This window comes from Nocardiopsis sp. CC223A (assembly GCF_030766825.1).
Lineage (GTDB): Bacteria > Actinomycetota > Actinomycetes > Streptosporangiales > Streptosporangiaceae > Nocardiopsis.
Genome location: NZ_JASFDV010000007.1, coordinates 57,672 through 115,342, shown reverse-complemented (window position 1 = coordinate 115,342; position 57,671 = coordinate 57,672). Strand labels below are relative to the sequence as shown.

44 protein-coding genes and 1 tRNA gene (1 of these 45 only partly in view) are annotated in these 57,671 nt (G+C 71.5%); 16 read left to right on the top strand and 29 right to left on the bottom strand.

Annotated elements, in window-relative coordinates:
- Window positions 1-81: 81 nt before the first annotated feature.
- The 4 genes from QJS33_RS04785 to QJS33_RS04770 form a co-directional block, all read right to left on the bottom strand.
- A complete protein-coding gene (locus QJS33_RS04785) occupies window positions 82-2,253 on the bottom strand; it encodes an ABC transporter ATP-binding protein (RefSeq protein ID WP_306366613.1) in 2,172 nt (723 codons plus the stop codon).
- A complete protein-coding gene (locus tag QJS33_RS04780) occupies window positions 2,250-3,185 on the bottom strand; it encodes an ABC transporter permease (RefSeq protein WP_306366612.1) in 936 nt (311 codons plus the stop codon). Before QJS33_RS04780 ends, QJS33_RS04785 begins: the two co-directional genes overlap by 4 nt.
- On the bottom strand, window positions 3,178-4,188 hold the full coding sequence (locus tag QJS33_RS04775) for an ABC transporter permease (RefSeq protein ID WP_306366611.1): 1,011 nt from the start codon (window positions 4,186-4,188) through the stop codon (window positions 3,178-3,180). The genes QJS33_RS04780 and QJS33_RS04775 overlap by 8 nt, the downstream gene beginning before the upstream one ends.
- 174 nt (window positions 4,189-4,362) lie before the next feature.
- On the bottom strand, window positions 4,363-6,054 hold the full coding sequence (locus QJS33_RS04770) for an ABC transporter family substrate-binding protein (protein WP_306366610.1): 1,692 nt from the start codon (window positions 6,052-6,054) through the stop codon (window positions 4,363-4,365).
- A 694-nt stretch (window positions 6,055-6,748) separates the two neighbouring features.
- On the opposite strand from QJS33_RS04770, the gene QJS33_RS04765 reads away from it, so the two are divergent.
- Window positions 6,749-7,225, top strand: coding sequence for a hypothetical protein (locus QJS33_RS04765; RefSeq protein WP_306366609.1), 477 nt, complete (start codon window positions 6,749-6,751; stop codon window positions 7,223-7,225).
- A 174-nt stretch (window positions 7,226-7,399) separates the two neighbouring features.
- On the top strand, window positions 7,400-8,014 hold the full coding sequence (locus QJS33_RS04760) for a rhomboid family intramembrane serine protease (protein WP_306366608.1): 615 nt from the start codon (window positions 7,400-7,402) through the stop codon (window positions 8,012-8,014).
- Between the two features lie 76 nt (window positions 8,015-8,090).
- Here the strand turns inward: QJS33_RS04760 and QJS33_RS04755 are convergent, their stop codons facing one another.
- The 4 genes from QJS33_RS04755 to dcd form a co-directional block, all read right to left on the bottom strand.
- Window positions 8,091-9,029, bottom strand: coding sequence for a glycine betaine ABC transporter substrate-binding protein (locus QJS33_RS04755; protein WP_306366607.1), 939 nt, complete (start codon window positions 9,027-9,029; stop codon window positions 8,091-8,093).
- A gap of 71 nt (window positions 9,030-9,100) precedes the next feature.
- Window positions 9,101-10,333, bottom strand: coding sequence for a proline/glycine betaine ABC transporter permease (locus tag QJS33_RS04750; RefSeq protein WP_306366606.1), 1,233 nt, complete (start codon window positions 10,331-10,333; stop codon window positions 9,101-9,103).
- Window positions 10,330-11,325, bottom strand: coding sequence for a glycine betaine/L-proline ABC transporter ATP-binding protein (locus QJS33_RS04745; protein WP_306366632.1), 996 nt, complete (start codon window positions 11,323-11,325; stop codon window positions 10,330-10,332). Before QJS33_RS04745 ends, QJS33_RS04750 begins: the two co-directional genes overlap by 4 nt.
- Before the next feature lie 440 nt (window positions 11,326-11,765).
- Window positions 11,766-12,347, bottom strand: coding sequence for a dCTP deaminase (gene dcd / locus QJS33_RS04740; RefSeq protein WP_306366605.1), 582 nt, complete (start codon window positions 12,345-12,347; stop codon window positions 11,766-11,768).
- Between the two features lie 151 nt (window positions 12,348-12,498).
- On the opposite strand from dcd, the gene QJS33_RS04735 reads away from it, so the two are divergent.
- Window positions 12,499-12,572, top strand: a tRNA-Gly gene (locus QJS33_RS04735).
- Window positions 12,573-12,869: 297 nt separating this feature from the next.
- Window positions 12,870-13,634, top strand: a complete 765-nt coding sequence (locus QJS33_RS04730) for a transposase family protein (protein WP_306366604.1) — start codon at window positions 12,870-12,872, stop codon at window positions 13,632-13,634.
- A gap of 253 nt (window positions 13,635-13,887) precedes the next feature.
- On the opposite strand, the gene QJS33_RS04725 is transcribed toward QJS33_RS04730, so the two are convergent.
- A complete protein-coding gene (locus QJS33_RS04725; RefSeq protein WP_306366603.1) occupies window positions 13,888-14,355 on the bottom strand; it encodes a hypothetical protein in 468 nt (155 codons plus the stop codon).
- A 550-nt stretch (window positions 14,356-14,905) separates the two neighbouring features.
- Between QJS33_RS04725 and QJS33_RS04720 the strand changes: the two genes are divergently transcribed.
- Complete coding sequence (locus tag QJS33_RS04720) at window positions 14,906-16,063, top strand: IS701 family transposase (protein WP_306366631.1); 1,158 nt, start codon at window positions 14,906-14,908, stop codon at window positions 16,061-16,063.
- 241 nt (window positions 16,064-16,304) lie between these two features.
- On the opposite strand, the gene QJS33_RS04715 is transcribed toward QJS33_RS04720, so the two are convergent.
- The 4 genes from QJS33_RS04715 to QJS33_RS04700 all read right to left on the bottom strand — a co-directional run bounded on the left by QJS33_RS04715 (window position 16,305) and on the right by QJS33_RS04700 (window position 21,566).
- Complete coding sequence (locus tag QJS33_RS04715) at window positions 16,305-16,727, bottom strand: hypothetical protein (RefSeq protein WP_306366602.1); 423 nt, start codon at window positions 16,725-16,727, stop codon at window positions 16,305-16,307.
- Between the two features lie 38 nt (window positions 16,728-16,765).
- Window positions 16,766-19,426, bottom strand: coding sequence for a hypothetical protein (locus QJS33_RS04710; protein ID WP_306366601.1), 2,661 nt, complete (start codon window positions 19,424-19,426; stop codon window positions 16,766-16,768).
- A gap of 81 nt (window positions 19,427-19,507) precedes the next feature.
- Window positions 19,508-19,888: a DUF6507 family protein gene (locus tag QJS33_RS04705; RefSeq protein WP_306366600.1), complete on the bottom strand. Its 381-nt coding sequence runs from the start codon at window positions 19,886-19,888 to the stop codon at window positions 19,508-19,510.
- A gap of 1,012 nt (window positions 19,889-20,900) precedes the next feature.
- Window positions 20,901-21,566: a hypothetical protein gene (locus QJS33_RS04700; protein ID WP_306366599.1), complete on the bottom strand. Its 666-nt coding sequence runs from the start codon at window positions 21,564-21,566 to the stop codon at window positions 20,901-20,903.
- A gap of 101 nt (window positions 21,567-21,667) precedes the next feature.
- On the opposite strand from QJS33_RS04700, the gene QJS33_RS04695 reads away from it, so the two are divergent.
- From QJS33_RS04695 to QJS33_RS04685, 3 genes are all read left to right on the top strand, one after another.
- Window positions 21,668-22,387 carry an SDR family oxidoreductase gene (locus tag QJS33_RS04695; RefSeq protein WP_306366598.1) on the top strand — a complete coding sequence of 240 codons (720 nt, stop codon included), beginning with the start codon at window positions 21,668-21,670 and terminating at the stop codon, window positions 22,385-22,387.
- 73 nt (window positions 22,388-22,460) lie between these two features.
- Window positions 22,461-23,018, top strand: coding sequence for a hypothetical protein (locus QJS33_RS04690; RefSeq protein ID WP_306366597.1), 558 nt, complete (start codon window positions 22,461-22,463; stop codon window positions 23,016-23,018).
- Window positions 23,015-23,446 carry a hypothetical protein gene (locus QJS33_RS04685; protein WP_306366596.1) on the top strand — a complete coding sequence of 144 codons (432 nt, stop codon included), beginning with the start codon at window positions 23,015-23,017 and terminating at the stop codon, window positions 23,444-23,446. Before QJS33_RS04690 ends, QJS33_RS04685 begins: the two co-directional genes overlap by 4 nt.
- Here the strand turns inward: QJS33_RS04685 and QJS33_RS04680 are convergent.
- Window positions 23,433-24,524, bottom strand: coding sequence for a hypothetical protein (locus tag QJS33_RS04680; RefSeq protein ID WP_306366595.1), 1,092 nt, complete (start codon window positions 24,522-24,524; stop codon window positions 23,433-23,435). The two genes, QJS33_RS04685 and QJS33_RS04680, sit on opposite strands and share 14 nt — an antisense overlap.
- A 210-nt stretch (window positions 24,525-24,734) precedes the next feature.
- Here QJS33_RS04680 and QJS33_RS04675 point away from each other — a divergent pair, with 210 nt between their 5' ends.
- The 3 genes from QJS33_RS04675 (at window position 24,735) to QJS33_RS04665 (ending at window position 29,489) form a co-directional block, all read left to right on the top strand.
- Entirely contained in the window at window positions 24,735-25,511 is a 777-nt protein-coding gene (locus tag QJS33_RS04675; protein ID WP_306366594.1) for a hypothetical protein, read from the top strand.
- 515 nt (window positions 25,512-26,026) lie between these two features.
- The gene (locus tag QJS33_RS04670; RefSeq protein WP_306366593.1) at window positions 26,027-26,758 is read left to right on the top strand and encodes a hypothetical protein; all 732 of its coding nucleotides are present in this window, start codon (window positions 26,027-26,029) and stop codon (window positions 26,756-26,758) included.
- Window positions 26,759-26,900: 142 nt separating this feature from the next.
- Window positions 26,901-29,489: a glycoside hydrolase family 9 protein gene (locus tag QJS33_RS04665; protein ID WP_372339589.1), complete on the top strand. Its 2,589-nt coding sequence runs from the start codon at window positions 26,901-26,903 to the stop codon at window positions 29,487-29,489.
- Between the two features lie 95 nt (window positions 29,490-29,584).
- Here QJS33_RS04665 and QJS33_RS04660 read toward each other — a convergent pair whose 3' ends face one another.
- The 4 genes from QJS33_RS04660 to QJS33_RS04645 form a co-directional block, all read right to left on the bottom strand.
- Window positions 29,585-32,110, bottom strand: coding sequence for a hypothetical protein (locus tag QJS33_RS04660; RefSeq protein ID WP_306366592.1), 2,526 nt, complete (start codon window positions 32,108-32,110; stop codon window positions 29,585-29,587).
- Window positions 32,111-32,213: 103 nt separating this feature from the next.
- Window positions 32,214-33,329: a sorbosone dehydrogenase family protein gene (locus QJS33_RS04655; protein ID WP_306366591.1), complete on the bottom strand. Its 1,116-nt coding sequence runs from the start codon at window positions 33,327-33,329 to the stop codon at window positions 32,214-32,216.
- Window positions 33,330-33,677: 348 nt separating this feature from the next.
- Complete coding sequence (locus QJS33_RS04650; protein ID WP_306366590.1) at window positions 33,678-34,655, bottom strand: hypothetical protein; 978 nt, start codon at window positions 34,653-34,655, stop codon at window positions 33,678-33,680.
- A 79-nt stretch (window positions 34,656-34,734) separates the two neighbouring features.
- The gene (locus QJS33_RS04645; protein WP_306366589.1) at window positions 34,735-35,874 is read right to left on the bottom strand and encodes a hypothetical protein; all 1,140 of its coding nucleotides are present in this window, start codon (window positions 35,872-35,874) and stop codon (window positions 34,735-34,737) included.
- Window positions 35,875-35,975: 101 nt separating this feature from the next.
- Between QJS33_RS04645 and QJS33_RS04640 the strand changes: the two genes are divergently transcribed.
- Together QJS33_RS04640 and QJS33_RS04635 are read left to right on the top strand one after the other, a co-directional pair.
- On the top strand, window positions 35,976-36,479 hold the full coding sequence (locus tag QJS33_RS04640; protein WP_306366588.1) for a hypothetical protein: 504 nt from the start codon (window positions 35,976-35,978) through the stop codon (window positions 36,477-36,479).
- 126 nt (window positions 36,480-36,605) lie between these two features.
- Window positions 36,606-37,871: a hypothetical protein gene (locus QJS33_RS04635; protein ID WP_306366587.1), complete on the top strand. Its 1,266-nt coding sequence runs from the start codon at window positions 36,606-36,608 to the stop codon at window positions 37,869-37,871.
- A 216-nt stretch (window positions 37,872-38,087) separates the two neighbouring features.
- Here QJS33_RS04635 and QJS33_RS04630 read toward each other — a convergent pair whose 3' ends face one another.
- The 5 genes from QJS33_RS04630 to QJS33_RS04610 form a co-directional block, all read right to left on the bottom strand.
- Window positions 38,088-39,158 carry a VWA domain-containing protein gene (locus tag QJS33_RS04630; RefSeq protein WP_372339590.1) on the bottom strand — a complete coding sequence of 357 codons (1,071 nt, stop codon included), beginning with the start codon at window positions 39,156-39,158 and terminating at the stop codon, window positions 38,088-38,090.
- Window positions 39,159-39,256: 98 nt separating this feature from the next.
- Window positions 39,257-41,581 carry a DUF5682 family protein gene (locus tag QJS33_RS04625; protein ID WP_306366585.1) on the bottom strand — a complete coding sequence of 775 codons (2,325 nt, stop codon included), beginning with the start codon at window positions 41,579-41,581 and terminating at the stop codon, window positions 39,257-39,259.
- On the bottom strand, window positions 41,581-42,699 hold the full coding sequence (locus QJS33_RS04620; protein ID WP_306366584.1) for an AAA family ATPase: 1,119 nt from the start codon (window positions 42,697-42,699) through the stop codon (window positions 41,581-41,583). Before QJS33_RS04620 ends, QJS33_RS04625 begins: the two co-directional genes overlap by 1 nt.
- On the bottom strand, window positions 42,696-44,252 hold the full coding sequence (locus QJS33_RS04615) for a DUF5691 domain-containing protein (protein WP_306366583.1): 1,557 nt from the start codon (window positions 44,250-44,252) through the stop codon (window positions 42,696-42,698). The genes QJS33_RS04620 and QJS33_RS04615 overlap by 4 nt, the downstream gene beginning before the upstream one ends.
- Window positions 44,249-45,499 (bottom strand): SWIM zinc finger family protein, encoded by a 1,251-nt coding sequence (locus QJS33_RS04610; RefSeq protein WP_306366629.1) that lies wholly within the window; start codon window positions 45,497-45,499, stop codon window positions 44,249-44,251. Before QJS33_RS04610 ends, QJS33_RS04615 begins: the two co-directional genes overlap by 4 nt.
- A 469-nt stretch (window positions 45,500-45,968) precedes the next feature.
- Between QJS33_RS04610 and QJS33_RS04605 the strand changes: the two genes are divergently transcribed.
- Window positions 45,969-47,336 (top strand): cytochrome P450, encoded by a 1,368-nt coding sequence (locus QJS33_RS04605; RefSeq protein WP_306366582.1) that lies wholly within the window; start codon window positions 45,969-45,971, stop codon window positions 47,334-47,336.
- Window positions 47,337-47,713: 377 nt separating this feature from the next.
- The gene (locus QJS33_RS04600; RefSeq protein ID WP_306366628.1) at window positions 47,714-48,547 is read left to right on the top strand and encodes a dienelactone hydrolase family protein; all 834 of its coding nucleotides are present in this window, start codon (window positions 47,714-47,716) and stop codon (window positions 48,545-48,547) included.
- Between the two features lie 106 nt (window positions 48,548-48,653).
- Here the strand turns inward: QJS33_RS04600 and QJS33_RS04595 are convergent, their stop codons facing one another.
- From QJS33_RS04595 to QJS33_RS04570, 6 genes are all read right to left on the bottom strand, one after another.
- Complete coding sequence (locus tag QJS33_RS04595) at window positions 48,654-49,973, bottom strand: ABC transporter substrate-binding protein (RefSeq protein ID WP_306366627.1); 1,320 nt, start codon at window positions 49,971-49,973, stop codon at window positions 48,654-48,656.
- Window positions 49,974-50,035: 62 nt separating this feature from the next.
- Window positions 50,036-51,112: a branched-chain amino acid ABC transporter permease gene (locus QJS33_RS04590; RefSeq protein WP_306366581.1), complete on the bottom strand. Its 1,077-nt coding sequence runs from the start codon at window positions 51,110-51,112 to the stop codon at window positions 50,036-50,038.
- 2 nt (window positions 51,113-51,114) lie between these two features.
- On the bottom strand, window positions 51,115-51,966 hold the full coding sequence (locus QJS33_RS04585; RefSeq protein WP_306366580.1) for a branched-chain amino acid ABC transporter permease: 852 nt from the start codon (window positions 51,964-51,966) through the stop codon (window positions 51,115-51,117).
- A gap of 25 nt (window positions 51,967-51,991) precedes the next feature.
- A complete protein-coding gene (locus QJS33_RS04580; protein WP_306366579.1) occupies window positions 51,992-52,708 on the bottom strand; it encodes an ABC transporter ATP-binding protein in 717 nt (238 codons plus the stop codon).
- Window positions 52,705-53,499, bottom strand: coding sequence for an ABC transporter ATP-binding protein (locus QJS33_RS04575; protein WP_306366578.1), 795 nt, complete (start codon window positions 53,497-53,499; stop codon window positions 52,705-52,707). The genes QJS33_RS04580 and QJS33_RS04575 overlap by 4 nt, the downstream gene beginning before the upstream one ends.
- Window positions 53,500-53,599: 100 nt before the next feature.
- A complete protein-coding gene (locus QJS33_RS04570) occupies window positions 53,600-56,332 on the bottom strand; it encodes a LuxR family transcriptional regulator (RefSeq protein ID WP_306366577.1) in 2,733 nt (910 codons plus the stop codon).
- A gap of 398 nt (window positions 56,333-56,730) precedes the next feature.
- Between QJS33_RS04570 and QJS33_RS04565 the strand changes: the two genes are divergently transcribed.
- Window positions 56,731-57,671, top strand: the 5' portion of a protein-coding gene (locus QJS33_RS04565; protein WP_306366576.1) for a glutamate--cysteine ligase. The gene runs 196 nt beyond the window's last position; 941 of the gene's 1,137 nt are visible here — the first part of the coding sequence; its start codon is at window positions 56,731-56,733; the stop codon falls past the right edge of the window.

Genomic DNA, 57,671 nt, shown 5'->3' with positions numbered 1-57,671 from the left:
GGAGGTCGCCCTCCCGGCACCGCCGCGGATCCCGCCTTCGCCGTTCCCGGCCCGAACAGCCCCGGGAACGGTGGCCCGGGATCAGATCAGCTCCACCACCTGCGAGTAGTGGCAGGCGTCCCGGTGCCCGGTGCCCCGGTCCAGCAGGTCCGGCGGCTCCTCCACGCACAGGTTCCGCTGCTCGTCGCTCAGGTCGTTGGCGAACTTCGGGCAGCGCGTCCGGAACCGGCACCCCGAGGGCGGATCGGCCGGACTGGGCACATCACCCGTGACCACGATCCGCTCCCGGGTCCGCTCCTTGACCGGGTCCGGCAGCGGGATCGCCGAGATGAGCGCCTGGGTGTACGGGTGCGCCGGAGCGCTGAAGAGCTCCTCCGTCGTCCCGGTCTCCACGATCTTTCCGAGGTACATCACGGCCACCCGGTCGGCGATGTGCCGGACCACCGACAGGTCGTGCGAGACGAACAGGTAGGACAGGCCCAGCTCATCCTGGAGGTCCTCCAGGAGGTTGATCACCCCGGCCTGGATCGACACGTCCAGCGCCGACACCGGCTCGTCCAGGATGAGCACCTTCGGGTTGAGCGACAGCGCACGGGCGATGCCGATGCGCTGGCGCTGGCCGCCGGAGAACTCGTGCGGGTAGCGGGAGCCGTGCTCGGGGTTGAGCCCGACCAGCTCCAGCAGCTCCTTGACCCGCTGCTTGGCGCCCTTGCCCCGCCCGTGGATCTGCATGGGCTCGGCGACGATGTCCGAGACCGTCATGCGCGGGTCCAGGGACGCGAACGGGTCCTGGAACACCAGTTGCAGATCGCGCCGCAGCGGCCGCATCTGGGCGTCGCTGAGTGAGTGCAGCGGCTGCCCCATGTAGGTGACCTCGCCCGACGTCTGCCGGATGAGCTGGAGCAGCAGGCGCGCCGTGGTGGACTTGCCGCAGCCGGACTCCCCGACCAGTGCGAGGGTCTCGTGCTCGCGCAGCTCCAGGGAGATGCCCGAGACCGCCTGGACCTCGCCGATCTTGCGCCGCAGGATGCCCTTGGAGCGGATCGGGAAGTTCTTCACCAGGTCGACCGCGGACAGCAGCACCTCGGGCGGAGCCGCGTCCGTTCGCTCCCCGCCGTGCCCGGCGGCCTCGGCGCCCCCGGTCCCGTCGGGTCCCGCGGCGGTCTCCGCGGCCGGTGCGGTGGCCTGGAACAGGTCCTCCGGCCGGGCGTCCACCAGTTGCTCACCGAAGTGGCAGGCGGCGGTATGGCGCCGGAACGGGTCCGGGTCGTCCCCGTCCACGGCCGCCTCCAGGGCCGGCTCCGTGGTGAAGCAGACGTCCTGGGCCATCGGGCAGCGCGGCGCGAACCCGCACCCGGCCGGGAGGTCGAGCAGCGATGGCGGCGTCCCCAGGATGGGGGTGAGCTTCTCGCTGCGCGCCTCGTCCATCCGCGGCAGCGACCCCAGCAGCCCCAGCGCGTAGGGCATCCGGGGCCGGTAGAAGACGTCCTCGACGGTCCCGGTCTCCACCAGGCGGCCCGCGTACATCACGGCCACCCGGTCCACGTGCCCGGCGACCACGCCGAGGTCGTGGGTGATCAGCACCAGGGCCGCGCCGGTCTCCTTGCGCGCCGTCTCCAGGGCCTCCAGCACCTGGGCCTGGACCGTCACGTCCAGGGCGGTGGTGGGCTCGTCGGCGATGATCACGTCGGGGTCGTTGGCCATCGCGATGGCGATGACGACCCGCTGGCGCATACCGCCGGAGAGCTCGTGGGGGTACTGGTCGACGCGCCGGTCCGGGTGGGGGATGCCCACCTTGTCGAGCAGCTCGACCGCCCGCGCCCGGGCCTGCTGCTTGGTCACCTTGCGGTGGGTGAGCACCGCCTCGGCGATCTGGTAGCCGATGGTGTACACCGGGTTCAGCGAGGTCAGCGGGTCCTGGAAGATCATGGCGATCTTGTCGCCGCGCACCTTGCTGATCTGGGCGTCGTTGAGGCCGATGACCTCCTGTCCGAGCACCCGGGCCGAGCCGGACACCTTGGCGGTCTTGGGCAGCAGGCCCATGATCGCCATGGAGGTCACCGACTTGCCCGAGCCGGACTCGCCGACGATGCCCAGGGCCTCGCCCCTGCGCACCCGGTAGGACACCCCGCGCACGGCCCGCAGGGGGCCGTCCTCCGAGGAGAAGGTGACGTTGAGGTCCTGGACGTCCAGGACGATGTCCGTGTCGACGGTCGCGGTGGCGCCGTCGTTGATGTTCTCCGTCGTGGTCATCGCCGCACCATCGTCTGTCGTGGGTCGAGGGCGTCCCGCAGCCCGTCACCGATGAAGTTGATCGTCAGGCAGATGAGGACGATCAGCACACCGGGCGGGTAGAACAGCCAGGGCCGGGTGAAGGCGGCGGTGCGCGCGCTCTCCACCATCTTCCCGAGCGAGATGTCGGGAGGCTGGATGCCGAACCCGATGAAGGACAGGCCCGCCTCCGTCAGCACCGCGACCGCGATGAGCAGTGTGGCGGCGACGATGATCGGCCCCGCGGCGTTGGGCAGCAGGTGCCGGAAGATGATCCGGGTGGCCCGGGCCCCGGCCGCGCGCGCCGCCTCGATGAACTCCTGCTCGCGCAGGGAGAGCACCACACCGCGGACCACGCGGGCGACGGTCGCCCACGAGAACAGGCACATGATGAGCGCCACCGCGTACCAGGTGGTGCCGCCGCGGACCGCGCCGTTGATGGAGGCGACGGCGACGATGAGCGGGATGATGAGGAAGATGTCCGCGATCCGCATCATGATCGCGTCGGTGCGCCCGCGGTAGTACCCCGCGACCGCGCCCCAGGTCGCTCCCACGACGGTGGAGACGATCGCGACGGTCAGGGCGACCTTGAGGGACTGCTGGGCGCCGCGCATGGTCTGCGCGAACACGTCGGTGCCCTGCTTGGTGGTGCCGAAGGGGTGCTCCAGGCTCGGCCCCGCGTTGCTGGGGATGTCCGAGTCCACGGTGTAGCCCCACGGCCAGACCAGGGGCCCGAGGAAGGCGAAGGCGACGATCAGCCCCAGGAGCACCAGGCTGATCATGGCGGCGCGGTGTCGGCGGAACCGGCGCCAGATGATCTGGATCTGGGTGAGGTCCCCGCCCTTGTTCACCGGCTTCGCCGGGCCGTCCGGGGGACCGTCGGCCGTCGCGACGCGACTCTGCATTTCACTCATAGCGGATCCTCGGGTCGAGAACGCCGTACAGGATGTCGGCGACGAGGTTGGCGAGCACCACGAGCGTGCCGCTCAGCATGAGCCAGGACATGATCGCGAACGCGTCCTGTGCCTTGACCGCCTCGATGAAGAAGTAACCGAGACCGCGCCACTGGAAGATCGTCTCGGTGATGACGACACCCTCGATGATGCCGACGACGCCGATGGTCGCCACCGTCACCAGGGGGATGAGCGCGGTCCGCAGGGCGTGGCGGCGTACCACGACGCGGTTGGGCACGCCCTTGGCCCTGGCCAGCCGGACGTAGTCGCTGTTGAGCACTTCCAGCATGGAAGTGCGCTGGTAGCGGCTCCAGGCGGCGAAGCTGGTGAGCATCAGGGTGATGGTGGGGAGCACGAGGTGCCCGGCGGAGTCGAGGAAGTACTCCCAGCCGGTCATGTTGCTCACCCGGGCCGAGTTGGCCCCGATGGTGAAGAAGAAGCCGGTGCCCGTGGTCTGGTTGAACCACAGGCCGCCCTCCTTGATCAGCGCGCCCAGCCAGAAGGTCGGCATGGCCAGGGCGAGGAAGCCGATGAAGGTCAGGGTGTAGTCGAGCTTGGAGTACTGGCGCATGGCGCTGACCACGCCGGAGAGGACGGCCAGGCCCAGTGCCGCGATGATCGCGGCGGTCACGAGGCGGATGGTGACGTAGATGCTGTCCGAGAGCTCCTCGCCGATGTCGAACGCCCCGCCGCGGACGGAGGGTCCGAACTGGCCCTGGAGCAGGCCGATGTCACCGTTTCCGCCGATCCCCGTCATCCAGAGCCAGTACCGCTCCGGGATCGACCGGTCGAGGTAGTAGCGGGCCTCGGCGGCGGCGATGACCTCTTCCGAGGGGGGAGGCTGCTGCATGCGCAGATCCGAGAGCGGGTCGCCGCTCAGGTCCACCATGAGGAAGACCAGGACCGACGCCGCCAGGAGCACTGGGATCGCCACGGCGAGGCGACGCGCGGTGTATACGAGCATGGGAAGGTCCTTCGATGAGCGCTCCGGAACCCGGGGCGGGGGCCTCCCGGCCGTCGACCGGCCGGAAGGCCCCGTCCGCGCGGAGCGGCGCCCGGGGGTGCTCCCCCGCGACGCCGCTCCGCCGGGATATCACCCGTGCGTTCCGTGTGGAGCGGAGTGATCCGTTGGGGAGCGCTATTCGACCGCGGCCCACTCGTGCTGGTTCCACAGCGCCCGGCGGGACTGGGAGTTGTTGTCCGTGACGTTGCCGAGGTAGGTGGTGTCGTAGAAGAAGTAGGCCGGGGTGTCCACGATCGGGAGCACGTAGGCCTCCTCGGCCACGATCGCGGCCGCCTCGTTGGCCAGCACGGCGGACTCCTCCGGGGAGGGGACGTTCATGGCGGCCTCGACCAGCTCGTCGACCTCGTCGTTGGAGTAGCCGCCGAAGTTGCTGCCGCTCTCGCTGAACCAGTACTGGTGGGGGGAGCTGTAGAAGTCCGGCGTGGTGCTCCAGCCGAAGATCATCAGGTCGTAGTCGGCCTCGAAGAGGGTGCCGCCCAGGTCGTCGGTGGTCTCGATCTCGGCGGTGACGCCGATCTCGGCCAGGTCGGCCTGGATCAGCTCGGCGATGATCTCGCGGGCGACGTGGCCGGCGGTGTAGCGCAGGCGCAGCGCCGGGACGGCCTCGCCGTCCAGCGTGAGGGACTCGCCGTCGAGCTCGTAGCCGGCCTCCTCCAGGATCTCCATGGCGGCGTCGGCGTCGCCGGCACCCTGGCCGGTCGGGGTGATGACGTCCTCGTGGAACTCGCTGGTGGTGGAGAACACGTGGTTGGTGCGCGGCTCGACCTCGGGGAACTTCTCACCGTAGGTGCGGGTGGCGATGTTCTCGACGTCGATGGCGGTGAAGATCGCCTGGCGCAGCGCGACGTCGCTCAGGGCCTCGTTCTGCGTGTTGAGGTCCAGGTGCTCCCAGCTGCCGCCGGACTGCACGCCGTACTCGACGTTCTCCAGGCTTTCGAGCTGGGTGAGGACGTCGTCGGACCAGGTGGCCGGGGAGGAGCCCTGGACCTCGCCGTTGGTCAGGGCCGCGACCCAGCTGCTCTCCTCGGTGTTGACCTCCAGGATGATCTCCTGGATCTCGGGCTGCTCGCCGTAGTACTCCTCGTTGGCGACCTTGACGATCCGGCCGTCGAGCTCCGGAGCGCCGTCGAAGATGTACTGGGCGCCCGAGATGGTGAGCGGGTTGTCGTTGAAGTAGTTCGAGGACTCCAGCATGCCCTCGGGGGTGTCGAGGTCGAAGCCCTCGGCCTCCGCCACGTGCGAGGGGTACAGGCCGTCACCGGCGAAGGTGAACCAGCCGGGGTGCTGTGAGCCCTCCTTCATGGTGACCGTGACGGTCTTGCCGTCCTCGGAGCCCTCGACGCTCTCGAACAGGGTCTCCAGGGTGGCGCCGCGGGAGTTGCACTGCTCGGCGCACAGCTCGTCGTCGCCGCTGTTCATCTTCCAGGCCCAGATGAAGTCGTCGGCGGTGATGGGCTCGCCGTCGCTCCAGTTGGCGTCCGGGTTGATCTCGTACGTCCAGGAGAGGGGGTCCTCCTCGCTGAGCGTCGGCTCGTTGACGATCAGGTCGGTGTTCCACTCCCACTGGCCCTCGGGGCTCCAGTACCCCGGAACCGGGAGGATGCCGTGGACCATCTGGATGAGGTAGACCGAACCGCCCTCGGGCGTGTTGTGGTTCCACGCGCTGCCCGGCTGGCTGATGATCCAGGTGACCGACGTCGCGTCACCGCCCCCGGCGCCGTCCTCGGGCGGGGAACAGGCGCTCACCGCGAGCACCGCTGAAACACCGACGGCCGCAGCCCCCAGCATTTTCCTACGAATCTGCATCAGTCACACCCTTGATCACTAATACGAACCTTCAGTGGGGGATCGAGTGGTTCGCACAGTCCCCACCGAACTTAGGCGATTAGTCGTTCAGAAGACCATCGAGCGAAATGTCTGTATAGCCCCAATGCCGGATTCGTGACCCATCCGCAACCGGTTCGCGCCCATCGACCTCGGGCGTCGACATCACACGACAACACCTCCGTAACACGGCGATGTACTCCACGTTTCCCCAGGCCAGAAGGCACCTCACAAACAGGGACCGAGTACCGGTGATTCGGTCGCACCAGAAATGGGAAGGCGCAAAACCATTGCGGTCAACGCCGTTTACTTAAAGGTAAACGATGTTTGACTACCCAAAGCTCCCATTTGATTACCGAACCAAAAACGGACATACGAACACGAACAGCTCGAAAGTGCGAAAAGATCCATCCGGCCATCGATGTCCATTCGGAGGGGAAGCGGATCATAGAAACATAGGATGACATGATGTTAAAAGGGTCCAGTGGCATGCCGCCCCCGACCCGCAGTTCCGGGAGACACCCCGCGCCGCCCGCCCGCAGGTCGCGGGCCCGCTCATGGAAAGCCCGTCGTTCCGGTGTCCGAAACCACCGTGGGCACCCCCGCGGAGCCGATAAAGTCGACAGCGGCGGCGACCACCGCCCAACCCCAGACCGCAGCGAGGAAGGCCCCTGCCGTGTCCGAAACAGTGCGCCTCGTCTGTCCCTCGGGCCGCAAGCACGCGGAGCTGTGGGGCGGCTATCTGCTGGCGGCCCTGGGCGTCGTGTCCATCGCGGTCGACCCCGCCCACTGGGCCAACGTCACGCTCGGCGTCCTGCTGCTGCTCCTCGGCGGCGGGCTCGCGGCCCACGGCCACCTCTTCGTCAAGGCCCCCGTGCTGGAGGTCTCCGACGGGGAGTTCCGCTACCGGCGCGGCAAGTACGAGGTCAGCGTGCCCTTCGGGGACATCGGCTCCTACCACCTGCTGCCCGGGGGCGTGCGCTCCCTGGGCCTGTGCGACACCGCGGGCCGCCCCAAGCGGTTCCCCTCGCTACAGAGCCGCCGTACCTCCCGCGCCTACCTGCCGTTGACCCAGAGCACCAGCCCCGCCAAGGTCGAGGCGTTCATGGCGATGGCCGGCATCCCGCCGCGCAAGCGTTCGCTGACCTCCTGACGGCTCCGCCCTCGGCGGTCCCCCGCGGAGTTCCCGGCCGGCCGGGTAACGGCCCGCCCGAAAACCGTGCACACAACGGTACGCAGCCGGACGACTCAGGTCACATCGGCCCAATACGCACCACACGCCCCACGGACATACCGTTGCAAGCCCGGGTCATCTACCCTCGGTTGCGTGACGCAGTCCAGAATCACCGCCATCCTGACCGTTGCGGGGATGCTCGCGGCCATGTGGGTCTTCGAGGTCCTCGACTTCTTCATGTTCGGATCCCTCGACTACCGGTTCGGCTTGCGCTCCTGGGACACCGGGGCCCCCTGGGCCGTCCTCACCGCGCCGTTCATGCACGGCAACTTCCAGCACCTCATCGGCAACTCGCTGCCCTTCCTCGTGCTGGGCTCTCTCGTCGCCTTCAGCGGGCTGTCCCGCTTCCTGTCGACCACCCTGATCGTCATGGCCGTCAGCGGTGTCGGGATCTGGTTCTTCAGCGCCCCCGCCACCGTCACCGTGGGCGCCAGCGGGCTGGTCTTCGGCTACTTCGGCTACACCGTCCTGCGCGGCATCATCGAGCGCAAGACCGTCGACATCGTCATCATGATCTGCGTCGTCCTCTTCTACGGCACGATGATCTGGGGCGTGCTCCCGCAGTACCCCGGAGTGTCCTGGCAGGCGCACCTGTTCGGCTTCATCGGCGGTCTGATCGCCGCGTACGTCCTCCCCAGGCGGGAGAGGCGGCGCCAGATCGACCAGCGGCAGCAGCCCGGGGCGCAGGGCGGCTACTACGCCCCCTGACCCGGCCCGCACACGCCGAAGGGCCCCTCCCACCCCCGGGAGGGGCCCTTCGGCGTTCCCACGCGCGACGCGGGTCCTAGAACTCCAGACCCTCGGCGGCGTCGCCCAGGGTGCGCTCCAGGAACTCGGGGTTGTCCGAGAGCCAGACGCGGGCGCCCTCCAGCTGGTCCTCCGCGTAGTCCTCCAGGACGACCACCTCAAGGGTGGCCAGCTCCTCGTCGTTCATCTCCCAGGCCTGCATCCACTCGGTGAGCTCGGGGAAGTCCTCGCCGAAGCCCGCACGGCCCACCGCGTGGATCTCCTCGGACCCGCCCATGAGGCCCTCGGGGTCCTCCAGGTCCTTCAGGTCGTGCTTGGCGTAGACCGGGTGCGGACGCCACAGGGTGACGACGATCGGCTCCTCCTCGGCGATCGCCGAGTCCAGCTCCGCGAGCATCGCCGCGGTGGACGACTCGATCAGCTCGTAGTCGCCGTCCAGGCCGTAGCCCGGCATCGCCTCTTCCTTGGTGACCCGCGTCAGACCCGCGCCCGACTCGATGCCGACGATGCGGCCGTCGAACTCGTCGGCGATGCCCTCCAGGTCGGCGATGGTGTTCACGTCCTCCAGGTAGGAGGGCACCGTGATGGTCAGCTTGGCGTTGTCGTACCAGGTGCCGAGGTCTTCGAGGTCGTCGCCGTAGTCCTCCCAGTAGTCGGCGTGGGTGACCGGCAGCCAGGTGTCCAGGTACATGTCCAGGTCGCCGTTGGCGGTGCCCTGGTACATCGGGGCGACGTCCACGTCGGTGACCGTGACGTCGTACCCCTTCTCCTCCAGGATGACCTGCCACAACGCGGTGACCGCGATGCCCTCCTCCCAGGCGATCCTGCCGATCTCGATCTCCTGGGCGTCGCCACCGCCCTCGCCCTCGCCGGGACCGGTCAGGTCCTGTTCGCCGCCACCGCCGCAGGCGGTGAGGAGCAGGGCGGCGGTCATACCGGCGGCGGACAGCGCAGAGGTGCGCTTTCGGGTGTGCATCTTGGTGATCCTTCCCTAGGAAATTCCGGAACCGGCGGGCCGTGTGCGACCGGCCCGCCGGGGTGGGGCGCTCAGGACGACGAGACGGCGGCGCGCCCCTGCGGGCTCTTGCGGGTGACCGCCGCGGTGAGGCGGTCCAGGAAGATGGCGAGGACGACGACGGCGATGCCGGCCTCGAAGCCCAGTGCGCCGTCATTGCGGCTGATGCCCTGGTAGACCTGGCTGCCCAGGCCGCCGGCGCCGACCATGCCGGCGATGACGACCATGGACAGGCCCAGCATGATGACCTGGTTGACGCCGGCCATGATGGTCGGCATCGCCAGGGGCAGCTGGATGCCGGTGAGGATCTTGCGGCCCGGGGCGCCGAACGCCTCGCCCGCCTCCACCAGTTCCCTGTCGATCTGGCGGATGCCCAGCTCCGTGAGGCGCACGCCCGGGGGCATCGCGAACACGATGGTCGCGACCACGCCGGGGACCGAGCCGATGGAGAAGAAGAAGATCGCCGGGATCAGGTACACGAACGCGGGCAGCGTCTGCATCAGGTCCAGGACCGGCTTGACGATCTTGCTGACCAGGTCGTTGTAGGCGGCCAGGACGCCGATCGGGATCGCGATGGCCACCGCGATGGCGCTGGCGACCAGGACCAGGCCCAGGGTGTCCATGGCGTTGTCCCACTGGCCGACCGAGGCCACCAGGGACAGCGCGAGCAGCCCGAAGACGCCCATCCTCCAGCCCGCCACCGAGTACGCGAGCAGGCTCAGCAGGAGGATCATCAGCAGGGACCTGGGCTCGGTGACGAGCATGGGCAGCAGCAGCCAGCCCAGGAGGATCGCGGCCAGCCAGCCGCCGGCCACGATCGCGGTGCGCTTGCGCGAGGCCGCGTTCACCGCCCCCAGCACCGTGACCGCCGCCAGGAACAGCAGCGAGACGACGAAGTAGGAGTCGACGTACTGGTCGAACAGGTTCATCGCCCACAGGAACAGGAAGGGCGGAAGATTGTTGATGACCGTGTCCACCAGGCCGAACCACGCCTGGAGGATGTAGAGCACCGAGACGGCGCCGACGGTCACCGCCAACCGGACGCGGTGCGAGCGCAGCAGCGGGACCGCGATGAGCACCGCGGCGATGAACGTGAGCTGGGCGGCCGCCGGGTCGGAGAAGAAGCCCGACAGGACGGACACGGCCCAGCGGATGAAGTCGCCGATGGCGTCGAAGACCGGGCCGAAGTGGGCCTTGAGCCAGGTGTTGAACGCCTCGAAGCCCTCACCGATCGGCAGGGCGGGCGGGAAGTCCACGGGGGTCACGACCGCTCCCTCCCCGACGCGAGGGCGGCGAGCACGGACGTGCGCGAGGCGGTGCCCAGCACGCTGCCGTCCTCGTCGACCACGCGGACGAGTTCGGATTCGGCCATGTCGGTGTACAGGTCGGCGATCGGGGTGTCGGCCGCGACCTTCGGCGCGCTCGCGCCCGCGGTGGCCTTGTGGTCCAGGGCCGCTGCGGCGGTCAGCACACGGGTCCGGTCGACGTCCTCGGTGAACCGCTCGACGTAGTCGTTGGCGGGCTCGTTGAGGATCTCCTGCGCGGTGCCGATCTGGGCGACCCGGCCGTCCCGGAGCACGCAGATGCGGTCTCCCAGGCGCATGGCCTCGTTGAGGTCGTGGGTGATGAAGATGATGGTCTTGCCCAGCGAGTCCTGGAGTTCCAGGAGCTGGGTCTGCATGTCCCGCCGGATCAGCGGGTCGAGGGCGCTGAACGCCTCGTCCATCAGGATGATGTCGGTGTCGGCGGCCAGGGCGCGGGCCAGGCCGACACGCTGCTGCATGCCGCCCGACAGCTGGTGCGGGAACTTGTCCTCCCAGCCGGCCAGGCCGACCAGCTCCAGGGTCTCGCTCGCGCGGGCGGTCCGCTCGGGGCGGGGCTCGCCGCGCAGCTCCAGGCCGTAGGCGGCGTTCTCCAGCACCGTCCGGTGCGGCAGCAGGGCGAAGTGCTGGAAGACCATGCTGATCTTCTGGCCGCGCAGCTTCAGGAGTTCCTTCTTGCCCAGGGTCGTGATGTCGACGCCGTCGACCTCCACCGAGCCCGAGGTGGGTTCCAGCAGGCCGTTGAGCATGCGGATGAGTGTGGACTTGCCCGAACCGGACAGGCCCATGACGACGAAGATCTCGCCCGGCTCGACGTCGAAGGAGACGTCGATGACCGCGGCGGTCACGTCGAGGTCGGCGATGGTGTCGCGGTGACTTCCGTCGGCGAGCCGCTCGACGGCGGCTCCGGCCTGTCTACCGAACACCTTGTACAAGTGGTCTGCGCGTACTGCTGGCACGGTCTCCTCTACGGGGCTGTCCCGGCCGCGGAGCAGACCGGCTTCCCCGATCGCCGCCCGCGGCTCGTCAGGCGGCCGGTCCGCGCAGGGCCCCCCGGTGCGCACCCCTGACGGGGTTGGACCAGCACCTGGTTCACGTCGGGGGGCAACGTTACCGAGATGCGTACCCACAGTTCAGACGGTTGGTCACCAGCAGATAACAGGTTTAAACGGCATAAAAACGGTCCGTCGACCATGCCGGGGGTTTGCATCGCCGCAGGACAGCGATATGTGATCTATACCACACAACATCTTGGCGTGACACTGGTCACATATGCGTGACAGGGGCGTAATACGACGGTCCGTGCCAACGCAACAACATACCGTCATGACCCCGGATGCGACAGACCCCGGCCTCGAAGAGCCGGGGTGTCGGGTCAGGACTCGATGCGCGTACGGGTGAACTTCAGGTGCGAACGCGACGGCGTCGGACCCCGCTGCCCCTGGTAGCGCGAACCGTACTGCGCGGAACCGTAGGGGTGCTCGGCCGGCGAGGTCAGCCGGAACATGCACAGCTGGCCGATCTTCATCCCGGGGTACAGCTTGATCGGCAGCGTCGCCACGTTGGACAGCTCCAGGGTCACGTGCCCGGAGAAGCCGGGGTCGATGAACCCGGCCGTGGAGTGGGTCAGCAGCCCCAGCCGCCCGAGCGAGCTCTTGCCCTCCAGCCGGCTGGCGATGTCGTCGGGCAGCGTCACCACCTCGTAGGTGGACGCCAGCACGAACTCCCCGGGGTGGAGGATGAAGGCCTCGTCGGGATCGGTCTCCACCAACCGGGTCAGGTCCGGCTGCTCGATGGAGGGATCGATGTGCGGGTACTTGTGGTTCTCGAAGACCCGGAAGAACCGGTCCAGGCGCACGTCGATGCTGGACGGCTGGACCAGGCCGGGGTCGAAGGGGTCGATCCGGACCCGCCCGGAATCGATTTCGGACCTGATATCGCGATCGGAGAGCAACACGCTCCGAACCTACCGCCTGGCCGAAACCACCAGGGCGAACACCGACCGAACACCGGCACCCGACACGGACTCCCGGCTCCGACTTGCCGTCGGGCCCCCGAAGTGGGCTAGGATGGCAACTGTTGACCGGCCGTTGAGGCGGCGGGCACACGCGGATGTAGTTCAATGGCAGAACTTCAGCTTCCCAAGCTGATAGCGCGGGTTCGATTCCCGTCATCCGCTCCATACGAAAGACGGCCCCTGGACAGCGAAGATCCTTCGCACACCAGGGGCCGTCTCCGCGTTCCGGGTGCACCAGCGGGTGCACGGGGGCCCGGATGACGCGCCCCGCTCCCGTCATACACCCCCGTTTCGGGGTGCACGCGGGTGTACAACCTCGGTAGCCAGGCTCCAATGAGCATTTTTCATCCTGAACGCGCAGGTCACAGCCTCGTACCAGCTCGCCCTGAGCACCCCTGACAGCAAGAAGCCCCTGGTAGATGGATTAACGACCAAGAAAACCCGCCCCACCAGAGGCTCCACATGCTGTTCTACCGTGCCGCGCTATCCCTGTCACGCCGGACCCTGAACCTGGCCGCCCGCACCATCCGAGCCCACCGCAAGAACACCGGTTCTCGATGGCGCCGCCTCGACCCGGCCACCCAAGCCCTGCTCGTCCTGGTCCACCTGCACAAGGGCGAACCGTTCGCCCACCTCGCGGCCGGTTTCGGCGTCAGCACCACCACCGCCTGGCGCTACGTGCACGAGACCACGGCCCTGCCCGCCGCCCGGGCACCCACCCTGGAACAGGGCCTGCGCCGCGCCCGCCGCAAGGGCTGGGGATACGTGATCGTCGACGGCACCCTCATCGCCTGCGACCGGGTAGCGGCCGACCGGCCCTTCTACTCCGGCAAGCACAAACAGCACGGCATGAACATCCAGGTCGTCGCAGCCCCCGACGGCGAACCCCTCTGGACATCGTGGTCGCTGCCCGGGGCGGTGCACGACACCCGGGCCGCCAGGGTATGGAAGATCACCGAACGCATCAGAGCCGCGGGCCTCATCGGCCTCGGTGACAAGGGCTACGTCGGGCTATCCGACGTGGTGTTCTGCCCGTTCAAGGGCCGGGGCAAGCCGCAATGGAAGAAGGACGCCAACTCCGCCCACGCCAAGCTCCGCAGCCCGGGTGAACGCGCGATCGCCCAGCTCAAGCAGTGGGACATCCTGCGCCGCCTACGCTGCTGCCCACAACGCGCAGGCCAGATCACCCGCGCGGTGTTGGTCCTTCAACTCCGAGAAGCAGGATGAAAAAGGCTCAATAAACCAGGCACGAAACAGCCTCGGCATGCCCGACCACGCACGGATCGTGTTCGGGCTGGCGCCACGGTCTCCGGCGGTGAGCCACTTGGCCGCCGTTCCCACCCCAGCGCACACATCACGAATGGCACTCCGGCAACGTGCATCTGCCCGGTCCACACCCCAGGCCAGTGATGCGGCGGTCCAGGAGTCCACCGCCAGGCAGCCCCAGGTCTTCGAGCCGAACCGAAGAGCCGTGCCCGCATCACTCCATGCCATTTTCCTCTGTCTCCTCCCGCAGCTTCGCGTGAAGCCAGTCAGGGATGTTCTCGGGATCCCTCGGAAAGTACTTTAGGTCGTTGGTGAAGGCTTTGGCGGTGGCGAAAGTCAGGCCTGGGTCATCGTCGTAGTTGTAGTGGACTTTGAACTTACCGGGGCGTGTGATAACGCATTCCAAAGAGAACCAGGTTCCCTTGCACTCCACGTACATCCCAGCCCGAAGCTTGTCCAAGTAAATTCCGATCATTGCATCGGCTCGGAATGTCTTTGTGCTCCCATCCTCGTATTCAACTACCGCCGAGCTATTTCCCATATCCACGACGGATGCGCTCGTATAGATTATACGATTCCAGCCTTCGGGGGCGGTGGATAGGATCTTGGATCCGACTTCCTTCAATATTTCCCGCCGCTCCCCCGGCGGCATGTCTCCTTTTTTGAATCCGTGGGTCTGCATGAGTCTCCTATTTTTCGAAAGGCGGAAGGTTATTGTATCGAAGCCGTTTCATTTCAACACCGTTGAGGGACCAGTTAACAACAATTCTGCTCGGCGGGGGAAGGATTCATCTTCCCGTATCAGGGTCCACGACCCTGGGTAGATCAAGGTCATGGATTGCACTGATTTTAACATTGATCTCCGGACTCCCTGGATTCAGCACCAAGGCTGCTCTCCAGGTGCCGTCGTTGAACTTCGGATCATCGAAGAGGTGCCCTTTTTCCCCTTGGGAGAGAATTCCTCGCCAGTACTACAGTTGCACTTCCGGTTTGTCCTGGTCTGAGTGCTCTGTGCCGCTCCGGAGGATAAGCGCCGCTGATCTGGCGGTTTCCCGGACACACGAACGGCCGCCGCCCGATCATCAATGGTTGTGAAGACAAAGAAAGAACAGGCGGCGGCCGCGGCCACCAGCGTAGCCGCCCACCGGTGGCCGCGCCTGCTGAACGCGACCATCGACACCGTCGTCACCCCGCACCTGGCCCGCCCCGAGACCCGCACCACCGCCCGCGAGATGATCAGCGCCCTGCTGGCCCCGCTGCCCGCCAAGAACTGCTGGACCCTGGCCGAACACGCCGGTCACCCCTCCCCGTACCGGTTCCAGCACCTGCTCGCCCGCGCCCGCATCAACGAGACGGCTCTGGCCGCCGCGCTGCGCGACCATGTCATCACGCACCTGGGCACCCCTGACACGGTCCTGGTCGTGGACGAAACCGGGGACATCAAGCAGGGAAAGCACACGGTCGGGGTCACCCGCCAGTACACCGGGGTCACCGGACAGGTCGAGAACTGCCAGGTCGCGGTCTACCTCGCCCACGCCCTGATCGACCACCGCCTCTACCTGCCCCGGACCTGGACCGGGGACCTGGCCCGCCGCCGAGCGGCCGGGGTCCCCGACACGACCCGCTTCGCCACCAAGCCCGAGCTGGCCCGGCAGATGATCGCCGCCGCCCTGGAGCACACCCCTGATGCGTGGGTGGCCGGCGACGAGGTCTACGGCCGCAACCCGCACTTGCGCGGCTACCTGGAAGAACACGGGGTGGGGTACATGATGGAGATGTCGGCCACCGACCCCTTGCCCACCCCGCGCGGTCCCCTGCCGGTCAAAGAGTCGGCGGTCCTGGTGCCGGAGCGGGGGTGGCAGAAGCGTTCGGCCGGGGCCGGGGCCAAGGGCGAGCGCTACTACGACTGGGCGCTCATCGACGACCGAACCGATGAGCGCGGGGTGCGATGGGTGCTGATCCGCCGCAACCGCACCACCGGTGAGCCGGCGTTCTTCCCCTGCTTCGCCCCGGTGCCGGTGCCTTTGGCGCGTCTGGTGGTGGTGGCCGGGCGCCGCTGGAGGGTGGAGGAGTCCTTCCGGCACGGCAAGGGCCTGGCCGGTCTGGACGAGCACCAGGTGCGGACGTGGACCTCCTGGCAGCGGTGGAACCTGCTGGTGATGGTCGCTCACGCGTTCGTGGCCACCTGCCGCCTGGCCGAGTTGCGCCTGCACCCGCGCCGATCAGGGATGGTGGCGCTGTCCTGCAACGAGATCGTCCGTTTGATGCACGCCCTGTTCGCGGTCGGGCACGGCCCAGAGCACGTGTTGGCGTGGTCGGTGTTCAGACGCTCCCACCAAGCGCTGGCGATGGGCTGCCACCGGCGCAGACGAGCGGCTTGCGAATCATGACAAAACAGAAGTGCAACTGTAGTACCGGGGCCGCACCGATCGTGCTGGGATGTCTGACCGATATCGTCCGCCAAGCGTCGGCCGCCACCGGGTGGAAGAACCTCGCATCCGGGCGCAGAGCCCACACCGATCCGGACAAGGTCCTCGATCTCGACCGCATCAACCGAGAGCAGCCTGTATGGATCTGAAACGCGAGATCTCCGGGGCCCTGAGACAGACCCTTTAGGTAAATTTCCGTTATTTACTCTCCCCTTGCAGCCCTCTCCAACTCCACTCGAAGCCACTCGGGAATTTCCTCTGGGCTTCGGGGGTAAGTTCTCAAGTCATCCACATAGTCCTGCGGACCCGGGGAAAACGTGAAATCCGGCTTTTTGTCATAATTGAAATCGACACTATACTTCCCGGGAGGAGAAATGGTGTATTTGAGCGAGAACCACGTTCCCCGGCCTTCCATATACATTCCATGGCGCAGCCTCCTGGAAAGACTGAACACCTCCTTGGAGGAACCGAAAATCTCCGATGTTCCATCTTCGCGGATCAGGGTGATTCCCCCGGTTGCCGCCCCACCTACCTTCTTGTAGGAAAACTCTATCCTGGACCAGCCATCCGGGCCTTGCTCCAAAATGGAACGCCCGATTGAGTTCAGTATTTCCTGTTGCTCCAAGGGGGTCATCCCCCCGGGCGGATGAAACATTATTCCCCCTACTTTGGGTGATTGTCGTATTCCAAGGGGTCCTGGCGAACTCCGTTAATTGACCACTCGACATGAATTATAGCAGGCGGAGGATGAACAAGTTCACCAGTTTTCGGATCTGGGATGGGCTTCATCGCCGGGTCATCTTCCAGAGATATCGCAACCTCTACCTTTGGCGGATTCGGCCCAGCTGCAAGGATGGGCTGCCACACTGACATTTGTGTATTGTAATCATCTCCCAGTCCCCTTATAAGGGCATTTTTATCATTCCGAAGAAGGCCATACCATGTCCATTCCGCCCTACGAAAACTTCCCGAGATTCCTGGTCGTATCACACGCTCCTGATTAACGATGTCCAGCATTGGCGCCTGGTTCAAGCGCTCTCCGGGCCCCAGGAACTCTGCCGAGCCAAAGAGATGACCGCCATTCCAATTACCCACATCTACTAGTTGGACTTCACCTGGATTCGGATCTCGATCGTGCTCATCTCGGAAGTCCTTCAAAATCTGATCGTTGAGGAGCCCAAAATACCTCCTGCCTCTTTTATTTACTTCGCCCTGCTCATCCAAGTTCCTTCTCTGATTTCCGTATTCCAGCTCTCCTTCGACATAAACGGTGCGGCGACTTGAATCCGTCTTGAATGTATATTCACTGTTGCCCACATTGACAACATAGGTGGCATTCGGGCGTGGATTCAACATCTCCGGGTGTCGAGATTTCGGGTGTTGCGACTCCAGTCGAATTTCAACGATATCTCCGTTCGCATCTGTCCGATATGTGCTCTGAAGGCTACCGGCCGAATCGAACAATCGGTATGTTGTATCCGATTGAAGCACCAGGCCGTTGTCTCCGAACCTCTCCTTGGGGCCCGGGTACCCGTCCTGTCCCACTTCGAGTCTGACCGACGCGCCTCCCGTGGCAAGAGAAGACAGGTTCTGGCCGGTTCCTCCTCCTGAAGTGCCGCCAGAGGAAGAACCACCACCAAGACCAAGGTTGATCATTCCGCTGTGGCTGATAGAGCCGGAGTCGGGGGCCACGGCGGTGGTGCCAGATGGGGTGCTCAGGGAGCCGCTGTTTTCACTGGTGTTGTTGGTGATGGTTGTGTCGTGGTGAGCGGTGATCTCGTTGCCCGCGCTGTCGATGTCGACCCGTTGCCCGTCCTCGGCCTCGATCAGGGCTGGGTCGGTCTCGTAGCGTTGGACCGGGGTGTCGTTGACCGAGGACACATCATCAGGGACCTGGGAGGTCACCCACAGGTCCTCCGCGTCCCGCAGACCCTCCTCCAGCTCGGTGCGTGACCGCGGGTCCACGCCGTCCAGGAACTCCTGGCCCGCGGCCAACTCCGCCGCGGTCGGATCAGCAGGCCGCTCCGCATCGGCGGCGCCGTCACCCGCCGGGGACCCGGCCTCCGGGGAGCGCAGGGTTTCCAGGCCCGAGAGCAGGCCGCGCAGCCGCTGCGGGTCGATGCCCAGGCCCCGCAGTGTGCTATCGGTCAGGGAGACGACCGGGGTGGTCCCGCCCGAGCCGGGGACGCCGCCGTGGCGACCGGAGGCCGCGCTGTCGACCAGGTTCTGCAACGCGTCGGTCAGCCCCCGGGGCACACCGCCGATCCCGTCCAGGATCTTCAACCCCTTGTAGGCCAGCAGCGGCACCCCCACCACCGCCCCGAACCCGGTGGCGGACAGCGCCACGCCCGCCGCGATGGTGCCCACGTTGAGCAGCAAGGTCGTGATGACGTACGCGGGCCGCTCCTCCCACTCCTCCCAGGGCACGATGGCGTGCGCCGCCTCCACCGCCGAATCCCAGGCGATCTCACGGCTGCGCTCCCAGCTCTGGAACCCCCAGTGGTCGATCTCGGCGTCGTACAGGCCCACTGCGGCGCCCGCGCCCTGGGCCACACCCCACCAGTGGGCGTCCAGGTTGGTGCTCCAGTCGAAGTCCCAGCCGCCGGCGCCGTGCATCCCGACCATCCCGCCGGCGTTCTCCAGGATGTCGTCACGGAAGTCCCAGGCCGCGTGCTGGACGTCCCAGAACCAGTAGTGGTCGACGCCGATCTTGGGCTCGCCCCAGGCGTTCTCCAGCTCCTCGGTGACCTCGGTGAACCCGTAGGCGATCTCCCCGCCGTGCAGCTCGGTGGACCCGTCCGGGTTCACCGGCGTGAACCGGCGGGCGCTGAACAGGGCCAGGAGCGCGTTCGCGCACTCGGTCTCCGCGACCATGAAGTCGTTCTGGATGCGGATCTTCTCGGAGTTGATCCGCGTGTACTCGGTGTACTCCTCGCTCTCGCCGCCCAACAGGGTGCCCTGGGCCCAGTCCTCGTCGTCGGCGACCCTTGTGTTGAAACGGCGGGCGTCCCCTTGCAGCGCCCACGCCTCCTTGCGGAGTTTGCGTGCCTTCTCCGCGAAGGTGGCCAGCGCGGTGGCCGCCGTGCCCAGGGCACCGTCGACCTCCTCGGCATCCTCAGGGACCGAGTCCACCGCCGAGAACAGGATCCCCGCTTCCGGGGCGCTGTAGCAGGAGGCCAGCCCACCCCAGGCGGTGTGGATGTCGGCCGCGCCCTCGGCGATGTCGGCGCCGTCGCCCTTGAGGTCGTCGGCGGTGTACTCCAGGCGGTCCGGGTCGGTGTCGGGAACGAAGAACGAGCTCGGGTCGAAGGGGGCCGTGCCCATGGATCACCGCTTCACGGGGAGAGGGGGTTCGGGAGGTGGGGGCTCGGGTCCGGGAGCAGGCGAAGGAGCAGGGGTGCGGGGTCAGCGGTACTGGGGCTGCTGACCCGAGCCCGCCGCCGGGGTGACCTCGGTGGCCGGTTCCTTGGCGGCGTTGAGCTGGGCCTCGGCGGCCATCTCCAGGTCGCCTTCGATGTAGTGGTTGGTGGCCTCGTAGGCTCCCCCGACCGCCCGCAGGGTCGTCTCGGCCATGTCGCCCAGGATCCCGAAGTAGTGCTCGGCGAACCGGCCCAGGGCATCGGCGACGATGCCGCTGCCGCACTCCTCCACGGCGTTGCCCAGATGGGTCTCCAACTGGGACAGCTCCCGGGTCAGACCCGAGCCGCCCTCCTCATCGCCCAGATGGCCCAGAGTCGCCTCCAGCACACCGCCGACCTGCACGGGATCGATATCCCACGAACTCATCGCGCTCCTTTCCACGCACCGGGGAATCGCGCGGAGCGAAATCCCTCGGGTGCTTGTGGGCCATCGACATGGCCGGTTCCGGCCATTTCCTGTAGTACGCGGACAGCTTGCGTCGCCACGGGAGATCATGCCGACCGAAGCGACACGAAATCCCTGCCCAGACCCTTCTTCGGGGAGCCGACACCGCCAGGGAAGCACTCGTTCCGCCCCGTTCGGACAGGCCTCGGAAGTCCCGGACCCGGGTGCGCGGGGAACGCGGCCCCCGGTCGGAGAAAGGGCACCCGAACGGGCTCCCCCGCACCCCCGGAACCCCGTTCCACCAGAAGGGACCGCATCCGCTCACCCCTTTCACGCACTTCGCGGCGATAAGTGATTACTGTTGTCTCTTCGGGCGTATTATGCCGAACGGCAGAGACAGAGGGTGACCCGGGCTGCGCGCACAGCAGCCTCCCAGTGATGCAGCGGAACTCGACTGCCCTGTCCGGATCACTGGGCTCCATCCGGTCATCACCCGGCCGACCGTCCAGGTCCGGCGTTCGTGCCCTCCCAGCCAGAACGCGGGAAACCCGGCTTTCTGGTGCATCCGGAGGGTGGACGGGGCGGGGTGCAACGTGGGGGAACCGGAGGCAGCGGGGTGACGGGCAGCGGCGCGATCTGGGGATTCTCGGGTTCTCGCAGGTCGGCGGGCTGGCGGCGAGCGGTTCGATTCCCGTCATCCGCTCCGTTCGAAAGACGGCCCCTGGGCTGCGAGCACCGCTCGCGCACCAGGGGCCGTCCTCGCGTTCAGGGTGCGCCGACGGCCGTGTGCCCCTCGTGCGTCCTGAAAGCGCAGATCCGTGATCGCGGCCGGGTCGATGCCGTGGCGGGCGTACACCTTCGCGGCGCCCTGCTCCGCCGGTTCGGCCGCCGTCGGATTCCCTTCGTAGTGCGTGTTCGCCTGAAAAGCGGTGGGGGTGCGGCGGTGACCGGGAGTCGGCCATGGCCGGCCCGTGCACGAACCGGTCGGGCGGCGCTACCGGGCCCCGTGGCGGAACGGGGGCAGGTCGCGAAAGGCCGGGTCGACCCGCAGGGACTGCGCGAGCACGCCGAGCAGGCGGCGGGTGCGGGAGAGCGGGTGGTCCGGGAACCGGTCGTCCCACACCGGGTCCTCGGCCTGGTTGCGCGGGGTGCCACCGGTGACACCCTCGGTGTAGGGGTGCCGGGCCCAGGCGGCCATCGCCCTCTGCATGTCCCCTTGGTGGCGGTCGAGGAACAGGGGGAAGAGGGACGCCTCCCGGATACCGGTCACCGGCCCCTCGAAGCACTGCACCCGGATCACGGTGCTGCACCGGTCCCGCGGGATCGTGTACGAGCCGACGTAGGCCATCCCGGACGCCCGGCGGGGGTCCTCGCCCTTGACCACCTGGCGGATGGCGGGCATGCCGTCCAGGGTGACGGTGTCCAGTTCGACCAGGCCCATCCCCGATCCCGCGACGTGGGCGCTGGTCCGGGCGCGCAGGCCGTCGAGATCGTCCAGGTCGGCGGGCAGGTCGGGGACCAGGCCGAAGAAGTCGAGGACGACCGCGTCGCCGGCGGTGTCGGTCCAGGCGTTCTCCTGGACCTGTCGGAAGGCCGCGGTGTCGAAGGTGAGGGGGGTCCCGGCCAGGCCCGCGGGGCCCCGGGGGGTGTCGGAGTTCATGGCGGCACCCTAGTCACCCCCTCGGTCGATCGCGCATGACCCCAGGTGGGACACCGTGCCGCGGATACGCGGCCCGTTGCCGGGCGCGAGGAAGGGGACCCATGACGACGCGGCCTCTCACCGTGGCCATCGGCGGCGATCGGGGCATCGGTGCCGCGACCCGCGCGCGGCCGGCCGGCGACGGGCACGCCATCGTGTTCGGCCACGCCTCGGACACCGGGGCCGCGGAGCGGACCGCCGAACGGGTGCGGGCGGCCGGGGCCCGGTGCGCGGCGGTGCGCGTGGACACCTCCGTCGAGGCCGACGTGGACCGGCTGTTCGACGCCGCCGCGGAGCCGGGCGCGGTGACCGGACCGGTCGACAACGCCGCGGTGACCGGACCGCCGGGCCGGTTCGCGGACACCGGCACCGCGGTCCTCGGGCGGATGGTCACCCGCTGTGCTGCCGCCGGGCGGCGCGGGACATGGCGGGCCGGGGGTCGGGCGCGGTCGTCAGCGTCTCCTCGGCCGCCGCCCTGGGCGGCCCCGGACGAGTACGTCCACCACGCGGCGACGAAGGCGGTGGTGGACGCCATGACGGTCGGTCTCGCCAAGGGGTTGGGGCCGTCCGGAATCCGGGTCAACGCGGTCGCCCCCGGGGTGATCGAGACCGACCCGCACACCGCCATGGGCGACCCCGACCGCCCCGCCGGGGCGGCGGCGACGATCCCGCTGCGACGTGCGGGTCGTCCCGGGGAGATCGCCGACGCGATCGCCCGGCCGCTGTCCCCCGGGGCCTCCCGCACGACCGGGACGGTGTTGCGGGTGGCCGGCGGCAGGTGAGGCCGCCTTGGGCCATGCGGGTTTCGCCCGGGGCCCCCAGGGCAAGGGTTCTCTGCACAGGAGGTTGCCCCCCGTGGAGACGACGCCCCTAGTCATCCTCGTCCTGGTGGTGATCGTGGTGGCCGTGGGCGCCGGGATCGCCGTCCGATCCTCGATCCTTCCGGCGCGCCGCACGGCCCGGCTCAGACGGCGTTTCGGCGCGGAGTACGACCACGCCCTGCACCTGCACGGGAACACCGCGGACGCCGAACGCGACCTCTCCGAGCGGCTGTCCCGCCGCTCCTCCCTGAGGTTGCGCGCCCTCCCCGACGGGCTGCGCGACGACCACGCCCGCTCGTGGGTGGCGGTGCAGCGGGGGTTCGTCGACGATCCCGAACGCTCGGTGCGCGACGCCCGGGCGGTCATCGCGGCGATCGCCCTCGATCTGGGGCACCCGCCCGGTGAGGAGTTCGGTCACCTGCTGGGGACCCTGTCGGTGGACCATCCGGCACAGGTCGCCGAGGTGCGCCGGGTCCAGGGGGACGGCACCGAGGACACCGAGCACCTGCGCGAGCTGCTGGTGGCCCACCGGCGGCTCGTGGACGCCCTGTTGGGCGGGGCCGGTGTGCACGGATCGGAGGCACAGCGGTGAACCATTCCGACGCGGAGGGCCGGGTGCGCTGGACCCTGCGCGCGCACGAGGGGGGTGCGCGGACGGCGCGCACCGCGGCACGACGGAAGGCGGACACGGTGGCGGAGGAGACCGGCAAGGCGGCACCGGCGCGCGGCGGCGGGCCCGCGGCGGAGGACGGCTGGCGGCCCCGGCCGCGCGGGGTGGATCCGGGGACGGCCCGGGACCGGCTGAGCGGCGCGGTCACCGCGTTCGTGGACGACCCCCGCGGCGCGGTGAGTGAGGCGGACGCGCTGGCGTCGGAGGTGGCCGACGCCCTGGTCGCCGAGATCGAGTCCCGGCGGGCGGCGCTGCGCGCGGCCTGGGACGAGGGCGCCGACACCGAGACCCTGCGGTTGGCGCTGCGCTCCTACCGCTCCTTCGTCCAGAGCCTGGTCACCGGTCGCTGACCCCGCCGGGGCGGACGATCCCGACGTGGTCGCCGCAGCCGAAGAGCAGTACACGCTCCCCGGCCACCACCGACGACCCCTCGGCGCAGTGCCCGACCAGGCGGGGCGACTGGGCGAACCCGGTGCGCCCGGTGCCGGTGTCCAGCACGCTCACCCCCTGTGGCGAGACCGCCACCAGGACCCCGTCATCGGTGACCCCGGCGCCCGGGGCCCCGTCGCCGGCGAAGTGGGCGGCCCGGGCGGGGAGGAAGGAGTCCGCCGCGAGCTCCCGGGTGTCCCGGTGCTCCAGGTCCGTGTCGAAGGTGTCCACGGCGACGGTCTCCCCGTCACCGACGGTGACGTGCACGGTCCCGTCGTGCACCGCCAGCCCGTGCGTGCCGCTGCCGGGCCAGGTGTGCGCCGTGGCGACCGCTCCACCGGTGTCCGGGTCGAACGCGGCGAGCACGGTCTCCTCGGCGTCCGCCAGCAGGACGACCGCCTCTCCCCCGGGCAGGAGGGCGAGGTCGACGACCGGAGTGCCGGTGGGGACGACGGACCAGGTGTCGGCGGCGGCGTCGTGGACCATGATCCCGGTGGCCGTGCCGTGGGCCGTCTGCCCGCCGCCCACGACGAGGTGCTCCCGGTCCGCGGCGGCCACGGCATTCCACCGGCCGGAGGGCGCGGGGGCCAGTGGGGTCCACTCCCCGGTGCCGGGGTCGTAGCGTGCGCCGTCCGCCGGGTAGTGGGGTCCCTCGGTGTCGGGCATGCCGCCCCACACGATCAGTTCCGTTCCGGTCCAGGCCGCCGCGTGTCTGCGCCGGGTCCCGTCGAGGGGGGAGTCGGGCAGGGGCGTCCAGGTATCGGTGTCCGGGTCGTAGGCGGCCCCCTGGGGGCCGGGAGCCGCGTCGCCGAACGCCCCGCCGCCCCACAGCAGGGCCAGTTCCCCGGTCCAGACGGCCGTGTGCCCGTACCGGTCCGGTAACGGGGAGTCGGTCCCGGCCTCGGCCGTGACGTCGAGGGGTTCCACCGGGGCGGCGCAGCCGCCGGCGGCCAGGGCGGCGGCGAGCACGAGGGCGGACGGAAGGGCCGTGCGCGGCATGGGGGGAGTCTCCGGGAGGGTGCGGGGCGCGTCCACCCTAGCGGCTCGGTGGGACGCCGTCCCCCTCCCGTCGCCCACGGCGCTGCGCGGTGTGCTCGGGAAGAGCGGTGAGTTGTAGCATCGTGGCCGGATCTTCCCCTGTCCACGCCCCCGCCGTGCCGGAGAAGGCCGTGGGTCAGGGCTTTTCGGCACACACGGGAGCGGATGTTCATGGACGTTGAAAAGACCCAGGTCATGAGCCGGACCGGCGAGTTCACCACCACCCTGAGCTGGCAGGAGTCCGTGCGCAGCCGGGTCGCCGCGGCCATGGACCGCTTCGCCGGGCCGCTGGCCGACCTCGTGGAGCGGGACGCCAACGACGGGGACACCCGGCTGCTGGTCGCCGATTTCTTCAGTGTCGGTCTCAACTTCAGCAAGTACCAGGACCTGACCACCGAGTACCGCACCAGCGGGGACTCCAACGACTACGCCATCGTGCTGGACGGGAAGCTGTTCGCCCCGGTGGAGGTGCGCGGGATCGGCCAGAACCTGGACCTGCGCAACATCCAGATGGCCCGCCGCCTGGCCTCCCAGGAGGGCGCGGAGTGGATCTTCCTGACCAACGGCCGGGCCTGGCGGGTGTACCACCTGCGTCCGGAGGGTTCGGGGGTCCGCCCGGTCGTGGTGGTGGACGCGGACCTGACCGACCCGGACTCCTACCAGCGCAACCTGGACCAGCTGTTCCACATCACCCGCGAGGCGGTCGTGCACGGGCGGCTGGACGCGCTGCGCCGGTGGCGCGAGGCGGTGGAGGCCGCACCGCTCTCCGGCCTGGTGACCGAGGACTCCGTGGTCGCGGCGGTGCTGAACGAGCTGAGCGAGCGCACCGGGCACCCGGGGCACGCGGGGGACGCCGAGGAGGTGCGCCGCATCCTCGCCGGGCAGGTGCTGGCCCGCGGCCTGGCCGCCGCCCCCGCCGCAGCCGAGGAGGCCGGGGGAGAGGGGTGACCGCGGTGGCCGGATTCGGCCTGTCACCCGCCGGAACCGCGTGCATGCGAAGGGCGCCGTAGGGGCCGGTACGCACCCCGGCCCCAGAGGCGGCCCCGCGCATGCGGCATCGATTCCTCGTCTCCCCGGTCGTCCTGACCGTCGTCCTCACCGGCTGCTCGAACGCCGACCTGACGGCGACGCAGCGGATGAACGACCTGCTCCCGACCGAAGGGAGCCGCCCGACGGTTGTACCCGCGAGTGGATCGACATGGAGGGCTTCGACGGGGAACCGTCCAGCGCCGACCGCATCTCGTCGGTGGCTCCCCCGGCCTGTGGTGCGGCACTGGACGAACCGCGGGACGTCTTCCCCGCGGGGATCGGCGAGGGCGCCGCGCCGGGCCTCCGGCGGCACAACGCGCAGGACGAGGCGTTCACGGAGACGCCGGCGATCGTGACGGACCGCCTGGAGGGGACCGTCCGAGCCACCCGTTGCCCGGGGAGACCGGAGGGCGGGGACTGGCTAGCCTGGCCCCATGGGCACCCGCACCCCCCTGCTCACCGAACTGATCGACACCCATCCGGAGGCGGCCGCCACTCTGGAGCCCCTGGTCGCGGCGGCCCGGCTGGACGACCCCGTGTCCGTCGGCCCCGAGGACGCCGCGCGCTCCGCGCACCCGTACGCCTGGCTGGTGGAGCACGTCGGACCGGACGGCCTGCGGCTGACCGAGTCCGGCTACCTGCCGCCGAGCAGCGTGGCGGCCGCGGCGCGGGAGTTCGACCTCGCCCGCCGCTGGCGCGGCTCCCTCCAGCGGGAGGACGTGGCCCTGCCGGTACTGGCGCTGCGCGAGACCGCTCTGCGTCTGGGGCTGCTGCGGCGGCGCGGCAGCGTGCTGCGCCGCTCCGGTCCGGCGGCCGCCGCCCTGGGCGACCCGGTGGCGATGTGGCGGCTGGTCGCGGCGGGGTTGCCGTTCCGGTACGGCCGCCGGGTCCACCGCGGGCACGCGGGTGTGCTCCTGCTGCTGGCGGTGGCCGGGGACTCCGACTCGCCCTATCGCGACGTGGTCACGGGGCTGACCGCCCTGGGCTGGTCGGTGCGCGGCCACCCGTCGGTGACGACGGGGATGGCGGTGGACCTGTGCGTGGACACCGCCGACGTGCTCACGTGGACGGGGTCGGTCCGCGGCAGCGACCTGCTGGGGACCCTGCGTTCGACCCCGCAGGGGGTCCTCCTGGCACGGGCCGCCCTGGGCGCCTCCGTGGCCTGAACTCCGCCGCACGCCCCGCATGGATCCGCGATCCTCGGTTAACCCCCATTGACAGGTGTGACGGGCGACACAACAATGATCGTACCTTTAACTGGGAGCGCTCCCAGTGCGTTCCCGGCCCGCCCGGAAGGACGACCCCCCTTTGAGTCCACGAAGAACCCCCGCGGTCCTGGGCACCGCCGCCCTCCTGACCCTCCCCCTGGCCGCCCCGGCCCCCGCCCTGGCCGACGACGAACCCGTCGAGCAGATCGTCAACGGCGACTTCTCCGACGGGACCGCCGGCTGGTGGGGCACCTCCCAGATAGAGCTGACCGTCACCGAGGACGAGGTCCTGTGCGTCGAGGTGCCCGGCGGCACCACCGACCCGTGGGAGGTCATCGTCGGCCAGAACGACGTACCGCTCGTCGCCGGCGAGTCCTACACCTTCTCCTTCACCGCCTCCGGAACCGCCGACCGCCCCGTCCGTGCCCTGGTCCAGGAGGCGGTCGACCCCTGGCGCACCGAGCTCGACGAGCGCCCCGTCCTCACGCCGGACATGGCCGCGCACGAGTACGTTTTCACCGCCGGGGCCGACCACGACGCCGCCCAGGTCGCCTTCCAGGTCGGCGGCTCCGCCGACCCCTGGACCCTGTGCCTGGACGACGTCTCCCTGCTCGGCGGGGCCGAACCCCCCGGGTACGAACCCGACACCGGCCCCCGCGTGCGCGTCAACCAGGTCGGGTACCTGCCGCAGGGGCCCAAGAACGCCACCGTGGTCACCGACGCCGCCGACCCGCTGCCCTGGAGCCTGGCCGACGCCGACGGCACCGTCGTCGCCACGGGCGACACCGTCCCCCACGGCCCGGACGACACCTCCGGGCAGAGCGTGCACACCATCGGGTTCGGGCACGTCACCACCCCCGGCGAGGGCTACACCCTGACCGCCGACGGGGAGACGAGCCACCCCTTCGGGATCGGCGCCGACCCCTACCGGGCCCTGGCGACGGACGCGCTGGAGTTCTACTACACCCAGCGCAGCGGGATCGAGATCCTCGACGGGATCGCCCCCGGGTACGCGCGGGAGGCCGGGCACGCCGGGGTCGCCCCCAACCAGGGCGACACCGAGGTCACCTGCCATCCGAGCACCCCCTGCGACTACGCGCTCGACGTCTCCGGCGGCTGGTACGACGCCGGGGACCACGGCAAGTACGTGGTCAACGGCGGCATCTCCGTGCACCAGCTGATGAGCGTCTACGAACGTGCGCACACCGCGCCCACCGGCGACCCCGAGCGGGTCGGCGACTCCACACTGGCCGTGCCCGAACGCGGCAACGGGGTACCCGACGTCCTCGACGAGGCGCGCTGGGAGATGGAGTTCCTGCTGTCCATGCAGGTGCCCGCAGGCGAGGACCTCGCCGGGATGGCGCACCACAAGGTCCACGACGAGCGCTGGACCGGGCTGCCCCTGATGCCCGCCGCCGACCCCCAGCCCCGCTACCTGCACGCGCCGTCGACCGCGGCCACCCTCAACCTGGCCGCGACCGCCGCCCAGTGCTCGCGGGTGTTCGCCCCCTACGACGCCGAGTTCGCCGCCACCTGCCTGGCGGCGGCCGAGACCGCCTGGGACGCCGCGCAGGCCCACCCCGACCGCTACGCCGAGGCGGGCGGCGAGGGCGGCGGCCCCTACAACGACGACGAGGTCGCCGACGAGTTCTACTGGGCGGCCGCCGAGCTGTACCTGGCCACCGGCGCCGCGGAGTACGAGGAGGCGGTGACGTCGTCGGACCTGCACACCGCCGACGTGTTCACCGCCGACGGCTTCGACTGGAAGTGGACCGCACCGCTGGGCCGCCTCCAGCTGGCCACCGTGCCCAGCGGCCTGCCCGACCGGGACGCGGTGCGCGCCTCCGTGGTCGAGGGCGCCGAACAGTACGCGGACGCCGTGGCCGCCCACCCCTACGGCCTGGCCTACGCACCCCGGAGCGGGGTGTTCGCCTGGGGCTCCAACAACCTGGTCCTCAACAACCTGGTGGTGGTCGCCACCGCGTACGACATCGACGGCGACACCCGGTTCCGGGACACCGTCCTGGAGGGTGTGGACTACCTCCTGGGCCGCAACGCCCTCAACAGCTCCTACGTGACCGGGTACGGGACGGTGTACACGGAGAACCAGCACAGCCGCTGGTACGCGCACCAACTGGACCCGTCCCTGCCCAACCCGCCGCCGGGCACCCTGTCCGGCGGGCCCAACTCCGACACCGCGACCTGGGACCCGATCGCGCAGGCGAACCTGGTCGGGTGCGCCCCCCAGCTCTGCCACATCGACGACATCGACTCGTGGGCCACCAACGAGCTGACGATCAACTGGAACTCGACCCTGGCCTGGGTGTCGGCGTTCGTCGCAGACCAGGGCGACGCCGCACCGCCCGCGGAACCCTCCTGCGAGGTGGACTACCGGGTGCACGGGACCTGGGACGGCGGGTCCAACACCCAGGTGGTCGTGCGCAACACCGGCGGTGAGGCGCTGGCCGACTGGACCCTGGGCTGGTCCTTCCCCGGTTCCCAGACGGTGCGCGACCACTGGAGCACCGACCTGACGCAGTCCGGGCGCACGGTGACCGCGCACGCCCTGGACTGGAACGCCCGGATCGGCGCGGGCGAAGAGGTGACCTTCGGTTTCATCGGGTCGTCCGGACCCGGGCCGAACGCCTCACCCGAGCGTTTCACGCTCAACGGGAGCGTCTGCCGCTGATCCCTCCCCGGCGGTGCGTGCTCCCGAACGCACCGCCGGCCGGGAGAGGACGGGGTCCCGCAGGAGAGCGCGGGGCCCCGTCCTCACATCCCGGGCTACCCTTCGGCCCGTGCCCGCCTGCGGACCAGGAACAGGGAGATCACCCCGGCCGCGATGAGCAGGGCGGCGGCGCCGAAGGCACCGAACACGGACGTTCCGGTGACCGGCAGCCTGCCCTTGTCCGGGGTCTGGTCCGGGGCCGGGGGCCGCGGGCCGGGTTCGCTCGGGCTGGGCGACGGGCTCGGGCTCGGCTCGTCACTGGGGCTCGGAGACGGGCTCGGAGACGGGCTCGGGCTCGGGGACGGACCGGGTTCCGGCGCGGGTTTGAAGGTGTTGACCACCTTGCAGGTGACGTGGTCGCCCAGGGCGATGTCCACCACGTCGATGTCGGCCAGTTCCTCGTGCGAACCCCTGGCGTGGCAGCTCCACTCGCCCGCCGTGTACCCGTCGGGCCCGGCTCCCTCGTTCAGCTCGTAACCGCCGGGTGCGACCGCCGCCCCGGTCACCGCCGGGTCACCGGCGACCCCGCTGATGGAGCCGTTCGGGCCGGCCGCCGTCAGCGTCCAGTCCTGCGGGGATGCCGTGCCGCCGCCGGTGTTGTCCACCTTCTTGACCAGCGTCAGCCGGGTGTCGCAGGCGAACGCGTTGTACACGGTGTAGTGGTTGTGCTCCGCGGGCAGGGCGAACTCGAAGTCCTTCCGGTACTCCTCCTCCGAGGTGCCCCCCGCTCCCGGTTCGAGGTCGTCGAAGGGGCTCTCCTCCCCTTCGGACCGGGCCTCGGCCAGCACCAGGGAGCACTTCTCCGGTGCGGTCATGACCTCCTGCCCGGCGACCGTGCCGCCGACCGTGTACCCGCCCCGGGTCTCGCCCCAGGCCTGCGGGGCGAGGCCGTCGCCGTCGGCCAGGCTCAGGGCGGCCTCGAACCCGTCGGGCTGCTCCCCGTCGGTGTGGACGAGCCCGTCGATCCACCAGGACTTGTCCACGGTGAGGTCGGCCGCGGGCTCGGGCTCCTTCTGGTTGTAGATGACGCAGTGCACCGCGGCGTTGGCGGGCACGGTCACCGTGAAGGCGGGGTCGTCCGCGTCCTGGGAGCCGGTGTCGACGGGCCGGTGCTCCCGACCGGATCCGTTGTCGCGCGCCTGGCAGGTGGCGGTCTCACCGCCCTGGGGCACCAGCCGGTAGCCGTCCTGCTGCTGCTCGGTGACGTCCACGGCCGCGGAATCGGTGTCCGGCGGGTAGGTGAGGGCGAAGTTCACCGTCCCGGTGCCGTTGTCGGCGGTCGTCGCCTCCTCCGGTGCGACGGTCACCCCGTCCGTCTCGGTCCCGGCGGTGAAGGTCCAGCCCGGCCCGGCCGGGACCGCACCGGTGAGGTCGTCTCCCTCGTTCTCCTGGGGGACGATCATCTTGGTCACCGACAGGCTGCCCGAGCACATCTGGTCGACCATCTCACGGATGGCCTCGCCGACGGCGGCGAAGTCGTCGCTGTGGAGGTAATCGGCCTCCAGCATGTTCGACCCGTCGAACTCCGTCGGCCCGGTGAGCGCGCGCAGGTTGAGCTCGGTCTCCGCGTCGATGCCGCCGCCCACTCCGGCGGTGACCAGCCGGGAGCCCTCCTCCTTGAGCAGGTTCGCGGAGAAGACCGCCTCCTCCATCTCCCGGAAGCGGGTGAAGTTCCCCGGCCCCTGCTGGTCCCGGTAGAAGGTGGGGTTGCCGTCCGTGATCATCAGGACGAGGTCGTAGTGGGCGCCGGCGGACGCCACCGTGTCGAGGGCGACGTCCCAGTTGGTGCCGCCGTCGGCACCCCAGTCCTGGTACAGCTCCTTGAACCCGGCCGCCTGGTCGGCGGTGGCGACGGGTACCAGGTCGGGGTGGTTGTCGCCCTGGGTCGCCGGGGACGACGTGGAGAAGGAGAAGACCGCCATCCGCGACGGGGTCCCCACCAGGGAGTCCGTGATGGTGTCGGCCGCCTGCTTGAGTTCGTCGATCTCCTCGGTCACGGAGCCGGAGGTGTCCAGCAGCAGCCCGACGTCCAGGCCGCACTGCTGCGGGAGCGGGATGTTGTCCCGGGAGAGCTGCCAGTGTCCTCCGGAGGCGGTCCGGTCGGAGTCGTCGTCACCGTTCATGAAGTCGGTTCCGGAGGTGTAGGTCCCACCCGGTTCGAGGGGCGGGGTCCGGAAGACGTAGGGGTCGTCCTGTGACTCGGCGCCGGTGCCCTGGCCGGTGCGCAGCGAGGGGTTGGAGAACCAGCCGTCGGGGACGCCGACCTCCTTCACCAGGTACCGCTGCCCCGTGGCGCCGGGAACGGTGAAGGTGCAGGTGCCGCCCGTGGAGGTGCATTCGGCGACCGGTGTCGCGTCGTCCTGCGCCTCGAACAGACCCAGGCGCACACCGTCCACCGTGCCGGGGGATGCCCCCTGCCGGACGCCTCCGACGTTCACGACGACCGTGGCGCCGGTCGGCTGGGCCGACGCCGCACCGGACGACACCGCGACCAGCGCGAGGGCCGCGGTCAGCGCGATGGCGGTCGACAGTGGTCCGCGCCTGGGCCCGGACCGTCGCGCACTCCTGGGGAACACGGACATAACTCACCCTCCGCAGTTAATTACTACTTAGAGTAATCGCGCGAAGGATGCACACCGGGATTGATCCGACCCGCGTGTCACCTGTGTCCGGGATACCGAGGACTCACCCCAAGGGCACCAGGAACAGCCGATCGTCCTCTTCGACCGGATCGCCCCGGCCGTCGCGGTTGCTGGTGGACAGCCACAGGGCGTCGCCCTCGGAGGTGACCACCACCGTGCGCAACCGCCCGTAATCCCCGGTGAAGTGCGCCGTCGGCTCCCCGACGCCGCCGTCACCGGTGAGCGGGACCTCCCACAGCCGGGCGCCGCGCAGCGAGGCCACCCACAGGGAGCCGTCCGCCACCGCGGCCCCGCTCGGCGAGGCCTCGTCCGTGGTCCAGGTGACCAGCGGGTCGACGAACGCGCCTCCGCCGCCCTCGCCCTCCACCTCGGGCCAGCCGTAGTTGCCGCCCGGCTCGATGAGGTTGACCTCGTCCCACTCGTTCTGCCCGAACTCCGTGGCGTACAGCCGCCCCTCCGTGTCCCAGGCCAGACCCTGGACGTTGCGGTGCCCGTAGCTGTAGGTGCGGTTGCCGAAGGGGTTGTCCTCGGCGGCCTCGCCCGCCGTGGTGATCCGCAGGATCTTGCCGCCCAGGGAGTCCCGGTCCTGGGACAGCGACGGATCCCCGGCGTCGCCGGTGGCGACGTACAGGAGGCCGTCGGGGCCGAACGCGATCCGGCCGCCGTTGTGGTTGCCCGCCGCGGGGATGCCGTCGAGCAGGGTCTCCTGCCCGGTCAGGCCCTCCTGCGGGTCGTACTCCAGACGAGCGATCCGGTTGTCGGAGGCGGAGGTGAAGTAGACGTACACGTAGGGCTCGTTGGGGAAGGCGGGGTCGACGGCCAGCCCCAGCAGCCCGCCCTCGCCGCCGGGGGACACACCGTCCACGGAGCCCACCGGCTCGGTGGTGCCGTCCTCGGCCACCCGGACCACCTCGCCGGAGTCCCGCTCGGTGACCAGCATCGAGCCGTCCGGCAGCACGGCGATCCCCCAGGGGACCTCCAGGCCGGTGGCGTGGACCCGGGGCTCCGCCACGACCGCCTCGGCCGTGCCCGAGGCGCCCTCGGCCCGCGGGCTCGCGCCGCCCGCCGCACCGCCTGCCCCGCAGGCGGCCGCCAGGGCCGCCGCCGCGGCGGCGGCCGCGACCCGCCCCGCCGCTCCCGTGCGCACTGTGGATCCCATGCCCGCTCCCTACCCCCGGGAGGCGGGGGCGACCCGTACCCGTGACCGGTACCGGCTCCCCCGGGTCGGCGGCGGACCAGCACCATCACCCCGCAGGACCAGTCCGACAGGGACGGCCGTTCCCATCCCGACCGCGACTCCAGGTCGGCGATGAGGGCCTCCACCGCCGGGCAATCGCAGGACAGGGTGAACCGACGGCCTCGGTGCCGGACTCGATGGCGGCCAGGACGTCGGGCCGCCGCCGGATGGTCCGCATGGGAGCCCCTCACCTGGTACGGATGAGCCCGGGTCGAATCGGCCGACCCGGCCGGGCGGGCGGGAACTTTCCACAGCCTGTGGACGACCGGGTCACAGGCCCCAGAGGCAGACGGCGGTGCGGTCGTCGTCGTGGCCGTCCGCGCGGAAGTCCAGCTGCCAGGCGAACTCCATCCGCCCCGGGACCCGGCCCGAGCCCCACTGGGCGGCCAGCCGGTCGGCGATCCCGGCGTCGGCCATCGGGCCCGACAATCCGGAACCGCACAGCAGGAGCGCCTCCCCCGGGGCGATGCGGTGGCCGTTGACGTGGATCCCGTCGGGGTCGGCGGGCAGGGTGGCGGGCAGCGGTTCCCACACGTCCCCGCGCAGCAGCCGGGCGGACGCGACGTCGGTCCCGAACAGCAGGCAGTCGGTGGTCTCCCCCTCGGGCGACAGGCGCAGCAGCGCCGCCGTCAGGGCGCCCGGGGGCTCGTACTCCAAGGCTCGGCCCAGGAGCTGCGCGCACAGCTGCCGGAAGTGCTCGGGGTCGCGCAGCGGCGCGGCGAGTCCGGCGATCTCGGCCGCCGCACCGCGCCACAGCAGCCGGCGGACCCGGTCGGCGTCCCTGACGGAGGGGAACGCGCAGGCCGTGACGGCCAGGACGAACGACTCCCCCGCGTGTTCCAGCGGGTACAGGCCGAAGGACTCCTGCCGGGGCAGCCCCCGCGCGCGGTTGCGGTCGCCGCGCAGGGACACCGCGCGCAGCGCCAGCCCGGGGTGGTCCGCCTCGTCGATGACCGTGTCCGGCACGGGCCGGGCGGGCAGCCCCACCGCCCGGCCGGGCAGGCCGGTGTCGCGCGCGGCCGCCTCGGCGTCCACGCCCAACAGGTCGCCGCCGATCTCCCCGACGGTGGGCAGGCCCAGCTCGTCCCGGAGCAGGACGGTCGTCTCCGTCGCGTCCGGCGAACGCTCGGCCAGCATCGAACGGTCGGCGTCGCTGACGGTGTCGCCGCCGTCGTCCAGGAGGTCGCCGGCCTCCTCCGGTCCGCCGTCGTCCCCGACCAGCAGATCACCCGCGTGAGTTCCGTCCACCAGGCCCCTTTTCCCCTCGGTCGCGCCCACGTGTGGGACTCCCGGGGGCCATCCGGAGTTCCCGGTCGCGGTGGCCGGTTCAGGCCGGAAGGCGGCGGCGTGTCGACAGCAGCATCAGGGCGCCGACCGTGGTGAGCAGAACACCGGCGTGCACCAGGACGTCGGCCCGGGGGCCGGTGTCGGGCAGCCGGGCGGGCCTCCCGAGCAGCCCGCCCCCGGGTACGAGGGCGGCGGCCACCTCCTCGGCCAGCTCCGCGGCGGCCTCCTCCTCCGCGCGCTCGACCAGTTCCCGCGGGGTGATCCCGAGCATGGCCGCCAGTTCGTCGACGGTGCGCCGGGACAGCCCGCGCACCCCGTCGACGCCCAGCCACTCGGCGAGGTCGAACACGGAGACGCCCAACCGGTCGGCGAGGTCGGCGAACGCGAGCTGCGCCGCCTGCTCGGCCGCGGCCCCCAGGTCGGGCCACTGCGCCAGGGGCGTGCCCCCGCAGATGCCGTTCCGCCCGGCGGAGCTCTGTCCTTCTCGCGAGTCGTCGTGTCCCCCGGCTCCTCCGAGGCACTCCGGTGCCGGCGACGACGACGGCGAAGCGGAGGGAGCCGGGTCGGCGGGGGGCTCTTGTCCGCCCGCGTCTCCGGAAGCCCCGCCGTGCTCCTCCTGTGCCACGACCCCGGGCTCCCCGCCGTCCCCGGCGGTCCCTGGAGTCTCCACCGCCCCGGACGGGTCGGCGGGCCCGGGAACGGCCGTCGGCTCCGCCCGTCCGACGTCCTCGGGTCCCCCGCCATCCCCTGGGACCCCTGGGGCCCCCGACGGGTCGGCGGGCTCGTCCGGGGCGGCGCCGCCGGTCCCGCCCGGTTCGGCCCCGGGGCGTTCGGCCGCCTCCTCGCCCCACGCGAGCGCGGTGACGTCGCAGTGGACGGTCTCCGCTCCGGGGGCCAGGTGGAACACGCCGTCGTCGCCGGGGACCACCTCGACCGGCGCGCCGTCCCCGGTGCGGCAGTCGGGGTCCCGGCCGGGCACCTCCAGCCACGGCCCGTCCGCCCGGAGCGCGGACGTCCCGGGGACGCCGGTCAGCACCAGGGCGCAGGTGCCGTCCTCGCGGGCGTGCGCGCAGGCCTCCTCCTCGGCCGCCGCCGGAAGGACGGGGGCGAGGACCGCCAGCACCGCGGCCGCGGCCGCCCCGGCGGCGACGCGCACCGCGGACAGAGAACGTGGGGACACGACGCACCGCTTTCCGAGACACTTTGGCCACTAAAGGTAATCAATCGACTCCTCTGTGCGAGAGAACCGATATCCGCGTGTCCCCGGGGCATGATGGGGGCATGGGCACTCCCCCGATCGCCGTGCAGCGCGTTTCCGTGTGGTGGACCAAGGCAGGCCGCGACGCCCGGTCCGCGGACCTGCGCCGCGGACTGCCCGAGGTCTTCCCACTGCCCGACCTCCCCGAGCCGCAGCGGGACCACGCGGTCCTCCTCCACAACGTGGAGATGTGGGAGCGGTGGGACTACGCGGCCCGGGAGGAGGCGCGGTACGTCTCCCGGTCCGAGGTCCCCTGGTCCCTGCGCCTGAGCGAACACGGCGGCCTGCTGACCGTGTCCCGCGCCCCCGGCGGGACGGAGGCCTTCCCCCGGCGCTGGCCCCGCCCCCTGTTCACCCTGCGCCCCGGGGAGGTCGGCCGCTACCGGGCGAACTTCCGCTTCACCGCTGCCTCCCACGAGTCGGACTGGCTCTACAGCGACTGGATCCTGCGCATCGGTCACCGCGCCTGGCACACCTCCGCCCCCGCCGTGGACGTCGACGACCGCGTCCACCTCTACGGCGGCTGACCCCCGAAAGGCCCCCCGGTCCATGTTCTTCCGCCGATGCCGGAAGCCGTCTCCCCCTGCGACCGAGCCCGAGGAGCCGCGGCCCCCCGAGCCCGAGGGCGACCTCCCCGCCACTACGACCACATCGTGCGCATCGGCGTGGAGGTGGAGCCCGCCCAGGTCCCCGGCTTCCTGTCCCTGGTGCGGAGCAGGCCGTGGCCGTTCGTCGACCTGGGCGAAGGCCGCTACGACGTGCACGTCCCCCTGTCCGGCTCGGTGTTCGGCGTGGTCGCCGCCGCCATGTCGGAGTTCCGCCACTTCTGCGACAAGGCAGGCGTGCACACGCGGATCGTCTTCGCGGCCCGGCTGCGCGCGGCCACCGACCCCTACCGCCGCTATCCCGTCATGCCCCGCACCCGGATGCCTGAGAGGGAGTGGATCGCCGCACCGGTACGAGGCCTGCTGTGGTGGCGGATTCGCGGGTACATCAGGGCGCGGAGTCTGGCCGAGGCGCGCTCGCTGCTTCCGGGGTTCGCCGCACGCAATCCCGAGGCGGGCGAGACGCTCATGGTCGTCGGCCCGCCGGACCCTCGCGACCGCTCGGTGGATGAGCGTCCCCGGTCCTACGGCGGGATGCTGCTCGGTCTGCTCATCGTTGTGGCGGGCGCACTGTACCTGCTGTACCTGCTGTTCGACGGACGCCCGCCGGGCGCGGAGAACCGCCAACTGGTGATCGCCCTCCTGGGGTTGGTGTGCCTGTACGGGACGTGGCATGCGGTGCGCAGGATTCCCGAGGGCAGAGTCGACACCTGGCTGCCGCTGGTCCTGACCGTGCTGGCCGCGCCCACGGCGATCGCCCTGGGGTCCTTGGGCCAGGAGACCTACCTGGCCTCGTTCGGCATCGGTTCCGGTGAAGTCGACACAACGGGGCCCTCCAGGGTGATCGCCGTCTTCTCCTCCCTGTGGCTGGTGCTCCTCGCCCTGCTCATCGCGTTGGGCGCGTTCGGATTCCTCCGCCACTTCCACGTCACCGTTCACGGGTACGGGCGATTCTGGTCGGGCCTGATGGTCGTCCTGGTGATGACCGTCTACGGCCTCACCGCGGTCGTGACCCTCATGGACCGGGACCGTGAGACCGCGGAACGGCACATCTCCCTGTACCGGGAGGGCGCCGCCCCCCAGCACCATGTGGGGGTCCAACCGACCGCCGTGTGCGTGGAGGAGACCGGGGAGAACCCCGTGAACCGGATCGGTCCGCCCCTCACCACCGACCGCCCGGTCCTCTACTTCGCGGGCACCGGCAACGTCGACCTGCTGTGGGACCGCGAGGAGGGCACCACCCGGGTGACCCGGTTCTCCGTCACCCTGACCCCGGTGTCCTCCCTGGCCGACACCTGCCCCCCGCCTCCCTGAAGCACGGCCCCGGACAGGGGAGGGCGGGCGGAGACCGCCACAGCCCCGCCCGCCCGGATCGAGTATTCCGGTGGTGTCCCACCGGTGAACAGCCCGTGCCCCCCGGATCGCCCGGATTCCCGGACGCATTCCTTCCCCGGGTCCCGGTGCCCCACCCCGGGACCTCGGACCCTTTCCTTCGGGGCCGGGGGCGTCGCGGAGGTCCGCGGGGTGCGGTCAGGCGTCCTTCTGCCTGTCCACCCACGCCGTGAGCGGCTGCCCCTGGATGGCGGCGGCCATCAGCTCCGGGAACACGTCCGGGGTGCAGGCGAACGCGGGGACGCCCATCTCCGCCAGCGCGGCCGCGTTCTCGCGGTCGTAGAACGGCGCGCCCTCGTCGGACAGCGCCAGCAGCACCACCACCTGGACCCCCGCCGCCTGCATGGACGCGACCCGGCGCAGCATCTCCGCCCGGACACCGCCCTCGTACAGGTCGCTGATCAGCACGAAGATCGAGTCGTCGGGCCGGTCGATCAACCCCTGGCAGTACGCGATCGCCTTGTTGATGTGCGTGCCGCCGCCCAGCTGGGTGCCGAACAGCACCTCCACCGGGTCGGTGAGCTGCTCGGTGAGGTCCACGACCGCGGTGTCGAACACGACCAGTGAGGTGCGCAGCGTCCTCATCGACGCCAGCACCGCCCCGAACACGCTCGCGTACACCACCGACGACGCCATGGACCCGCTCTGGTCGATGGCCAGCACCACGTCCTTCTGCACGCCCTGGCTGCGCCGCCCGTACCCGACGAGGGTCTGCGGCACGATCGTGCCGTGTTCGGGCAGGTAGTGGGCGAGGTTGCGGCGGATGGTCGCGTTCCAGTCGATGTCGGAGACGCGGCGCGGCCGGTGGGTGCGGGCGGAGCGGTCGATGGCGCCCTGCACCAGCGAACGCGTCTTCTGCGCGACCCGGCGCTCCAGGTCCTCGACCACCTTGCGGACCAGGGCGCGGGCGGACTCCCGGGCCTGGTCGGGCATCACCCGGTTGAGGGACAGCAGGGTGCCGACGAGGTGGACGTCGGGTTCGACGGCCTCCATCATCTCGGGCTCCAGGAGGAGCTGGTGCAGGCCCAGCCGCTCCATGGCGTCCTTCTGCATGACCTGGACGACGGTGGAGGGGAAGTACTCCCGGATGTCGCCGAGCCAGCGGGCCACCCGGGGTGCGGAGCCGCCGAGTCCCGCGGAGCGCCCGCCGCCACCGCCGGAGTCCGCGGTGTCGCCCCGGTTGTAGAGGGCCTCCAGCGCGGCGTCCATGGCCTGGTCGGTGGTGCCCAGCCCGGAGGGGCAGCGCGCCTCCCGGCCCAGCACCAGCCGCCAGCGGCGTTCGCGTTCGTCGATGGTGTCCGCGGCGTTCACGATGCGCGCTTCCTTCCGTCGGTGAGGATGGCCAGGGCGGTGGCCAGGGCGGGTGCGGCCCGCTCGGCGTCCACCGTGACCGGTGTGCGGGCCGCGACCCGCCGGGCGCCGCCCAGCCGGCCCGCGGCCTCGCCGATCTCGCGCCGCTCGGTGCCGTCGAACGCCCCGAAGGTGCGGCGCAGCAGCGGCAGCACAGCGGTGAACCGCTCCTCGGGCAGGCCCAGCAGCCAGGTGTCGATGAGGCCGAGCATCCGGTCGTCGTGGACCAGCACGAGCCCGCTGCCCTGGAGGAACCCCTCCAGCCAGGCCGCGGCCGCGGCGGGCTCGGTGCCCTGGGACATGGCCAGCCCCAGGCGGCGGCGCAGCTCCTGCGCGTCGATGTGGCCGGCGTCGGACAGCATCCGGTTGAGGCGCCCGGAGATCCGGCCGGGCAGGGTCTCCCGGCGGGCCAGGGTGGCCAGGGTCGCCTCCCATTCGGCGAGCGCCTCGCCGCCCAGCAGGGTGGCGGCGGAGTGCGTGTGGTCGATGTGGGTGACGAACCGGGCGGCGGCCTCGTCGTCGAGGCCGTGCACGGCCGGGGGCAGACCCACGCAGACGCGGCGCAGGATCTGCTCGGCGACGGCGCGCAGGTGCGCGGCGTCGGTGCCGCGCACGTCGCCGTACCGGGCGGAGCGGGCCAGCGGCGGCAGCGCCCCCATCAGGTGGGTGACGTCGCCGTCGGTGGCGGCCCGGTCGGTGAGCAGGGCCAGCACGCCGGGCAGGGCGTCGGCCAGGTCCGCCAGCAGGCACAGTTCGGTGAGGGCGGTCAGTTCGGGCAGGTCGGCGTCGGCGGCGCGCTCGGCGGCCCGGGCCGCGGCGGCCCCGGCGACGGTGGTGCCCCACCGGCTGGCCTCGATGAGCGCCACGTCCAGTTCGGGTTCCCAGCGGATGCGCCAGGACTCCCGGAAGGTGCCCTTGCCGCCGGAGGTCTCCTGCGGGTCGCCCCAGCGGACGTCGAGCATGCGCAACCGGTGCAGCAGGACGCTGCGCTCGCGGTGCCCCTCCTTGCGCAGGTCGAGGTCGAGGTCGCGGTCGAACGGCTCGGCCTTGAGCCGCAGCCGCTTCTGGGCGGCGATGACGTCGCGTTGGAGCGGGACCATGGGCGTGGTGGGCGGCACCGAGCCCATGCGCTCGCCGATCGCCATGGTGCGGTGCACCAGGGCGGCGCGGACGGGTTCGCCCTCGCACAGGACCGCGGTGAGCGCCTCGGACACCTCGTCGAGCCCGGCCAGGGGGCGGCCGCGCAGGACGGCGAGGCTCTCGGCGAGCCGCACGCCCTCGATCACGTGCGAGGAGGACACGTGGTGCCCCTCCTCGCGCAGCTTCCGGGCGGCCTCGGTGAGCCACCGGTGGATCGGCAGGTCGGGGGCGGTGTAGAGGTGGTGGTACCAGCCGGGGGCGGTGACCCCGGCCCCGTAGCCGCCGGCGGCGGCCAGGCGGCCGTGGGTCCAGGGCACCCAGGTGGCGTTGACCTTGACCTTGGGCAGGCCCTTGAGCAGTGCGGTGTCGGCGCTGACGGGGAAGTCGGCGACGCCGCGCAGGGCGGGCGCGTGCCAGGCGCCGCAGACGACGGCGACCCGCTCGTGCCCCTGTTTGAGGGTGGCCCGCAGCACCTGGCGCATGTACGCCTCGCGGCGGGCGCCGCGGCCCTGCTCGGGCCCGCTCTCGTCCCGGACGGCGGCCATGGCGTCGGCGATGGCGGGGAACGGCGAGGGTTCGCCGTCGCGGCGCTGTTCGACGACGTCGTCCCACCAGCGTTCGGCGTCGTCGTACCCGGCGGCCTCGGCGAGCACGCCCAGGGGGTCCAGTCGCAGCCGGTCGCGGCCGACCGCCTCGGGGTCCTCGGTGGTCCCCTCCCCGGCCGTCTCCTCGCCCTCGGGCGGCGCCTCCCCGTCCCGGGACGGCGCCTCGGCCTCGGCGAGCCGCTCCGCCAGGGTGTGCGCGGCGGGCAGGTCGCAGAACCGCACCGGGACGCCGTGCTCGGCGGCGTAGCGCAGCGCCTCCCACTCCGGGGAGAACGCCGCGAACGGCCAGAACGCCCACCCGGCCGCCGAAGCGGCGGCCGCCGCGTCCTTGGGCGGGTCCGCCAGGTGCACCAGCAGCGCCACCGGCGGCTCCAGCTCCCCCACCAGCGGGATCAGCGCGTCCGCCTCCGGCGGTCCCTCGATGAGGACCGCGTCCGGCTTGATCTCGGCCAGCGCCGCCCGGACCGCGCGGGCCGACCCCGGCCCGTGGTGCCGCACGCCCAGGACGTGCAGACCGCTCGTGTCCAGTCGTGCCATCAGGCGCCCACCTCGCGGCAGGCGCGGTAGAACTCGCCCCAGCCGTCCCGGCCGCGCACCACGGTCTCCAGGTACTCGCGCCAGACCACGCCGTCGGACACCCGGTCCTGGACCACGGCGCCCTGGATGCCGGCGGCCACGTCGGCGGGGCGCAGCACCCCGTCGCCGAAGTGCGCGGCCAGTGCGATCCCGTTGGTGAGCACCGAGATCGCCTCGGCGGTGCTCAGCGTCCCGCTCGGCGACTTGACCTTGGTGCCGTTGTCCTCGGTCACCCCGGACCGCAGCTCGCGGAACACGGTGACCACCCGACGGATCTCGTCGAGCCCGGCGGGCACGTCGGGCAGCTCCAGCGACCGGCCCAGCTGCTCCACCCGCTGGGTGACGATGCGGACCTCGTCCTCGGCGCTGTCGGGCACCGGCAGCACCACGGTGTTGAACCGGCGGCGCAGCGCGCTGGACAGGTCGTTGACGCCGCGGTCGCGGTCGTTGGCGGTGGCGATGATGTTGAACCCGCGCCGGGCCTGCACCTCGATGCCCAGCTCGGGCACCGGCAGCGCCTTCTCCGACAGCACGGTGATGAGGCCGTCCTGTACGTCGGAGGGCATGCGGGTGAGCTCCTCGATGCGGCCGATGGCGCCGCGCGCCATGGCGGTCATCACGGGGCTGGGCACCAGCGCCTCCTTGGAGGGGCCCTCGGCGAGCAGCCGGGCGTAGTTCCAGCCGTACCGGACGGCCTCCTCGGAGGTGCCCGCGGTGCCCTGGACCAGGAGCGTGGAGTCGCCGGAGATCGCGGCGGTCAGGTGCTCCGACAGCCAGGTCTTGGCGGTGCCGGGGACGCCGATGAGCAGCAGTGCGCGGTCGGTGGCCAGGGTGGCGACGGCGACCTCGACGACGCGGCGGGCGCCGATGTACTTGGGCGTGATCTCGGTGCCGTCCTCCAGGGTGGCGCCCAGGAGGTACTGCGTCACCGCCCAGGGGGAGAGCTGCCAGCCCGGGGGGCGCCGTCGGTCGTCCGCCTTGGCCAGCGCCTCCAGTTCGGCGGCGTAGGTCTGCTCCGCGTGCGGGCGCAGTGCCTGCGCCGCGTCGGTGGAGATGGAGGGGGCGGAGGAGGTGGTCACACGAGCTCCTTGTGCATGTCGAGGCGGAAGCGAAGGGTGTCGAGCAGGCTCTGGTAGGCGTGGTCGCCGGGGCCGCCGACAGCGGCCGGGGCGGGGGTCTCCCGCGGCAGGTCGTCGACGAGTTCGGGGGGCGTGCGCTCGGCGACGAGCAGGCACACGGACCGGTAGCCGCTCTGGTCGTGGTCCCAGCCCTTGCCGCCGAGCCGCTTCACGACCTGGTGCGCCAGCTTCGCGGTCCAGGGGCCGGGAACCGCGTTGAGCAGGGACCACACGTCGCGGGTGCCGGTGCCGGGGCCGAAGGAGCGCTCCACCAGGGCGCAGCGCTCCTCGGCGGGCAGGACGCGCAGCAGCGGTTCGAGCTGGAGGGAGCGGCGGCCGCGGGCGGCCGTGACCATGCGGTCGGTGACCCGCCCCTTCAACAGCCCCAGGGCGGCCCGGGCCCACACCGCGTCCTCCTGGACGCCGATGGCGTTGAGCAGGGCGTCGTGCAGCTCGTCGTCGCCGGAGCGGGAGACCCGTTTCAGGACCCCGGTGGGATCGGTGCCGAACAGGTCGGTCCACACGTCGAGCGGTGTGCGGGTGACCAGCGTCCACAGGTATTCGGCGCGTTCGCGGCGGCCGATCCGGCCGGTGGGACGGGCCAGGGCGAGGTCGCGCAGCAGGCCGGTCTCGCCGGGTTCGACGGGGGTGGTCACGACGGTGCCCTTGGGGCCGGGCCCGGCGTGGGCCCGCACGTGGGCGCGCAGCCGGTCGGCGTGGGCGCTGTGCGGCAGCCGGGTGAGCAGGGACAGCGCCAGGCCGCGCACGTTGGCGCCCTTGTCGTCGAGGGCGGTCTCCAGCAGGTCGGCGTCGTCGGGGCCCAGGCCGGTCTCCATCGCCTCCAGCAGGCGGCGGCGCAGTTCGGCCTTGCGCAGGTCCGGCCACACCCCGGCGAGCAGCTCGCGGCCCCGGGCGGGGTCGGCGGCGCGCAGGGCGCCGAGCATGCGGCGGCGTTCCCCCGCGGTGCCGTGCAGCCAGGTGTCCTCGTCGAAGACGTCGTCGGGGCCGGACTCGGTGAGCAGGTACTCCCAGTCGGCCTCGAACCGGGCCAGCCAGCGGCCGCGCGAGCCGCAGGCGGCGGCGACGGCGGAGCGCAGGGAGCTGTCGCGGGCGCCCCTGTCCAGCAGGGCGGGCAGGTGCTCGGCGGGGGCGCGCAGGCCTGCGGCGGCGACCAGTCCCAACCACTCGGGCAGGAGTTCGGGGCGGTCGGCCAGGACCGCTTCGAGGCGTCGGGCGGCCTGCTCCCCGACCTCGGGCAGGTCGGGCCCGGGGTCGGGATCGACCGGGTCGACCCGGGCGGGCGTGTACCCGGCCAGGCGGCGCACGGTGGCCAGGGCGGCCCGGTCGAGAAGGGCGGCCGCGCCCTCGGTCCCGGCGGTGGCGGGCAGGTCGGGGGTCTCGGGGACCGCGCGGCGGGCGGTGCCCACGAGCGCGGTGGAGACCAGCAGGTCCCACGAGTCGGCGGCCCGGGAGGGTGCCGGAGACGAGGTGGGGGTGGGGTCGGAGGTGGTCACAGGGGGATCGCCTTTCCGGTCCGGTCCCACACGGTGATGGGGGTGAGTCCTTCGGCGGGCGACCACTCGGCGGCCACCGTGGCCGGGCGCCCGCCGGTGACCGCCAGCAGGCGTCGGGGGGTGCCGGCGGCCAGGGGCAGGGCGTCGCCGTCGGGGTCGGCCAGGTACCAGCGGTCGTCCCGGGCGGGGACCGCGTCGGCGAGGACCACCGGCCAGGTCTCCCGCCACGGGTCCTCGGCGAGGACGGCGGCGTGGGAGTCGAGCGCGGCGGCGACCGTGGTGCCCTGCGGGACGGGTCCGGGGGCCTCGGTGCCCGGGAGCGGGACGATCCGGTGGCCGTCGGGGTAGAAGGACAGGTCGGCCTCCACGGCGGTGCCGAGCCGGTAGGGGGTGGTGGGGACCTGGTCGGCGCGGCCGAAGCTGAGGGCCAGGGCGGTGCGCCCGGTTCCGGTGCCGCGCAGCCACACGCGCAGGCCGGTCATATCGTCCTCGGCACCGGGGACGGTGCGTCGGCCCAGCACCAGCCAGGTGTCGCGAACGCTCTCGCCGCCCGCCCGCACCTCCTCGGCCTTGAGGGTGATGCCGACCCGGGAGCGGACCGCGCCGCGGGTGCGCTCGGGCAGGGCGTCGCCCGCCCCGTAGCCGTCGATGAGCAGGTGGAGCAGGCCCAGGTGCTCCAGCACCCGTTCGGGCCAGCTCTCCTGCCGGGCGACGGAGGGCAGCCGGGAGACCCAGCCCGAGGCGCCGCGCGCCTTGGCGTCGGTCAGCCGCTTGGCCATGCGGTCCCAGTGGTCGTAGCCGAGTTTGGGGACTTCGGCGAGCCCGGCGTCGATCTGGTCGTGCAGCCACAGGCGCAGCTCGGCCAGCCCGGCGGCGACGGCCTCCTCGCGGGCGCGCAGGGTGGCCGCCGCCCTGGCCGGGTCGGCGGGTGCGGCCTTGGCGGGGTCCGCGGCGCGCGCCTGCCGGGCGGCCCGGCCGTCGAGCCAGGAGTCGACCCAGGAGGGCTTGTCCTCGCGGTCGGCGACCTCGCCCCGGGCCCACAGGGCGAGCAGTCCCAGGACGTGTTTGCAGGGGATCTTGCGGCTGGGACAGCTGCACTTGTAGGCGGGGCCGGTGCCGCCGTCCAGGTGGACCGCGGCCAGGTAGGGCTTGGCACCGCTGCCCTGGCACTCGCCCCACACGGCGGAGGTGCCGCCGGCGGACGCGGCGACCGCCCCCCGCTGCGGCCACGACGCCGCCTTGCCCACCTTGACGGCGGCTTTGCGGGACGCGGCGTCCGGGGCGACGGCCCATACGTCGTCGATACTCCATCGGTCGCTCACAACAAGAACACTACGGGTCGACACCGACAAAACGCGCCTCGGGAGAACGCCTCGGAGGGGGCCCACCGGATTGTCGCCCGGGTGTGCCATGCTGCCCCGGGCACGGCCCGTCGGCGACCTTTCGCGACATTCGCGAGAAAGGTCGCTTCAGTCACCTCATGCGCCTTTTATCAAACAATGCAACGAGTCACCGTCCGCATTTTTTCGAAGTCATTGAAAAAAGCCGCGCGCGGCTCCTAGAATGCACGCTCAGGCCGTCGGCCACCGCCCCTTCCCGCCATCGGACGCTCCGTTCCGCGCCCGCGCGCCGTTCGCGTGTCCCCGCCCCGTGCACGCACACCCCGTTCCCGAAGGGAGGGAAGCGGCCCCTGCCTCCGCGGGCACCGCGCACCCGATGACCACCCGTTCCTCCGACGGGGAGGCCGCCTGCGGCCGCCCGGCCGACCTTCCCCGCCTCTACGGCCCCACCCCCGACACCGGGCGCGACTCCCTCTGGGACGAGCTGCGCGAACGCCACGGCCCGGTGGCCGCGGTGGAACTGGAGCCGGGGGTCCGCGCCTGGCTCCTGCTGGGCTATCGCGAGAACCTCACGGTCCTCCAGAGCCCGCACCTGTTCTCCCGCGACACCCGCAGATGGCGCGAGGTGATCGAGGGCCGCGTCGACCTGTCCGCGGCCCGGCCCACCCTGTCCTGGCGGCCCAACGTCCTGTACGCCGACGACGCCGAGCACACCCGGCTGCGCACTCCGATCGTGTCCGCCCTGTCCCGGGTGGACATGGCCGCCGCCGCCCGCGACGTGCGCCGGATCGCCGACGGCCTCATCGACGCGTTCATCGCCGACGGCGAGGCCGACCTCATCGGCGGGTTCGCCGACCCGCTCCCGGTCCTGGTGCTCAACCGGCTGTACGGACTGCCCGACGGTTACGGGCACATGCTCGGCGACCTCACCGGGGTCGTCTTCGGAGACGACGCCCGCAGGGCCGAGGACGCGGTCGTCCGCATCCAGCAGTACTTCGCGGGACTGGTCGCCCGCAAACGCAGCGCACCCGGGCACGACCTGGCGTCGTGGATGCTGGAACACGCCAACGGGCTGACCGACCACGAGGTGGCGCACCAGGCGGCGCTGATGAACAGCGCGGGCCACCTGCCCACCACCCACCTCATCGGCAACACCATGCACACCCTGCTCACCGACGAGCGCATCCGAGCCGCGCACGCCGACGCCCGGCTCTCCGTCCGGGAACTGCTCGACCACGTGATGTGGACGGACACGCCGTTCCAGGTGCTGCCCGCCCGGTTCGCCCTCCAGGACGTGCGGATCGGCGCCGCCGAGGTGCGGGCCGGGGACGCACTGCTCATCGGCTTCGACCCGGCGCACCGCGATCCGGCGGTGCGCCGCGGCCGCGAGGAGACCGGCGTGGTGAGCGGGGCGCGGGCGCACCTGATGTTCGGCGCCGGCCCGCACGCCTGCCCGGCCCGCGAGCTGGCCCGCCTGATCGCCGCGACCGGGGTGAGCGCCCTGCACGAGCGCCTGGCGGGACTGCGCCCGGCGGTGGATCCGGTCCTGCTGCGCCGGGTGCCGTCCCCGTTCGTGCGCGGGCTGGCCGTCCTGCCCGTGGAGTTCACCCCGGGCGAGCCGGGTCCGCGACCGGCCGCGGACCCGGAACCGGCCCCCGGGCCGGACGCCGAGGAGGCGCCGCGGGAGGAGTCGGACGACCTGCTCGGGCGGCTGTTCGCCTGGTGGTGGTCACTGCGCCGGTGAGCGCCCCCGAAACCGGCCCCCGCCCGGATTGCACCCCGATCACCGCCTTTCGCATCGAACAACCGAATGCTTCGGAGTAATCCGAAACACACGACCCGTGATCCAACGGATGCGCGTTCACCGGATGGACACGATAGTGAAAGCGGGAAATCGCCCGAATTACAGGGTACATTCGCACCCGATCGGGACGTGATCCCTTTTCTAAGCACGCCGGCGAGGCGTGTCCCCCCGACCCGGGTCACCCCGACCCGGGTTCCCGCAGAAAAGGCATGAACGTGCATACGACGACCCTTTCCCCCGATTCCCCCGATATCACGACCGCGCCCGCTCCGCGACGACTGCGGTCGTGGGCCGCCCGCACGGCCGCGGCCGTCCTGATGGCCACCGCCGTGGCGGCCGGGACCGCGGCGCCCGCCCACGCCGACAACCCCTACGAGCGCGGCCCGGCCCCCACCGAGCAGAGCGTCACCGCCCTGCGCGGCCCGTTCGACACCGACACCGACAACGTCTCCTCCCTGGTGAGCGGGTTCGGCGGCGGTACCATCTACTACCCGACCGACCGCAGCGAGGGCACCTTCGGCGGTGTGGTGATCGCCCCCGGGTACACCGCGAGCGAGTCCTCCATGTCCTGGTACGGGCACCGCATCGCGTCCCAGGGCTTCGTGGTGTTCACCATCGACACCATCACCCGCTACGACCAGCCCGACAGCCGCGGCCGCCAGATCGACGCCGCCCTGGACTACCTCGTCGAGGACAGCCGGGTCGCCGACCGGGTGGACGGCTCCCGGCTGGCCGTGATGGGGCACTCCATGGGCGGCGGCGGCACCCTCGCCATCGCCGAGGACCGGCCCGAGCTGAAGGCGGCGATCCCGCTGACCCCGTGGCACCTCCAGAAGAACTGGTCGGACGTCGAGGTGCCCACCCTCGTCATCGGCGCCGAGAACGACACCATCGCCTCGGTCCGCACCCACTCCATCCCGTTCTACGAGAGCCTGCCCTCGTCCCTGGACCGGGCCTACCTGGAGCTGGACGGCGCGAGCCACTTCGCCCCCAACATCTCCAACACGGTGATCGCCCGCTACTCGATCTCCTGGCTGAAGCGGTTCGTCGACGATGACACCCGCTACGAGCAGTTCCTGTGCCCGCCGCCGCGGACCGGGTTCGGCTCCGACTTCTCCGACTACCGCGACTCCTGCCCGCACGGTTCCTGACCGGTGCGAACGGGGCGGCGCCCCGGGGGATCCTCCCCGGGGCGCCGCCCCTTATCACTTCTTCGGGCCTCCGCTTCGGCCCGTGCTCGCCGCTCTGCGAGTTCCGTCAGTCGTGGAAGACCAGTTCCTCCGGGGACAGCGGAGTGAAGTCGACCTCCTCGATGGGGCCGCCGTCGCGGTCGGTGACCCGGGCCTCCTGGAGCACCTCCATGTTCCCGCCCTCCTGGTACTGGACGATGTAGGCGCCCTGGTGGCCGCCGTGGTCGCCGCCGGAGGAGGAGAACGGCACCGCTCCGGGGCCCTGCCACTCCTGCTCCTCCAGTGCGTCGATCAGCGCCTGCCGGGTCAGGTCGGGCCCGGCGGACATCAGGACCTGGGCGAACATCACGGCCTGGGTCATACCGTAGATGTGGGTGTTGGTGATGGGGTCGCCCTCGCCGTACTCCTCGTAGATGTCGATGAAGTACGCCGCCCACTCGTCGTCGGGGTCCTCGACGCGGGGCATGTAGCTGGTGATGATCAGTTCGTCCAGGAAGGCGTCCGCCGGCACCTCCTCGGCGTCGGTCCCCTCGGTGAACGTCGCCAGCAGGCCCTGGAGGGTCGCGGTGTCACCGCCGATGCTGGAGACGACCCACTGGGGCTCGTAGCCGCTGCTCGCCGCCTCCAGCATGGCCAGTGCGACGAAGGCCGGGATGCAGGAGCAGACCACGACCTCGGCGTCGGAGCGCTTCAGCTCGGCGACCTGGGCGCTCAGGTCCGGGACCTCGGACTCGTAGTGCTGGCGGGTGACGACCTCGTCGGTGAGGTACTGGTCCAGCCCCTCCTGGGAGTCCTCGCCGACGTCGTCGTTCTGGAACAGGTAGCCGACGTTCTGGCCGGGGAAGTTCTCGACGATGTACTCCCCCTGGATCTTGGCCTCCTTGGTGTAGTCCACCTGCCAGCCGTACGTCAGGGGGTGTTCCTCGGCGTTGTTCCAGGACAGGGCCCCGGAGGCGGGGAACACGTCGGGGACGCCCTCGTCGTTGAGGTAGTCGACGACGCCGCCGTGGGTGGGCGTGCCCAGGCCCCCGAACATCGCGAAGATCTCGTCCTCGATGACCAGCTGCCGGGTGACGTCGATGGTCCTGGCGGGGTCGTACCCGTCGTCCTCCACCCGGTAGTCGATCTGTCGGCCGTGGATGCCGCCCTGCTCGTTGACGTGCTCGAAGACGGCGGCGGCACCGCGGGAGATCGACATGTAGCCCGCCGCGGCGGGGCCGGTGAGGGGCTGGTGGGTGCCGATGACGATGGCGTCGTCGGTGACGCCGGTGGACACGGACAGGTCCGGGCCCTCCGAGTCGGTCACTTCGCCGGCCCCGGTGCAGGCGGTGGCGGCCAGGGCCAGGGCCAGGGAGGCCGCCAGAGCGCCTCGCCTCGCCGTGTTCATCGTGGTGCGCACGGTGTTCTCCTTCGGATGGGGGGGTACGGTGCGGAATGAGCGGGTGCGGGTCAGCGGGCCCGGCGCAGGAGCGCGCGCAGCCGCTGGAGGATGCCGTGCAGCCCGAGGGGCTGGAACCGCAGGACGAGGATGAGCAGCACGCCGAACAGCACGATCGGCAGGTTGTTCTCCACGTCCTTGCTGAGGTCGAACGCGCGGACGGCGTCCGAGAGCCAGATCTCCAGGTAGACCACGGCCAGGGCGGCCCACAGGGCGCCCCACATGCTGCCGATGCCGCCCAGGACCAGGGCCGCGAGCAGGGTCAGCGACAGCGCGAGGGTGAACATGCTCGGGGTGGCGGTGCCCAGGACGTACACCTGGAGCCCGCCCGCCAGGCCCCCCGCCGCGGAGGCGATGACGAACGCGGTGACCTTGGTGCCACCGACCGGGATCCCGGACATGGCGGCGGCGGTCTCGTCGTCGCGGACCGTCCGCATCCGGCGGCCGAGCCGCCCCGTGGAGATCGTCGCCAGCACGGCCAGGGCCAGGACGACGGCCGTCCACACCACCAGCGCCTTCCATTCGCTGTCGCTCACCAGCCCCTGGAGGAAGGGCGGCGCCCCGGCGGTGTGCACGGTGAGGCCGTTGCTGCCGCCGAACACCTCGTGGTAGCGGTGTGTCAGGCCGGGCAGGCCGACGGCGAGGATGAGGGTGGCACCGGCCAGGTAGGGGCCGTGCAGGCGGGCGGTGGCGGCGCCGACGGCGATGCCGGCGACCACCGCCACGGCCACCACGAGTACGAGGTTCACGGCCAGCGGGAGCATCGGCAGGTTCAGCACCAGCAGCGCCATCGTGTAGGCGCCGATCATCATGAACGCGCCGTGGCCCAGGGACACCTGGCCGCTGCCGCCGGTGAGGAGCTGGAGCCCGGCGACGGCCAGCATCGTGTACCCGACGGCGGCCATCCGCAGCGCGGTGAGGTCGCCGGTGACCAGGAGCAGTCCGGTGACGGCGGCCAGCGCCAGGGCGGCGAACAGCAGGTGGCGCAGCGGGGAGGGCAGGTCGGACCAGCCCCGGCGCGGGGTGCGCCCGCGGTCCGGGGCGCTCTCGGCGGCGCGGGGTTCGCGCTCGGTGGCGGACGTGGACATGGCTACACCTTTCGCGCGGTCGGGCGGGACAGGATGCCGTCGGGGCGCACGCTGAGCACGAGGACGACGAGGGCGAGGGCGGTGAGGGTGGCCAGCTCGGGGCCGGCGTAGCCGGACACGTAGGACATGCCGAGGCCGACCAGCAGGCCGCCGATGATCGCCCCGAACGGGTTGTCCAGGCCGCCGACCACGGCCGCGGTGATGCCGTAGACGAAGACGATGTCGAACACGTTGGGCGAGATGAACGGCGGTCCGGCGAGCATCCCCGCCAGGGAGGCGATGAGCGCGGAGATCGCCCACCCGGTGGTGAGCATCAGCCCCACCTTGACCCCGCTGAGCCGGGCCGCCTCGGGGCGGAACGCGGCGGCGCGCATGCGCAGCCCCAGCGGGGTGAAGCGGTACAGGCAGAACAGCAGTGCGGCGACGACGGCCACCGAGACCAGGGCGAACACGTCCGCCGGGGACGGCCGCCCCACGAAGTCGAAGGCGTAGGAGAATCCGTGCTGTTCGTTGCCCCAGATCATGCCCACGCCCCCCTGCGCGACCAGGAGCAGGCCCAGGGTGACGATGATCCCGTTGAGCTGGGAGACCCGGGCGATGGGGCGGACGACGAACCGCTCCACCAGGGCGCCCGCGGCCGCGCCCACGGTGAGGGCGGCGACGAAGCCGACCCAGTAGGAGCCGGTGAGCGGGGCGACGGTGGCGGCGGTGTAGACCGCGATCAGCGCGATCGCGGGCTGCGCGAAGTTCACCAGGCGGGTGGCCTGGTAGATGATGACCAGGGACAGCGCCAGGGCGGCGTAGACCGCGCCGGACGCCAGTCCGCTCAGGGTCAGGTCGACGAAGTGGTCCATAGGGGGTGCTCCTCGGGATCCGGGCTCAAAAGCCCAGGTAGGCGTGGCGCGTGCGGTCGTCGGAGAGCAGGTCCGTGGAGGGGCCCTCCACGGCCACCCGTCCCTGGTTGAGGACGACGCCGCTGTCGGTGGCGGCCAGTGCCCCGGCGGCGTTCTGCTCGACCAGGACGACCGTGAGCCCGGTGCGTTCGCGCAGGTCGCGCAGGAGGGTGAAGATCTGCTTGGTGACCAGGGGCGCCAGGCCCAGGGAGGGTTCGTCCAGCAGCAGCACCCGGGGGCGGGCCATGAGGGCGCGGCCGATGGCGAGCATCTGGCGCTCGCCGCCGGAGAGGGTGCCCGCGGAGCGGCCCAGGCGTTCGACCAGCGGCGGGAACAGGTCCAGCACCTCGGCCTCGGTGGCGCGGTCGCGCCGGGAGGAGCGCCACAGCGCGCCCAGGCGCAGGTTCTCCTCGACGGTCAGTTCGGTGATGACGCCGCCGCCCTCGGGGACGTGGGCCAGGCCCCGGGTGATGACACGTTCGGCGGGCAGCCGGGTGATGTCCTCGCCGTCGAGCAGGACCCGGCCCGCGTCGGCGCGGTGCAGGCCGGTGAGGGTGCGCAACAGGGTGGTCTTGCCGGCTCCGTTGGCGCCCAGGACGGCCCGGAACCCGCGTTCCGGAACGGTGAAGGAGACGGCGTCCAGGGCGCGGACCGCGCCGTAGGAGGCGCTCAGGTCCACGACCTCAAGCAGTTCGGTGCTCATCGGGCGGCCCCTTCGTCGTCGGCGGTACCCAGGTAGGCGCGGGTGACCAGGGGGTCGTTGCGCACCTCGTCGGGGGTGCCGGTGGAGATGACCCGGCCGAAGTCGAGGACGACGATGTGGTCGCAGACCTCCATCACCAGGTCCATGTGGTGTTCGACCAGGACGACGGCCATGTCCTCGCCCAGGGCGCGGATCTGCGCGGCGAGTTCGTCCATCTGGCCGCCGGACAGCCCGCCCGCGGGTTCGTCGAGCAGCAGCAGCTCGGGGTCGCACACGCAGGCGCGGGCGAGGGCGACCTGCTTCTGGACGCCGTAGGGGAGGGTGCCGGGCAGGCGGTGGGCGCTGTCGGACACACCGAAGCGCTCCAGCGCGGCCAGGGCGCGCTCGCGGAGTTCGTGTTCGTCGCGGTGGTGGCGGCCCAGGCCGGTGACCAGGGAGAGGGGGCCGCCGCGGGCGAGGCGGTCGGCCCCGGCGACGACGTTCTCCAGGACCGTCATCAGCGGGAAGAGGTTGAGCCCCTGGAAGGTGCGGGCGATCCCGGCGCGGGCCAGGTGGTGGGGCTTGCGCCCGGGCGGGGGCCCGCCCTTCCAGGTGAGGGTGCCGGCGGTGGGGCGCAGGATTCCGGAGAGCACGTTGAACAGAGTGGTCTTGCCCGCTCCGTTGGGCCCGATGAGCCCGGTGACGCCGCCCGGGGGCACGCGCAGCCCGACGTCGTCGAGGGCGGTCAGACCCCCGAAGCGGACGGTGATCCCCTCCGCCGTCAGGAGGTGTTCGGTCGCTGTCGTCGTCATGGGATGCGTTCCACCCCGCCTTTCGTGTCGCGGACCCGGTCTATACCGACCGGTTGGTATGGTCAGGCGGGCACGGACTCACCGTCCGTACCCCGGAACGTCAGTTGAAGAGGCGGGCCAGGTCCACCCGGGACCTGATGCCGAGCTTGCGGAAGATTCCGCGGAGATGGTGCTCCACCGTGCGCGGGCTGATGAACATGTGCGCGGCCACCTCGCGGTTGGTCGCGCCCTCCGCGACCAGCCGGGCGATCTGCTGCTGTTGCGCGGTCAGCTCGCCGGTGGACGGGGATTCCGGTCCGCGCTCCCCCGTTCCGAGGGCGCGCAGCTCGGCGCGGGTCTGTCGGACCCACAGCCGTGCGCCGAAGCGCTCGAAGGACTCCTGCGCGTTGTGCAGGTGTTCCCTGGCCCGTCCCGGCAGCCGGGCACGGCGCAGGTAGGCGCCGAAGAGCAGCTGGGTGCGGGCGTGTTCGACGTCGTCGTCGCCACAGGACCGGTGGAAGGCCAGGGCGCTCTCGAAGTGGTCGGCGGCCTCGTCCTGTGCGGCCAGCAGACCGGCGCAGCGTTCGGCCAGGGCCAGGGCCGCGGGCGAGCCGATCGAGTCGGCCCAGCGCCGGTACCCGGCCAGGGAGGTGCGCGCCCAGTCCACCTCACCGATGCGGGTGGCCGCCTCGATGAAGTGCGGCGCGGTGAGCAGCCGCATCGTCGGGTGTCCCTGGCCGGGGCCGGCGTGGACGAGCGAACGCAACCGGAAGAACGCCTCGGCGGCGTTGCCGCGTGACAGTTCCAGGACCGCCAGCGCCCACGAGGCCAGGGCCGCGGCCAGCCCGAGGCTGTTCTCGCCGGCCTGGGAGGCGACGGCGCGCGCCCGGATCCGGCAGGTGTCGATGTCGCCCTGGATCGCCGCGATCATCGCCAGCGACGCCAGGTGCTGGGTGGCCCAGATGGTCTGACCGCTCTCCCGGGACACCCGCAACCCGTGGAGCGCGGTCCCCGCGGCGGACGGGAAGCGCCCGCTCCAGAACTCGGAGAAGACCAGGAACCCCAGTGCGGCGGGGACGGTGGCCCGCTCGCCCGTCTGGCGGGAGAGTTCCACGGCCCGGGTGTTGGCGCGCCGCACGAACAGGCTGTCCGACAGGCGCAGCCCGGCCACGCCGCCCCAGATCAGCTCCGAGGGCCGGTCGACGACCTCCGACAGTCGGACGGCCTCGCGCAGCAGGGGGGTGGAGCCGGGGTAGTCGCCCCGGAAGGAGATGGTGCACCCCTCCAGGAAGGAGGCCGCCATGTGCACCCGGTCGGGATCCTCCGGTCGCACCAGCGGCAGCGCCAGCTCGGCCGCACGCGCGTGGCGGACCGGGTCGCCCGCCAGCGATGCCGAGTCCGACGAGCGGACCAGGGTGCGCAGGGCCAGGAGCCGGTCGTGCGGGATGAGGTCGCGGCCCACCGCGTAGAGCCGTTCCGCGACGTCGATCGCGTTGGAGGAGCGCATGGCGATCTGGGCGTCGACGAGGTCGATCAGGGCGCGCCGCCGGTCGGTGGCGGCCAGCGGCCTGGCTTTGGCGGTGAGCAGTGTCGCGTACTCGGAGCGGCCCGCCATGTACGACTCGTAGGCCGCGCTGTTCAGGCGGCAGGCGCGGACGTCGGGGTCGGGGGTGAGCAGGGCGGCCCGCTCGTGGGCGAGCGCCGCGGCCGTACGTCCCGCGGCGCGCTTGGCCGTCCGGGCGACGGCCTCCACCGCGTCGGCGAGCGCGGCGTCGGGGCCGTCCGCTCCGGCCGCGGTGTGCCGGACGAACCGCACCGGCTCGGTCCCGGGGTCGGACACGGCCGCCAGGGCCCGGTGCGCGGCGCGCCGGGCGGACGCCGGCGCGTCCTGGGCGAACGCACGTCCCACCAGCGGGTCGGCGAAGACGACGGTGTCGTCCTCCACCCGGACCGCCCCGGCCTCCTCCGCGGGCTCCAGGTCGTCCGCCGCCGATCCGTCCACCCCGGCGGCCCGCGCCAGCAGGTGGAGCGGAACGTCCCCGTCCAGGGCCGCCAGCAGCAGCAGGGACCGGGTGCGCTCGGGCAGGCCGCGGTAGGGGGACAGCAGGTCGGCGCGCAACCGCGCGGGCAGCCGCGGTTCCTCGGAGAACGAGTCCTCCGGGGCCGTGGTCCGGTTCTCCAGGTGGCCCAGGAGGACGGCGGGGTTGCCGTGGGCCGCGCGCACCAGGCCGGTGCGCGCCGAGGCCGGCAGCCCGACCGGGGACCGGTCGGTCAGGATGTCGTGGAGTGCCCGTTCGGTCAACGGGGCCAGGTGCTGCTCGGGCACGCCCGGCACCAGGTCGTGGGTGGATCCGGGCTTGACCCGGCCGTCGCGTGCCGCGAACACGATCGCCGTCGCGGTGCCGGACAGCCGGCGGGCCGCGAAGGCGAGGGCGTCCAGGGAGGGGCTGTCCAGCCGTTCCGCGTCGTCGACGCACACCAGCAGGGGGCCGCCGCCGGTGAGCCGGTCCAGCAGGGCGGTCGACAGGGCCAGCCGGTCGCCGACCCGGCCCTGGGCCAGGGCCTCGCCCAGCGGGGCCGGGTGCGGGGACAGCGGGCGCAGCAGGCGTTCGAGCCCGGCCAGGGGGAGGTCGGCCTCGTCGGTGACACCCCCGCAGTGGAGCACGGTGAAATCACCGGCGTCGGCGCGCAGGTGGGCCAACAGGGTGCTCTTGCCGCGGCCCGGGCCGCCGGTGAGGAGCAGGGACGCACCGCGCCGGGCCCTCGCGTCGTCCAGTACGTTGGCGAGGACCCGCAGCTCCGTGTCACGTCCCCGCAGACGGATCGCCCCGGGGTCGGTGTTACCGCCGATCACGTGCCCAGATTCGCACAGCGGCCCCCCGTCGCGGCAGGTGTCCGGGGTCACACTGGTCGTTTCACCGATACCCGCACGGAGTCGCACGCGCGTGGGCACGCGGCGGGCCCGGGCACCCCGGCGGGACCCCGGAGACGCCCGTTCTCCCCTGTTCCACCTGGGATTCCGCGCCCGCAAAAGGTGATGCTGATCACCTCCCGGCCCGCCTTCCGGGGCCGCCCGGCCGCACACCGTGGTTATCAAGCCGTAACGCGGTGGGAACGCGATCCCGCGATTCCGACAAAAAGGACACCAGTGCCGCGGGATAGTTTTTTGTCCTCTCCTGGACACTGTCGCGGCCCGTCCCGCCCGGGATATCAGTGCGGGGACGCACCCGACGGCAGGAGGGAACGACCTCGATGCGGAACCACTCCCTGGTCGCACACGACCCGCGCCCCCGGGTCGCCCCACCCACGTTCGGCGTCGAAGAGGAGTTCTTCGTCGTCGATCCGCGCACCCGCCGCATCCTGTCCCGCGCACCCGAACTACTGGCCCGCACCCGCATGGCCGACCGCCTGTGCGGCGAGTTCAGCCGGGTGCAGGTGGAGGCCAACAGCCCCGTGTGCGACGACGCCGCGGACGCCCGCCGGTTCCTGCGCGCGGCCCGCCGCGAGCTGGCCCGGGCCGCCGACGTCACCGGGCTGGCCGTGGTCGCCTCGGGGACCGCCGTCCTGGGCGACCCCGCCGGTGCCGACATCAGCGACGGCGCCCGCTACGCCGACATCGCCGCCCACTTCGGGGCGCTGCGCGAGTCGCACGTCGTGTGCGGGTGCCACGTGCACGTGGGGGTCCCCGACCGGGAGAACGCGGTGCTCGCCGCCGGGCACCTGCGCCGCTGGCTGCCGTTCCTGATCGCGATGTCGGCGAACTCCCCCTTCCAGAACGGCCGCGACACCGGGCACGCCAGCTGGCGCACCATCGCCTGGAACCGGCTGCCCTCGGCGGGGCCGCCGCCGCACCTGCGCTCCCTGGCCGACCACGAGCGGGCGGTGCGCGCCCTGGCCGACACCGGGGCGATCCTGGACCGGCACATGGTCTATTGGGACGTCCGGCTCTCCGACCACCTGCCCACCCTGGAGATCCGGGTGGGCGACGTGGCCGCCACCGCCGAGGAGGCACTGCTGTTCGCCGCGCTCACCCGGGGCCTGGTCACCCGGGTGCTGGCCGACGTGCGCCGGGGCGCACCCGTCCCCGAGGTCCCCGACCCGCCCCTGCGGGCCGCCATGTGGCGGGCGGCCCGCGACGGGCTGGAGGGCTCCGTCCCCGATCCGCTCACCGGGGAGGCCCTGCCCGCTGCGGT

Excerpts from the sequence above, each read along its gene's own strand:
- QJS33_RS04640 (WP_306366588.1), top strand. The coding sequence starts at position 35,976 with ATGGGCACTCCCCCGATCGCCGTGCAGCGCGTTTCCGTGTGGTGGACC.
- QJS33_RS04660 (WP_306366592.1), bottom strand. The coding sequence starts at position 32,110 with ATGTCCGTGTTCCCCAGGAGTGCGCGACGGTCCGGGCCCAGGCGCGGA.
- QJS33_RS04595 (WP_306366627.1), bottom strand. The coding sequence starts at position 49,973 with ATGAACACGGCGAGGCGAGGCGCTCTGGCGGCCTCCCTGGCCCTGGCC.
- QJS33_RS04700 (WP_306366599.1), bottom strand. The coding sequence starts at position 21,566 with ATGAACTCCGACACCCCCCGGGGCCCCGCGGGCCTGGCCGGGACCCCC.
- QJS33_RS04585 (WP_306366580.1), bottom strand. The coding sequence starts at position 51,966 with ATGGACCACTTCGTCGACCTGACCCTGAGCGGACTGGCGTCCGGCGCG.
- QJS33_RS04725 (WP_306366603.1), bottom strand. The coding sequence starts at position 14,355 with ATGCAGACCCACGGATTCAAAAAAGGAGACATGCCGCCGGGGGAGCGG.
- QJS33_RS04695 (WP_306366598.1), top strand. The coding sequence starts at position 21,668 with ATGACGACGCGGCCTCTCACCGTGGCCATCGGCGGCGATCGGGGCATC.
- QJS33_RS04755 (WP_306366607.1), bottom strand. The coding sequence starts at position 9,029 with ATGCACACCCGAAAGCGCACCTCTGCGCTGTCCGCCGCCGGTATGACC.
- QJS33_RS04720 (WP_306366631.1), top strand. The coding sequence starts at position 14,906 with ATGATCAGCGCCCTGCTGGCCCCGCTGCCCGCCAAGAACTGCTGGACC.
- QJS33_RS04575 (WP_306366578.1), bottom strand. The coding sequence starts at position 53,499 with ATGACGACGACAGCGACCGAACACCTCCTGACGGCGGAGGGGATCACC.
- QJS33_RS04625 (WP_306366585.1), bottom strand. The coding sequence starts at position 41,581 with ATGGCACGACTGGACACGAGCGGTCTGCACGTCCTGGGCGTGCGGCAC.
- QJS33_RS04655 (WP_306366591.1), bottom strand. The coding sequence starts at position 33,329 with ATGGGATCCACAGTGCGCACGGGAGCGGCGGGGCGGGTCGCGGCCGCC.
- QJS33_RS04705 (WP_306366600.1), bottom strand. The coding sequence starts at position 19,888 with ATGAGTTCGTGGGATATCGATCCCGTGCAGGTCGGCGGTGTGCTGGAG.
- QJS33_RS04710 (WP_306366601.1), bottom strand. The coding sequence starts at position 19,426 with ATGGGCACGGCCCCCTTCGACCCGAGCTCGTTCTTCGTTCCCGACACC.
- QJS33_RS04630 (WP_372339590.1), bottom strand. The coding sequence starts at position 39,158 with ATGGACGCCGCGCTGGAGGCCCTCTACAACCGGGGCGACACCGCGGAC.
- QJS33_RS04670 (WP_306366593.1), top strand. The coding sequence starts at position 26,027 with ATGGGCACCCGCACCCCCCTGCTCACCGAACTGATCGACACCCATCCG.
- QJS33_RS04780 (WP_306366612.1), bottom strand. The coding sequence starts at position 3,185 with ATGAGTGAAATGCAGAGTCGCGTCGCGACGGCCGACGGTCCCCCGGAC.
- QJS33_RS04605 (WP_306366582.1), top strand. The coding sequence starts at position 45,969 with ATGACCACCCGTTCCTCCGACGGGGAGGCCGCCTGCGGCCGCCCGGCC.
- QJS33_RS04590 (WP_306366581.1), bottom strand. The coding sequence starts at position 51,112 with ATGTCCACGTCCGCCACCGAGCGCGAACCCCGCGCCGCCGAGAGCGCC.
- QJS33_RS04775 (WP_306366611.1), bottom strand. The coding sequence starts at position 4,188 with ATGCTCGTATACACCGCGCGTCGCCTCGCCGTGGCGATCCCAGTGCTC.
- QJS33_RS04680 (WP_306366595.1), bottom strand. The coding sequence starts at position 24,524 with ATGCCGCGCACGGCCCTTCCGTCCGCCCTCGTGCTCGCCGCCGCCCTG.
- QJS33_RS04580 (WP_306366579.1), bottom strand. The coding sequence starts at position 52,708 with ATGAGCACCGAACTGCTTGAGGTCGTGGACCTGAGCGCCTCCTACGGC.
- QJS33_RS04675 (WP_306366594.1), top strand. The coding sequence starts at position 24,735 with ATGGACGTTGAAAAGACCCAGGTCATGAGCCGGACCGGCGAGTTCACC.
- QJS33_RS04730 (WP_306366604.1), top strand. The coding sequence starts at position 12,870 with ATGCTGTTCTACCGTGCCGCGCTATCCCTGTCACGCCGGACCCTGAAC.
- QJS33_RS04785 (WP_306366613.1), bottom strand. The coding sequence starts at position 2,253 with ATGACCACGACGGAGAACATCAACGACGGCGCCACCGCGACCGTCGAC.
- QJS33_RS04600 (WP_306366628.1), top strand. The coding sequence starts at position 47,714 with ATGGCCACCGCCGTGGCGGCCGGGACCGCGGCGCCCGCCCACGCCGAC.
- QJS33_RS04770 (WP_306366610.1), bottom strand. The coding sequence starts at position 6,054 with ATGCAGATTCGTAGGAAAATGCTGGGGGCTGCGGCCGTCGGTGTTTCA.